General features: G+C 62.5%; 69 protein-coding genes (2 of these 69 running past the window's edge). 8 read left to right on the top strand and 61 right to left on the bottom strand.

The genetic code is table 11. From position 1 onward, the window contains the following. From B5E67_RS03945 to B5E67_RS03935, 3 genes are all read left to right on the top strand, one after another. Positions 1-332 carry the 3' portion of a MarR family transcriptional regulator gene (locus tag B5E67_RS03945; protein ID WP_087246354.1) on the top strand. The gene continues 100 nt to the left of window position 1, outside the view, so the window shows 332 of its 432 coding nt (coding positions 101-432); its start codon lies beyond the left edge, outside the window; its stop codon occupies positions 330-332. Between the two features lie 109 nt (positions 333-441). Next, positions 442-1,134 (top strand): MATE family efflux transporter, encoded by a 693-nt coding sequence (locus B5E67_RS03940; protein ID WP_087383032.1) that lies wholly within the window; start codon positions 442-444, stop codon positions 1,132-1,134. A gap of 37 nt (positions 1,135-1,171) precedes the next feature. After that, complete coding sequence (locus tag B5E67_RS03935; protein WP_087383029.1) at positions 1,172-1,750, top strand: cytidylate kinase-like family protein; 579 nt, start codon at positions 1,172-1,174, stop codon at positions 1,748-1,750. A 211-nt stretch (positions 1,751-1,961) separates the two neighbouring features. Here the strand turns inward: B5E67_RS03935 and B5E67_RS03930 are convergent, their stop codons facing one another. From B5E67_RS03930 to B5E67_RS03690, 49 genes are all read right to left on the bottom strand, one after another. Next, a complete protein-coding gene (locus B5E67_RS03930) occupies positions 1,962-2,456 on the bottom strand; it encodes a nitroreductase family protein (protein WP_087246351.1) in 495 nt (164 codons plus the stop codon). Positions 2,457-2,624: 168 nt separating this feature from the next. After that, on the bottom strand, positions 2,625-3,641 hold the full coding sequence (locus B5E67_RS03925) for an NAD(P)H-dependent glycerol-3-phosphate dehydrogenase (protein ID WP_087383026.1): 1,017 nt from the start codon (positions 3,639-3,641) through the stop codon (positions 2,625-2,627). Positions 3,642-3,723: 82 nt separating this feature from the next. Further along, the gene (locus tag B5E67_RS03920; RefSeq protein ID WP_087383023.1) at positions 3,724-4,359 is read right to left on the bottom strand and encodes a hypothetical protein; all 636 of its coding nucleotides are present in this window, start codon (positions 4,357-4,359) and stop codon (positions 3,724-3,726) included. Positions 4,360-4,547: 188 nt separating this feature from the next. Further along, entirely contained in the window at positions 4,548-5,129 is a 582-nt protein-coding gene (pgsA, locus tag B5E67_RS03915) for a CDP-diacylglycerol--glycerol-3-phosphate 3-phosphatidyltransferase (RefSeq protein WP_087246348.1), read from the bottom strand. A gap of 105 nt (positions 5,130-5,234) precedes the next feature. After that, the gene (rimO, locus tag B5E67_RS03910; RefSeq protein WP_087383020.1) at positions 5,235-6,578 is read right to left on the bottom strand and encodes a 30S ribosomal protein S12 methylthiotransferase RimO; all 1,344 of its coding nucleotides are present in this window, start codon (positions 6,576-6,578) and stop codon (positions 5,235-5,237) included. Between the two features lie 33 nt (positions 6,579-6,611). Further along, on the bottom strand, positions 6,612-7,115 hold the full coding sequence (locus B5E67_RS03905) for a regulatory protein RecX (protein WP_087383017.1): 504 nt from the start codon (positions 7,113-7,115) through the stop codon (positions 6,612-6,614). A 3-nt stretch (positions 7,116-7,118) separates the two neighbouring features. Continuing rightward, positions 7,119-8,318 (bottom strand): recombinase RecA, encoded by a 1,200-nt coding sequence (gene recA, locus B5E67_RS03900; RefSeq protein WP_087246345.1) that lies wholly within the window; start codon positions 8,316-8,318, stop codon positions 7,119-7,121. A 114-nt stretch (positions 8,319-8,432) separates the two neighbouring features. Then, positions 8,433-9,383 (bottom strand): HemK/PrmC family methyltransferase, encoded by a 951-nt coding sequence (locus B5E67_RS03895; RefSeq protein WP_087383014.1) that lies wholly within the window; start codon positions 9,381-9,383, stop codon positions 8,433-8,435. After that, complete coding sequence (locus B5E67_RS03890) at positions 9,377-10,324, bottom strand: DUF1385 domain-containing protein (protein ID WP_087246343.1); 948 nt, start codon at positions 10,322-10,324, stop codon at positions 9,377-9,379. The genes B5E67_RS03895 and B5E67_RS03890 overlap by 7 nt, the downstream gene beginning before the upstream one ends. Before the next feature lie 54 nt (positions 10,325-10,378). Further along, positions 10,379-11,800, bottom strand: a complete 1,422-nt coding sequence (locus B5E67_RS03885; RefSeq protein WP_087383180.1) for a HAMP domain-containing sensor histidine kinase — start codon at positions 11,798-11,800, stop codon at positions 10,379-10,381. A 61-nt stretch (positions 11,801-11,861) separates the two neighbouring features. Further along, positions 11,862-12,560: a response regulator transcription factor gene (locus B5E67_RS03880; RefSeq protein ID WP_087246342.1), complete on the bottom strand. Its 699-nt coding sequence runs from the start codon at positions 12,558-12,560 to the stop codon at positions 11,862-11,864. Between the two features lie 12 nt (positions 12,561-12,572). Then, positions 12,573-13,868, bottom strand: a complete 1,296-nt coding sequence (locus tag B5E67_RS03875) for a hypothetical protein (protein ID WP_242956756.1) — start codon at positions 13,866-13,868, stop codon at positions 12,573-12,575. A gap of 301 nt (positions 13,869-14,169) precedes the next feature. Continuing rightward, on the bottom strand, positions 14,170-14,511 hold the full coding sequence (gene rplQ / locus B5E67_RS03870; RefSeq protein ID WP_087246341.1) for a 50S ribosomal protein L17: 342 nt from the start codon (positions 14,509-14,511) through the stop codon (positions 14,170-14,172). Between the two features lie 23 nt (positions 14,512-14,534). Beyond that, positions 14,535-15,494, bottom strand: a complete 960-nt coding sequence (locus B5E67_RS03865) for a DNA-directed RNA polymerase subunit alpha (protein WP_087246340.1) — start codon at positions 15,492-15,494, stop codon at positions 14,535-14,537. A 99-nt stretch (positions 15,495-15,593) separates the two neighbouring features. After that, positions 15,594-16,196: a 30S ribosomal protein S4 gene (rpsD, locus tag B5E67_RS03860; RefSeq protein ID WP_087246339.1), complete on the bottom strand. Its 603-nt coding sequence runs from the start codon at positions 16,194-16,196 to the stop codon at positions 15,594-15,596. A gap of 20 nt (positions 16,197-16,216) precedes the next feature. After that, a complete protein-coding gene (rpsK, locus tag B5E67_RS03855) occupies positions 16,217-16,624 on the bottom strand; it encodes a 30S ribosomal protein S11 (RefSeq protein ID WP_087246338.1) in 408 nt (135 codons plus the stop codon). A gap of 14 nt (positions 16,625-16,638) precedes the next feature. After that, a complete protein-coding gene (gene rpsM, locus B5E67_RS03850) occupies positions 16,639-17,010 on the bottom strand; it encodes a 30S ribosomal protein S13 (RefSeq protein WP_087246337.1) in 372 nt (123 codons plus the stop codon). An 84-nt stretch (positions 17,011-17,094) separates the two neighbouring features. After that, positions 17,095-17,208 carry a 50S ribosomal protein L36 gene (gene rpmJ / locus B5E67_RS03845; protein WP_005921832.1) on the bottom strand — a complete coding sequence of 38 codons (114 nt, stop codon included), beginning with the start codon at positions 17,206-17,208 and terminating at the stop codon, positions 17,095-17,097. A 33-nt stretch (positions 17,209-17,241) separates the two neighbouring features. Beyond that, positions 17,242-17,493 carry a translation initiation factor IF-1 gene (gene infA, locus B5E67_RS03840; RefSeq protein ID WP_087246336.1) on the bottom strand — a complete coding sequence of 84 codons (252 nt, stop codon included), beginning with the start codon at positions 17,491-17,493 and terminating at the stop codon, positions 17,242-17,244. A gap of 301 nt (positions 17,494-17,794) precedes the next feature. Next, complete coding sequence (map, locus tag B5E67_RS03835) at positions 17,795-18,568, bottom strand: type I methionyl aminopeptidase (protein WP_087383011.1); 774 nt, start codon at positions 18,566-18,568, stop codon at positions 17,795-17,797. Positions 18,569-18,571: 3 nt separating this feature from the next. Beyond that, the gene (locus B5E67_RS03830) at positions 18,572-19,204 is read right to left on the bottom strand and encodes an adenylate kinase (RefSeq protein WP_087246334.1); all 633 of its coding nucleotides are present in this window, start codon (positions 19,202-19,204) and stop codon (positions 18,572-18,574) included. A 132-nt stretch (positions 19,205-19,336) separates the two neighbouring features. Continuing rightward, positions 19,337-20,632: a preprotein translocase subunit SecY gene (gene secY, locus B5E67_RS03825; protein WP_087363793.1), complete on the bottom strand. Its 1,296-nt coding sequence runs from the start codon at positions 20,630-20,632 to the stop codon at positions 19,337-19,339. A 1-nt stretch (position 20,633) separates the two neighbouring features. Next, positions 20,634-21,074 (bottom strand): 50S ribosomal protein L15, encoded by a 441-nt coding sequence (rplO, locus tag B5E67_RS03820; RefSeq protein WP_087246332.1) that lies wholly within the window; start codon positions 21,072-21,074, stop codon positions 20,634-20,636. Between the two features lie 18 nt (positions 21,075-21,092). After that, positions 21,093-21,278, bottom strand: a complete 186-nt coding sequence (gene rpmD / locus B5E67_RS03815; protein WP_087246331.1) for a 50S ribosomal protein L30 — start codon at positions 21,276-21,278, stop codon at positions 21,093-21,095. 15 nt (positions 21,279-21,293) lie between these two features. Continuing rightward, the gene (gene rpsE / locus B5E67_RS03810) at positions 21,294-21,794 is read right to left on the bottom strand and encodes a 30S ribosomal protein S5 (RefSeq protein ID WP_087246330.1); all 501 of its coding nucleotides are present in this window, start codon (positions 21,792-21,794) and stop codon (positions 21,294-21,296) included. Positions 21,795-21,813: 19 nt separating this feature from the next. Next, positions 21,814-22,173, bottom strand: a complete 360-nt coding sequence (gene rplR, locus B5E67_RS03805) for a 50S ribosomal protein L18 (RefSeq protein ID WP_087246329.1) — start codon at positions 22,171-22,173, stop codon at positions 21,814-21,816. Between the two features lie 18 nt (positions 22,174-22,191). Then, entirely contained in the window at positions 22,192-22,743 is a 552-nt protein-coding gene (gene rplF / locus B5E67_RS03800; RefSeq protein WP_087246328.1) for a 50S ribosomal protein L6, read from the bottom strand. Between the two features lie 17 nt (positions 22,744-22,760). Continuing rightward, positions 22,761-23,159 (bottom strand): 30S ribosomal protein S8, encoded by a 399-nt coding sequence (gene rpsH, locus B5E67_RS03795; protein ID WP_087363790.1) that lies wholly within the window; start codon positions 23,157-23,159, stop codon positions 22,761-22,763. Between the two features lie 118 nt (positions 23,160-23,277). Next, entirely contained in the window at positions 23,278-23,463 is a 186-nt protein-coding gene (locus tag B5E67_RS03790; RefSeq protein WP_087231894.1) for a type Z 30S ribosomal protein S14, read from the bottom strand. A gap of 16 nt (positions 23,464-23,479) precedes the next feature. Beyond that, complete coding sequence (gene rplE / locus B5E67_RS03785; RefSeq protein WP_087246326.1) at positions 23,480-24,022, bottom strand: 50S ribosomal protein L5; 543 nt, start codon at positions 24,020-24,022, stop codon at positions 23,480-23,482. A gap of 17 nt (positions 24,023-24,039) precedes the next feature. Further along, positions 24,040-24,354: a 50S ribosomal protein L24 gene (gene rplX, locus B5E67_RS03780; RefSeq protein WP_087246325.1), complete on the bottom strand. Its 315-nt coding sequence runs from the start codon at positions 24,352-24,354 to the stop codon at positions 24,040-24,042. Between the two features lie 12 nt (positions 24,355-24,366). After that, positions 24,367-24,735 carry a 50S ribosomal protein L14 gene (gene rplN / locus B5E67_RS03775; RefSeq protein ID WP_087383008.1) on the bottom strand — a complete coding sequence of 123 codons (369 nt, stop codon included), beginning with the start codon at positions 24,733-24,735 and terminating at the stop codon, positions 24,367-24,369. A gap of 49 nt (positions 24,736-24,784) precedes the next feature. Next, on the bottom strand, positions 24,785-25,042 hold the full coding sequence (gene rpsQ, locus B5E67_RS03770; RefSeq protein ID WP_087246323.1) for a 30S ribosomal protein S17: 258 nt from the start codon (positions 25,040-25,042) through the stop codon (positions 24,785-24,787). Positions 25,043-25,054: 12 nt separating this feature from the next. Continuing rightward, on the bottom strand, positions 25,055-25,240 hold the full coding sequence (gene rpmC / locus B5E67_RS03765) for a 50S ribosomal protein L29 (protein WP_087246322.1): 186 nt from the start codon (positions 25,238-25,240) through the stop codon (positions 25,055-25,057). After that, entirely contained in the window at positions 25,230-25,670 is a 441-nt protein-coding gene (gene rplP / locus B5E67_RS03760; RefSeq protein ID WP_087231879.1) for a 50S ribosomal protein L16, read from the bottom strand. Before rplP ends, rpmC begins: the two co-directional genes overlap by 11 nt. Next, a complete protein-coding gene (gene rpsC, locus B5E67_RS03755) occupies positions 25,670-26,383 on the bottom strand; it encodes a 30S ribosomal protein S3 (RefSeq protein WP_087246321.1) in 714 nt (237 codons plus the stop codon). The genes rplP and rpsC overlap by 1 nt, the downstream gene beginning before the upstream one ends. A 16-nt stretch (positions 26,384-26,399) precedes the next feature. After that, positions 26,400-26,735 (bottom strand): 50S ribosomal protein L22, encoded by a 336-nt coding sequence (rplV, locus tag B5E67_RS03750; protein ID WP_087231873.1) that lies wholly within the window; start codon positions 26,733-26,735, stop codon positions 26,400-26,402. A 17-nt stretch (positions 26,736-26,752) separates the two neighbouring features. Further along, the gene (rpsS, locus tag B5E67_RS03745; RefSeq protein WP_087246320.1) at positions 26,753-27,019 is read right to left on the bottom strand and encodes a 30S ribosomal protein S19; all 267 of its coding nucleotides are present in this window, start codon (positions 27,017-27,019) and stop codon (positions 26,753-26,755) included. Positions 27,020-27,035: 16 nt separating this feature from the next. Further along, positions 27,036-27,866, bottom strand: a complete 831-nt coding sequence (rplB, locus tag B5E67_RS03740; RefSeq protein ID WP_087246319.1) for a 50S ribosomal protein L2 — start codon at positions 27,864-27,866, stop codon at positions 27,036-27,038. Positions 27,867-27,950: 84 nt separating this feature from the next. Further along, positions 27,951-28,247 (bottom strand): 50S ribosomal protein L23, encoded by a 297-nt coding sequence (gene rplW / locus B5E67_RS03735; RefSeq protein ID WP_087231864.1) that lies wholly within the window; start codon positions 28,245-28,247, stop codon positions 27,951-27,953. Next, the gene (rplD, locus tag B5E67_RS03730; RefSeq protein WP_087246318.1) at positions 28,247-28,870 is read right to left on the bottom strand and encodes a 50S ribosomal protein L4; all 624 of its coding nucleotides are present in this window, start codon (positions 28,868-28,870) and stop codon (positions 28,247-28,249) included. Before rplD ends, rplW begins: the two co-directional genes overlap by 1 nt. Positions 28,871-28,884: 14 nt before the next feature. Continuing rightward, positions 28,885-29,517 (bottom strand): 50S ribosomal protein L3, encoded by a 633-nt coding sequence (gene rplC, locus B5E67_RS03725; protein ID WP_087383005.1) that lies wholly within the window; start codon positions 29,515-29,517, stop codon positions 28,885-28,887. A 92-nt stretch (positions 29,518-29,609) separates the two neighbouring features. Further along, entirely contained in the window at positions 29,610-29,921 is a 312-nt protein-coding gene (gene rpsJ, locus B5E67_RS03720; protein WP_087231854.1) for a 30S ribosomal protein S10, read from the bottom strand. 868 nt (positions 29,922-30,789) lie between these two features. Next, entirely contained in the window at positions 30,790-32,535 is a 1,746-nt protein-coding gene (locus B5E67_RS03715; protein ID WP_087383002.1) for an NFACT RNA binding domain-containing protein, read from the bottom strand. 33 nt (positions 32,536-32,568) lie between these two features. Further along, complete coding sequence (locus B5E67_RS03710) at positions 32,569-33,348, bottom strand: Nif3-like dinuclear metal center hexameric protein (RefSeq protein WP_087363784.1); 780 nt, start codon at positions 33,346-33,348, stop codon at positions 32,569-32,571. A gap of 4 nt (positions 33,349-33,352) precedes the next feature. Beyond that, entirely contained in the window at positions 33,353-34,036 is a 684-nt protein-coding gene (locus B5E67_RS03705; protein WP_242956754.1) for a class I SAM-dependent methyltransferase, read from the bottom strand. Continuing rightward, positions 34,005-34,262, bottom strand: coding sequence for a DUF1858 domain-containing protein (locus B5E67_RS03700; RefSeq protein WP_087246313.1), 258 nt, complete (start codon positions 34,260-34,262; stop codon positions 34,005-34,007). The genes B5E67_RS03705 and B5E67_RS03700 overlap by 32 nt, the downstream gene beginning before the upstream one ends. 145 nt (positions 34,263-34,407) lie before the next feature. Next, positions 34,408-34,695, bottom strand: a complete 288-nt coding sequence (locus tag B5E67_RS03695) for a zinc-ribbon domain containing protein (RefSeq protein WP_087246312.1) — start codon at positions 34,693-34,695, stop codon at positions 34,408-34,410. A 345-nt stretch (positions 34,696-35,040) separates the two neighbouring features. Beyond that, positions 35,041-36,246: an acetate kinase gene (locus tag B5E67_RS03690; RefSeq protein WP_087246311.1), complete on the bottom strand. Its 1,206-nt coding sequence runs from the start codon at positions 36,244-36,246 to the stop codon at positions 35,041-35,043. Between the two features lie 239 nt (positions 36,247-36,485). Here B5E67_RS03690 and B5E67_RS03685 point away from each other — a divergent pair, with 239 nt between their 5' ends. After that, a complete protein-coding gene (locus B5E67_RS03685; RefSeq protein WP_087382996.1) occupies positions 36,486-37,685 on the top strand; it encodes a nucleotidyltransferase family protein in 1,200 nt (399 codons plus the stop codon). Between the two features lie 44 nt (positions 37,686-37,729). On the opposite strand, the gene B5E67_RS03680 is transcribed toward B5E67_RS03685, so the two are convergent. The 4 genes from B5E67_RS03680 to B5E67_RS03665 form a co-directional block, all read right to left on the bottom strand. Beyond that, a complete protein-coding gene (locus B5E67_RS03680) occupies positions 37,730-39,424 on the bottom strand; it encodes an ABC transporter ATP-binding protein (RefSeq protein WP_242956771.1) in 1,695 nt (564 codons plus the stop codon). Positions 39,425-39,600: 176 nt separating this feature from the next. Then, positions 39,601-40,320, bottom strand: a complete 720-nt coding sequence (locus B5E67_RS03675; protein WP_087382993.1) for a YggS family pyridoxal phosphate-dependent enzyme — start codon at positions 40,318-40,320, stop codon at positions 39,601-39,603. A gap of 8 nt (positions 40,321-40,328) precedes the next feature. Continuing rightward, positions 40,329-40,889: a TIGR01440 family protein gene (locus B5E67_RS03670; protein ID WP_087382990.1), complete on the bottom strand. Its 561-nt coding sequence runs from the start codon at positions 40,887-40,889 to the stop codon at positions 40,329-40,331. A gap of 18 nt (positions 40,890-40,907) precedes the next feature. Beyond that, complete coding sequence (locus tag B5E67_RS03665) at positions 40,908-42,194, bottom strand: SMP-30/gluconolactonase/LRE family protein (protein ID WP_087382987.1); 1,287 nt, start codon at positions 42,192-42,194, stop codon at positions 40,908-40,910. A gap of 297 nt (positions 42,195-42,491) precedes the next feature. Between B5E67_RS03665 and B5E67_RS03660 the strand changes: the two genes are divergently transcribed. From B5E67_RS03660 to B5E67_RS15685, 4 genes are all read left to right on the top strand, one after another. Further along, a complete protein-coding gene (locus B5E67_RS03660; protein ID WP_087246305.1) occupies positions 42,492-43,178 on the top strand; it encodes a response regulator transcription factor in 687 nt (228 codons plus the stop codon). A gap of 3 nt (positions 43,179-43,181) precedes the next feature. Continuing rightward, positions 43,182-44,705, top strand: coding sequence for a HAMP domain-containing sensor histidine kinase (locus B5E67_RS03655; RefSeq protein ID WP_087382984.1), 1,524 nt, complete (start codon positions 43,182-43,184; stop codon positions 44,703-44,705). 122 nt (positions 44,706-44,827) lie between these two features. Further along, on the top strand, positions 44,828-45,781 hold the full coding sequence (locus B5E67_RS03650; RefSeq protein WP_087246303.1) for a pectinesterase family protein: 954 nt from the start codon (positions 44,828-44,830) through the stop codon (positions 45,779-45,781). A gap of 16 nt (positions 45,782-45,797) precedes the next feature. Beyond that, positions 45,798-45,959, top strand: a complete 162-nt coding sequence (locus B5E67_RS15685; protein WP_164488763.1) for a hypothetical protein — start codon at positions 45,798-45,800, stop codon at positions 45,957-45,959. Positions 45,960-46,015: 56 nt separating this feature from the next. Here B5E67_RS15685 and B5E67_RS03645 read toward each other — a convergent pair whose 3' ends face one another. From B5E67_RS03645 to B5E67_RS03610, 8 genes are all read right to left on the bottom strand, one after another. Next, positions 46,016-48,328, bottom strand: a complete 2,313-nt coding sequence (locus B5E67_RS03645; RefSeq protein ID WP_087382981.1) for an ATP-dependent Clp protease ATP-binding subunit — start codon at positions 48,326-48,328, stop codon at positions 46,016-46,018. 40 nt (positions 48,329-48,368) lie between these two features. After that, positions 48,369-49,013 (bottom strand): hypothetical protein, encoded by a 645-nt coding sequence (locus B5E67_RS03640; protein WP_242956752.1) that lies wholly within the window; start codon positions 49,011-49,013, stop codon positions 48,369-48,371. A 156-nt stretch (positions 49,014-49,169) separates the two neighbouring features. Continuing rightward, the gene (locus tag B5E67_RS03635) at positions 49,170-50,414 is read right to left on the bottom strand and encodes a DUF5711 family protein (protein ID WP_204246519.1); all 1,245 of its coding nucleotides are present in this window, start codon (positions 50,412-50,414) and stop codon (positions 49,170-49,172) included. Between the two features lie 33 nt (positions 50,415-50,447). Then, complete coding sequence (gene truA, locus B5E67_RS03630) at positions 50,448-51,197, bottom strand: tRNA pseudouridine(38-40) synthase TruA (protein WP_087382978.1); 750 nt, start codon at positions 51,195-51,197, stop codon at positions 50,448-50,450. A 110-nt stretch (positions 51,198-51,307) separates the two neighbouring features. Next, positions 51,308-52,123 carry an energy-coupling factor transporter transmembrane component T gene (locus tag B5E67_RS03625; protein WP_087382975.1) on the bottom strand — a complete coding sequence of 272 codons (816 nt, stop codon included), beginning with the start codon at positions 52,121-52,123 and terminating at the stop codon, positions 51,308-51,310. Beyond that, positions 52,120-53,043 (bottom strand): energy-coupling factor transporter ATPase, encoded by a 924-nt coding sequence (locus tag B5E67_RS03620; protein WP_087246298.1) that lies wholly within the window; start codon positions 53,041-53,043, stop codon positions 52,120-52,122. The genes B5E67_RS03625 and B5E67_RS03620 overlap by 4 nt, the downstream gene beginning before the upstream one ends. Before the next feature lie 11 nt (positions 53,044-53,054). Further along, complete coding sequence (locus B5E67_RS03615) at positions 53,055-53,894, bottom strand: energy-coupling factor transporter ATPase (protein WP_087246297.1); 840 nt, start codon at positions 53,892-53,894, stop codon at positions 53,055-53,057. Between the two features lie 86 nt (positions 53,895-53,980). Beyond that, on the bottom strand, positions 53,981-54,009 hold the 3' portion of the coding sequence (locus tag B5E67_RS03610) for a class I SAM-dependent methyltransferase (protein ID WP_087246296.1). It continues 850 nt past the right edge of the window; the window shows 29 of its 879 coding nt (coding positions 851-879); the start codon falls outside the window, past its right edge; it ends in the stop codon at positions 53,981-53,983.

Below are 54,009 nucleotides of genomic sequence, written 5' to 3'. Positions count from 1 at the left end.
GGGTGCTGGGTTCCATCAGCCGGCTGGAGGCCGCCGGTGCGGCCGAAATCCACCAGAACGATCTGGAACGGCTGGAACACGTCACCCACCCGGCCATGACCAAAATGCTCCAGCGCCTGGAGAGCAAGGGCCTGATCTCCTGCACCCCCAGCGCCCAGGACCGCCGGTACAAGAAAATCACCTGTACCGACCAGTCCGCCGGCATCCACAAGATGATTCTGGAGCAGGACGCGGAAGTCTTTGCCGAGCTGTGCCGGGACCTGACCGACAGCGAAAAGGCGGCCTTCAACGCCCTGGCCGACCGGATTCTCCAGAACATCGACGCCGAATAACCCCAGACGCCTTCCCGGGCGGTGTGCGGTGGAATCTTCCCTGCACACTGCCTCCTTTTTGCCCTAATAGGTAACCAGTTACTTATACAGTCAAAGGAGAGTATGAGAAATGGAACAAACGACACCCCAAAATCAAAGCCCCTTCGCCACCGAGCCCATTGGCCGGCTGATCGCCAAGTTCGCCATCACCATCGTCATGGCCCTGACCAACAACCTGCTGGTCTCCTACAGCGCCCAATCGGTCTACGGCTCCGAAATCCCTCTGACCGCCACCGGCATCGTCATGAAGGTGAACCAGATTCTGATTTCCATTCTGGTGGGCATTTCGGTGGGCACTCAGCCGATCCTGGGCTACAACTACGGCGCCAAAAACTACACCCGGGTCAAAAAGGCCCTGGACATCGCCTTTGTCCTGTCTGAGATCGTCTCCATTGTCGCCTTCCTGATCTTCCAGTTCACCCCCATGACCATCGTCTCCCTGTTTGGCTCGGAGGAAGGGCTGTACAACGAGTTCGCCGTCATGGCCTTCCGCATCTTCCTGCTGCTGTGCCCCCTGACCGGCTTCCAGACGGTGGTGGCGGTCTACCTCCAGGCGGTGGGCAAACCCATCAAGTCGGCCATCCTGTCCCTGGCCCGTCAGATCATCTTCTTTGTCCCTGCAGCCCTGATCCTTCCCCGGTTTCTGGGCGTCACAGGCGTTCTGTGGACCGGCCCCGTGGCGGACGGTCTGGCCTTCCTTCTCTCGCTGGGCCTGCTGCTGTACGAGCGCAGCCTGCTGAAAAAGGCCGAGGCCGCTGCCTGAGCCTGTCCCCCATCCCATGAAAGGAGCACATCGCAACATGAAAAACCGAGTCATCACCATCAGCCGTGAATTTGGCAGCGGCGGCCGCACCATCGGCAAAAAGACGGCGGAAGCCCTGGGCATCCCCTGCTACGACCAGGAACTGATCCAGAAAATCGCCGCCGAGAGCGGCTTTCACGAGAGCTACGTCCAGGACGCGGCAGAGGACTCCACCGGCGGCTTTCTGGCCTCTGCCTTCGCCCATCATCCCCAGGGCCACAGCAACGCCGACGACCTCTGGAAGATCCAGTACAAGATCATCACCGAGCTGGCCCAGAAGGGCCCCTGTGTGATTGTGGGCCGCTGCGCCGACTACATCCTGCGGGACACCGCCGACTGTCTGCGGGTGTTCATCCACGCCGACCCGGCGTTCCGGGCCGCCCGGATTGTCCGGGTGTACGGCGAGCGGGAGGAATCCCCCCAGCAGCGCATTCGGGACAAGGACAAGCGCCGGGCCGCCTATCACCGGTTCTACACCGACATGAAGTGGGGCCACGCCCAAAACTACGACCTGACCCTCAACAGCGGCACCCTGGGCATTGACCGCTGTGTCCAGCTCATCACCCAGCTGTATTGAGCCCAGGCCCCGCCGGGCGGCACAGGTTTTCCCGCCGGGCGGGGTTCCAACCGGTATCCTTGGGGCCGGACTCTGCACGGCTCCTTTGGATTTCATTCTCCCTCTTTCCTCTTTGCGGCATCCCAAAAAAGCGCCCCCGCCTGGGGCCGGCATCCGGTTGTTTCCGAATTTGGCCGGCACAGGGCGGGGGCGCTTGTGTTTCGAAACAGTCTCAGGTCAGCCAGTGGACCCGGGCCGGGTCATAGCGGTCCTGGGGCTTTGGCTCCACGGCGGGATAGCCGCAGGCGATGATGGCAAAGACATACAGGTCCTCCGGCAGGTTCAGGGCCTGGGCGGTGGCTTCCATCCGCATCTCGATGGGGGCAATGCCCAGCCACACCGCGCCCAGTCCCTGGGACACCGCCTCCAGCAGAATATTTTCTGCGGCGGCGGAACAGTCGATCTGGGCGTATTCGGGCCGGCTGCAGTTGCGGCGGCAGCAAATCACAATCCCCAGCGGCGCGCCTTTCAGGCTCAGGGCATAGAGGCTGCATGCGGCCAGGGCATCCAGGGTCTCCCGGTTGGTGACGGCGTAAAACTCCCAGGGCTGCTGGTTTCGGGCCGAGGGGGCTGCCATGGCGGCCCGCAGAAGCTGTTCCACCTTTTCCTGTTCCACCGGACGGGGCTCAAACTGCCGGACGCTGGCCCGGCTGAAAATCTCATTCATAAGGGTTTCCTCCGCTGCGTTTCCGGCCGGCTGAAAGGGCGGCCATCGCCGCCCGCTCTGGGGCCTCTGGGTTCAACCTACCACACAAGTAGTGTTTTTGTCAAGGGCTCCAAACCAAAAGCGGCACCATCCCGCAGGACAGTGCCGCTTGCATGATGCCGAATCTTCTCAGAAGGTCAGTTCGCCCTTGGGGTCCCGGGTCATCAGGGCGTTGACGGCGTCGGCGGGGTTCATCCCCTGGTTCACCACGGCGTTCACGGCCCGGACGATGGGCATATCCACCTGGTACCGCTCGCTCAGCTCGATGGCGGCCGGCAGGGCGTTCATGCCTTCCACCACCATGCCCACTTCCTTGACCGCCTGCTCGGGGGTGCGGCCCTGGCCAATCAGCTGGCCGGCCCGGTTGTTCCGGCTGTGCTGACTGGTGGCGGTGACGATCAGGTCGCCGATGCCGGCCAGGCCCGCAAAGGTGTGGATATTGCAGCCCATGGCGGTGCCCAGGCGGGCAATCTCGGTGATGCCGCGGGTGATGAGGGCGGCGCGGGTATTATCGCCATAGCCCAGGCCGGTGGAAATGCCCACGCCCAGCGCGATGACGTTCTTGAGGGCGCCGCACAGCTCCACGCCCTTGATATCGGGGTTGGTGTACACCCGCATGCACTTGTTGGTGAAGGCGTCCTGCACAATGGAGGCCGCCTCGGCGTCGGCCGAGGCCGAAACAATGGTGGTGGGCAGATCCAGCGCCACTTCCTCGGCGTGGGTGGGGCCGGACAGGGCCACCAGCCGGAAGCCGCGGGGGCCGTCCTCTTTGGCCAGCTCGTCGGCCAGAACCTCGGTCATGGTGAACAGGGTCTCGGGCTCGATGCCCTTGGCCACATCCACAATCAGCTGGCCATACCGGATGAAGGGCCGGGCCTTGGCCGCCGTGGAGCGGACAAACACCGAGGGCACCGCAAAGACCAGAATGTCCTGGCCGTTGCACACTTCCTCCAGATCCTTGGTGAAGCGGAGCGACTGGGGCAGAACCATCCCCGGCAGGTTGGGGTGAACCCTCGTCTGGGCGAGGTCGTCGATCTCCTTCGGGATAGCGGACCAGACCAGCACATCGCTGCCGCTCACCGACAGCATCCGCGCCAGCGCGATTCCCCAGGTGCCTGCACCCAAAATACCAATTTTCCGTGCCATTGCTCGCAACCTCCGTCTTTTCTTGCTGCCCTGGGCGGGCGTTCGTTCTGTTCTTTTATTGTACCCAAAAGCACAGGCCCCGTCAAGCCGGGCGGCGGCCGCCGGCCAGCTTCCAGACCATCAGGGCAATCAGGTAATTTCCTCCCAGGATCACCACCGCCCACACACAGGATGCCCAGAGGGGCTGGTCATAAACATAGAGGAACGGGTACGGCCCTTTATACAGCTTGGCAACGTTGGCCGCCAGAGCCACGCTGCCATACAGCAGGGTGGGAATCATGGCGCGGCGGACGGTCTGGCGGGGCATGGGGCTGCTGCGCTCCAGCAGCACAAAGGAGAGAAAGGCCACCACCGGGTTGAGGAAGTGGTTGTACAGCATCGAGCTGGTCAGCAGCAGGACATAATGTCCGTCGGGGCCGCAGATGGGGGCCAGCACAAACACCACCGTCAGGAACGTCATCATCAGGCAGCTGGTGGCAACGTACTTGAGGGTGCGGACCCACAGGGGCAGTTCCCGGCCGGTGACCAGACATCCCATCTGACAGACCGCCGTCACCAGGCAGCCCCCCATGGCGAACAGGTTGGACAGCTCAGTATAAAACAGAAACATTTCCTCATGTACGCCGCTCCAGCTCAAGGGGATGGCCTTCAGCTCCATCCAGACGATGGACAGGTTCGCCAGAATGGACAGCAGTTTTTGCAGGCGGCTCGTGTGCATACAGTTCCCTCCTAACCTCTGGGACATGCCGGACCGGTCCCGCCTCACCCCGAAGCCAGGTCCCCGGGCGTGTGTCTCCAGATGCGCCAAGAGCGGGCCTTTTCAGCCCGCCCTGTGCGCAGATTTTGATGTGTGACACCGCGCCGCCCCGCCGGCCCGGAGGACGGCAGAAAACGGCGCGGAAACAATTACTTTGCGGTGTTGATGAAGTGGCGGTTATCCACCAGGTACTTGATGCCCGAAATGGCGGTGACGGCAGCCACCAGCCAGCACAGCGCCACGCTCACCATCATCACGACCCCTTCGTTGGTGGGGCCGGCCAGAGCGGCGGCGAAGTAATAGAAGATGATGCTGAGCATCTGGAGCACCGTTTTCACCTTGCCCCACATGTTGGCGGCGATCACCTTGCCGTCCTTGGCGCCGGCAGCCACCATCCGCAGACCGGACACGGCAAACTCACGGGCCAGAATGATGGACAGCACCACCGGCGAACAGACGCCGTCCCGCATCATATACAGGAAGGCCACGGTGGTCAGCAGCTTATCCGCCAGAGGGTCGGCAAACTTGCCGAAATCGGTAATCATCCCCCACTTGCGGGCCAGATGGCCGTCCAGATAGTCGGTGAAGCTGGCCAGGGCAAAGACCACGCCGGCGGCCAGGTACCACATGGGCTGATAGCCCGCCGCGCCGTACTGGGTCAGGGAAGCAAACACCATGAACACCGGCACCAGAAGGATGCGGGCCAGGGTCAGTTTATTGGGCAAGTTCATCGAAGATTCCTCCTCTTATACTCCAAAGCGTCTTATTATTTTTGTTTATGACGCTTTGTATTGCATCCAAACCGCCGTTCCATTTTACGCAGCGGCATTCTGCTTTTACGCATTCCCGTCGGTAGTATCCTCAGCCACCCGGCCATACAGGTCGTAGAGATCGCTCTCCTCCACCTGGATGTCGTAGAATTCGCCGGGATACAGGGGTTCCTCGCTGGCGACGCAGACGGCGCCGTCGATCTCGGGGGCGTCGGCGGCGGTGCGGCAGAGATACAGGCCGCTCTCGTCGTCCAGGCCGTCGCAGATCACCCGCAGGGTCTGGCCCACCTTTTCGGCCTGCTTGCGGGCCATGATGCCGGTCTGAATGTCCATCACGATCTCGGCGCGGCGGGTCTTGGTCTCCTCGTCCAGCTGGCCCTCCATGGAGGCGGCTTTGGTGTTCTCCTCGGCGGAGTAGGCAAAGCAGCCCAGGCGGTCAAACTGAACCTCCTTGACAAACTCGCACAGCTCCTCAAACTGCTCCTCGGTCTCGCCGGGGAAACCGGCGATGAGGGTGGTCCGCAGGGTGATGCCGGGGATGGCCGCCCGCAGGCGGGCGATGACGTCCAGCAGCTCGGACCGGGTGGAGCGGCGGTTCATATTGTGGAGAATCTGGTCGTTGCAGTGCTGGATGGGCAGGTCCAGATAGGGCAGGACCTTCTGGTTCCGCTGCATGGCGGCGATGAAGTCGTCGGTGATCCGCTCGGGATAGGCGTAGAGAATGCGAATCCACTCGATGCCCTCAATGGCGTTGAGCCGGTCCAGCAAGGTGCAGATGCTGCCGGGCTTGCCCCAGTCCTCGCCGTAGGCGGTGGGGTCCTGGGCCACCACAATCAGCTCCTTGACCCCCTCGCTGGCCAGCCACTGGGCCTCGGCCACGCAGTCGTCCATGTCGCGGCTCTGGAGCGGGCCCCGAATCAGGGGGATGGCGCAATAGTGGCAGCGGTTGTTGCAGCCCTCTGCAATCTTTAAGTAGGCGTAATGGGCCGGGGTGCCGATGACGCGCTTGCCGCCCAGGGGGAAGTCCCGCTTGGGGCCGTAGGTCTCCAGCTGCTCGCCGCCCGCCACCCGGGCCGCAATCTGATCGATGACCCGGTTGGAAGCACAGCCCACCACCGCGTCCACCTCAGGGATCTCGGTGCGGATCTGGCTGCGGTAGCGCTCGGCCAGGCAGCCGGTCACCACCACTTTCAGGTTGGGGTTCTGCTGCTTGTAGCTGCAGGCCTCCAGAATATTCTCAATGGCCTCGGTCTTGGCGCTCTCGATGAAGCCGCAGGTGTTGACCAACACCATATCGGCTTCGGCGATGTCCGCCACCGTCTCATGCCCTGCGGCCAGCAGGGTGTAGACCATCCCGTCCAGGTCCACCTGGTTTTTGGGACAGCCCAGGGATACACAGGCAATTTTCATAAAAGTCGCTCGTCTTTCTTGTCTGGTTTGCTTTCAGGTCGATGTTTCAGGGTCAAAATCCAGCGCCTGCCGGATGACCCGGTGGGGAAATCCACGCCGCGCCAAAGCTGCCGCCACCAGGTCCCGCCGGCCTGCGGCCAGCTTGGCCCGATAGGTCCCCTTCACCAGGGCCAGCGCGGCCTCCAGCTCGGGGTCGCCGCCCTCCTCGTCGGGGGCGTAGGCAGCCTCCAGGGCGGCGTCAATCTGGCTGTCGGTGAGGCCTTTGTTTCGCAGGGCCATGGCGGCCGCCAGACGGCTTTTCCGGGCCCGCTGCAGGCTGCCGGCCTTGACGGCGGCGTACCGCGCGTCATTCAGCAGGCCCGCCTCCACCAGCCCGGCCACCGCCGCGGCAGCGGCCTCGGGGGTGAAGCGGGCGCAGAGTTTTTCGTACAGCTCCGCCGAGGCATAGTCCCGCCCGGCCAGCATGGCCAGGGCCCGGGTGCGGGCCTCGCCGGGATCTTCCGACCGTTCCTGGGGCTTTTTGCGCTGCCAGGCCATGGATTAGTCCTCCACCATGATGTCCAGCTCGCTCTCGCTGCTGGGGGCCGGAGCCTTCACCACCGGGCCGGCGTCCTTATCGTCCTTGACGGCGGCGGGCTTGGCCTCCTGGGCGGCCACGGCGGCGCTGCCCTTGGCCAGGGCGCCGCGGCGGCCGGTGGAGTAGAGTTTATCGGCATTGGCGCGGATCTGGCTCTCAATGTCGTTGGCAATCTCGGGGTTATCGGCCAGGAACTGCTTGGCGTTGTCGCGGCCCTGACCCAGGCGGATATCCCCATAGTTGAACCAGGCGCCGCTCTTCTGGACAATGCCCAGCTTGACGCCCACGTCCACCAGCTCGCTCATCTTGGAGATGCCCTGGCCGAACATGATATCGAACTCGGCCTCACGGAAGGGAGGGGCCACCTTGTTCTTGACCACCTTGGCCCGGGTGTGGTTGCCGATGAACTGGCCGGAGGAGTCCTTCAGGCCCTCCACGCGGCGGACATCGATGCGGACCGAGGCGTAGTACTTCAGTGCCCGGCCGCCGGTGGTGACCTCGGGGTTGCCGTACATGACGCCCACCTTCTCGCGCAGCTGGTTGATAAAGACGCAGACGGTGTTGGTCTTGCCGATGACCGAGGTCAGCTTGCGCATGGCCTGGCTCATGAGGCGGGCCTGCAGGCCCACGTGGCTGTCGCCCATCTCGCCCTCGATTTCAGCCCGGGGAACCATGGCGGCCACCGAGTCGATGATGACGGCATCAATGGCGCCCGACCGGACCAGGGCCTCACAGATCTCCATGGCCTGCTCGCCGGTGTCGGGCTGGCTGACCAGAAGGCTGTTGATATCCACACCCAGGGCCGCCGCATAGTTGGGGTCCAGGGCGTGCTCTACGTCGATGAAGGCCACCTCGCCGCCCTTCTTCTGGGCCTCGGCCAGAATGTGGAGGGCCAGCGTGGTCTTGCCGCTGGATTCGGGTCCGTAAATCTCAATGATACGGCCGCGGGGCACACCGCCCACGCCCAGAGCCAGGTCCAGGCCCAGGCTGCCGGTGGAGATGGCTTCCACCTGCAGGGCGGCGCTGTCGCCCAGCTTCATGATGGCGCCCTTGCCAAACTGTTTTTCAATCTGGGCAAGCGCTGTGGTCAACGCCTCTTTCTTTGCGTCGGGCTCTGTTTTCTTGACGGCCGAAGCCACTGCGGTATTCTGATTTTTTGCCATACCCTGATGCTCCTTTGCTGGTTTTTCAATAAGAATTGTGTTCTCCTATAGTATACCACAAATCAGGAGAATTACAACAGTAAGTTGTGAATTTCTTCCAGAAAAACGGTTCCGTCAGGCCCGGGCTGTGATGCAGCGGTCGTTGCCGTTGTAGTCCTGTCGGCAGGCGATGTCATGCCAGCCCGCCTGGGCCAGCAGGTCGGACACAGCCTGGCGCTGCTGCCAGCCGATTTCCAGCACCAGCGCCCCGCCGGGGCGCAAAGCTGCCCGGTAATGGTCCGCCAAAGCCCGGTAGAAGTCCAGTCCATCCTCCCCTGCGGCCAGAGCCATGGCGGGCTCCCGGGCGGTTTCGGGCTGGAGGGCAGCCATCTCATCGGCGGTGAGGTAGGGCGGATTGGAGACGATCAGGTCCAGCTCTCCCTGGGGCAGGGTCTCCCAGTAGGTGAACAGGTCCCCTTCCTCTACCTGGACCGCCGCCGGCGTTGGACTGCTGAAGCCCAGAGAGGCATACAGAGCCTCCTCCGCGAAGGCGTCCGGCTCCAGCAGGTCCTCCATGCCGCCGGGGGCGGTATCCGGCCCCGCCAGGGCACAGCGGGCATTCTGCCGGAGATACTGCAGGGCCTCGGGGCTCTTTTCCAGGCAGGTGACCTGGGCGTCGGGGCGGAGGGCCTTTACACCCAGACCCAGACAGCCGGTGCCGGCACAGAGATCCAGCACTTTGGGCCGGGCCACGCCGTCCAGCATCTGGACCGCCGCTTCGGCCACCACTTCGGTGTCGGCCCGGGGACAGAGAACCCCCGGCCCCACCGCCAGTTCAAAGTTCAAAAAGGGCCAGCAGCCGCAGATGTACTGCAAGGGTTCCCGGGCGGCCCGCCGGGCGGTAACCTTTTCCAGGCGGTCGGTCTCCTCGGGGCTGAGGGGGCGGTCCGAGAGGCGGGGGTCCCGCCCTGCCGCCAGCCGGAACAGTTCCCGGGCGTCAAAGTCGGCGTCGGGGCATCCGGCGGCCTCCAGCCGCGCCTGGACCTCAGCCAGGGCCTGGCGCGGGGTCATGCCGGCGGTCACCAGCGGCCCTCCTCGGGCTTTTCGGGCAGCACCGGCTTGACCGCCTCGATGGCCACCTCGATCATGGAGTCGTCCGGCTCAAAGACGGTGAGCCGCTGGACCCACAGACCCGGCTGGCGCACCAGATGGCTCAGCAGGCTGTCCGACCGGCCGCACCATTTCAGCAGCTCATAGCTGATGCCCATGACCAGGGGCAGCAGAAGCAGTTTCAGCACCACACGCAGTCCGGCATTGCTCCAGGGCAGGACACTGTACAGGAACACGCTGACGATCACCACCAGGATCAAAAAGCTGGTGCCGCAGCGGGGATGGAACCGGGTGTATTTGCGGACGTTCTCCACCGTCAGTTCGTCCCCTGCCTCATAGCAGGCGATGGTCTTGTGTTCGGCGCCGTGGTAGCGGAACACCCGCTCGATCTCCTTCATCCGGGAGATCAGGGCCATGTAGGTCAGGAAGATGGCCACCTTGAGGACGCCCTCAATGATGACCCGGGGCCAGCGGCCCAGCTCCACAAAGTGGCCGATGCCCGCCACCACCAGGGTGGGCAGGACGGTAAAGAGCAGAATCGCGCCCAGGCCGCCCACGACGGCGGCGCCGGTCAGGAGGATTTTCTCGGCCTTTTCGCCCAGATGCTCCCCCACCCACTTTTCAAAGGCGGTTTCCTCTTCCTCCTCGTAGTCGTCCCCCATGCTCACCTGGGCGGAATACATCATGTACCGGTAGCCCACCACCAGGCTCTCAATCATGGAGACGGCGCCCCGCAGGATGGGAATTTTCATCCAGGTCTTGCGGGCGGGCACCGGATCAATCTTGGTGTCGATCTCCCCGTCCGGCTTGCGGACGGCGCAGCAGATCAGCTTGGGGCCCCGCATCATGATGCCTTCCATCAATGCCTGGCCGCCCACGCTGGTCTTGAAGCATTCTTTTTTGGTTTGATGGTTCATTGGTCTTATTACTCCTGTTTCTAGGCTGAAGCCGGCCTGCCGGGCCGGAGCCTCTTATATTTTATACAGCGGCAGACCCAGGGTCACGACGGTGCCGCGGCCCAGGGTGCTGCGCAGGTCCAGGGTGCCGTCCAGGGCGGTCATGATGGAATCCACCAGAGCCAGCCCGATGCCGCTGCCCCGCACCGCGTTGCGTCCTTTCACAAACTTGGCCTTGACGCTGCCCAGGTCCTCGGGGGGAATGCCCCGGCCCTGGTCGATGATCTCAATAAAGGCCTTATACTCTCCCGTCCACAGCTTGACGGTGATCCGTCCGCCGGGGGCCGAATATTTGATGGCGTTGTCCAGAATATTGATGAACACCTGACGCAGCCGGTCGGGGTCTGCGTAGACGGGGATCATCTCCTCCGGCTCGGTGTAATTCAGCTCCAGCCCCTCCTGGAGCATCCGGGGCTCACAGAACAGCAGGGCGTCGGTGAGCTCGGCCACCAGATCCAGCGGGCGGCACTCCATATGGATGCCGCCATTTTGCAGCCGGCTGAAATCCAGCAGTTCCTCCACCATGTTGTATAGGCGGCCGGTCTCGCTGTGGATGATTTCCAGCCCCTTGCGGTAGTTGTCGTCCTCGGGGTCGTCCAGGCTTTCCAGGGTTTCCACCCACCCTCGGATCGACGTCAGAGGGGTGCGCAGCTCATGGGACACCGAGGAGATGAACTCGTTTTTCATCTTCTCGGTCTCGGCCAGGCCCTGGGCCATCCGGTTGATGCTGCCCCGCAGCCGGTCCATCTCGTCCCGGGGCGGATTGGTCTCGGGCAGGCGGACGCTCAGGTCGCCCCGGGCGATATCCGCGGCGGCCCGCTCCACCTGGCCCAGGGGCGCCACAATACTGCGGACAAAATACAGGCCCGAGGCGATGGTGAAGCCCACCGCCGCCGCCGACACCAGGATGCTGAGCCAGAAGGCATTGTCAATCTGGCGCCGCACCAAAGCCAGGCTGGTGACCAGGCGCATGGCCACGATCTCCTCGGCGGCATAAGGCACCAGGCAGCACACCGACATGACCAGTTCCCCGGTGGAGGTGGTGTAAACGGCGGTGCTGTAGCCGTCGGGATCGGTCTGGGCCTCCTCAAAGTCCTCGTTCACGATGATGCCGGCGGCACTGGTGCCGCTGGTGCTGGCGATGACATTGCCCTGGCCGTCCAGCAGCATAAATTCATATTTATCCTTGTCGGAGAACTGTTCCACCATCCGGCGCAGAGCCAGGCTGCGGCTGGCGGCGGTCCGCTGGAAGGTATCGCCACTGTAGACCTTGAGCTGGCCGCTGATGGAGGAAAACCTCCGGTACATACTCTGTTCCACCCCGTCGTAGTAGCCGTGGACGGTGCTGTAGAGGAACATTCCCTCGATCACCATCACCAGCAGGACGGTGACCAGCAGGCTGCCCCGGGCCCAGCGGCGGGTGATGCCGCTGCGCAGGCCGGTGCCGGGGCCCCCGGGGCGCTTGATCCGTTTATGGCGCTTCAGCATGCAGGCTGCGTCACTCCTCCCAGCGGTAGCCATAGCCCCACACCGTCATGATGTGGGTGGGGCTGGAGGGCTCGTCCTCGATTTTCATCCGCAGGCGGCGGATATTGACGTCCACAATCTTCACATCCCCGAAGTAATTCTCACCCCAGACCCCCTTGAGGATCTTTTCCCGGCTGAGGGCGGTGCCGGGGCTGCGGAAAAACAGCTCCATAATCTGGAACTCCACCTGGGTCAGCTCGATGGGCTTGCCGGCCTTCAGCAGAAGGCGGCGGTTTTCGTCCAGGATAAATTCCCCGCTGACCATGGCGGTGGGGGCGCTCCCCTTTTCCCCGCCGCTGCTGCGGCCCACACGGCGGCAGAGAGCTTCCACGCGGGCCAGCAGTTCGCTGACCGAGAAGGGCTTGGTCATATAGTCGTCGGCGCCGATGGACAGGCCCCGGATTTTATCCTGTTCCTGGCCCTTGGCGCTGAGGATGATGATGCCGATTTTCTGGTTGGTGCGGCGGATGGTCTCACAGAGGGAAAAGCCATTCATCCCCGGCAGCATCACATCCAGAATGGCGGCGCTGCAGTCGGGGGCCTGTTCCAGCAGGGTCAGGCCTTCCTCGGCGCTGCCGGCCTCCAGCACTTCCAGGCCGGTGCGGCGCAGGTTCAGGGCGATCATCTCGCGGATGCTGGTCTCGTCCTCTACAACTAGCACTTTTACCATGGTTTAGCCTCCTTACAGGATATAGAACGAGCGGGACAGCCGGTACAGCGGGTCTGCCACCACGGTATCGGGGCCGAACTGCGCCTGCACCAGCCGGTTGGACACCACGCCCAGCCGGGTCCAGCCCGCGGTTCGGTCGGATATATCGGTAATCCGTATGGTCAAATACAGCTGCTGGCCGTCCTGGCTCCGCAGCTCCACTTCATTTTCCCCCGGGCCGTCGGTGAGCAGCAGGCTGCCGTACCATTCCATGGGCAGCTCCAGATAAAAGCTCAGCTCCTCATCCAGAATGCCGAAGCTCTTGCGGGGCTGGGCGCTGGTGTAATCCATCCAGAGGATGAAGTCCATCCGGCGGCCCTGGCTGATGTTGATGAGGCCTGCGCCCTCGGGCTGGGTGGGGATCTCCACCACCCCGTCCTTGTCCAGGTCCCGGCTGGTGAGGTCGGGCACATTCCGCAGCGACGCCTCATAGAGGGCGTCGGCGCTCACCTGGCGGGCCGGCTCCATCTGCTGGGTCTGTTCATTGTACCGCAGCAGCACCGAGGCCAGATTGGTGCCCGACACGCCGGTCCAGCCGTCCAGCACCAGATACTGGCCCCCATAGGCCCCCATGCCGGCGGCCAGGGAGGCGCAGCCGGTGAACTTGTCCGGCGACAGGCCCGACACCATGGCCTGACGGAAACCGCCCTTCCGGTCTGAGCTCAGCAGCTTGATTTCGGCGTTGCCCTGCTCGTCGGTGCCCAGCAGCACCAGATCTTCATAGCCGGTGCCGGTGATATCCTCAATGATATACTGGTCATAGGGCTCGGCGAAAATCGAATCGATCTCCCCGTCCTGATAGTCATAGACCGCCAGGTAGTTGTCCTCCTGCTGGGCGGTATAGCCCACCAGAATCTGGTTGGCGCCTCCCTCCTGCAGCCGGGCAAACTGAACGGTGTCTACTGTATCGGTGAGGCCCTCGATGGCGTCCTGCACCTGCCAGGCGCCGGTCTCGTCTTTTTGAAGGATGGCCAGACATATATTGGTGGTGTCCGCCACCGTATAGAGGACCGCCGCGTCCTGGACGTTGTCCCCGTCAAAGTCGCTCATGAGAAAGGGCGACAGCAAATCCCCGTTCAGGGGATATTTCAGCTGGGCGCTCTGGCCCAGCCAGCTGTCCAGCGCCGCCTGAATTTCGCCGTAGTCGCCCTCCAGGCGGGGCGCACGCAGCAGCTCCTCCACCGAGGTCCGCTCCTGTCCCGGCAGGGCGCACCCTGCCAGCAGCGCGGCGGCGCAGACCACCGCCGCCAGCCTTGTCCAAGCCTTCAAGGACGCTCCCCCTTTCCATGGTGTTGCGGCGGGCTGTGGCCGCACCGCAGTAAGCTCTTTTATTATACTATTGAATTGTGACGATTTCTAGCTTGGCTTTGAGAAAATCGCCGCCGTCCCCCTCCCGCGCCAAAATCCGCCCCATCCCCCCCAAGAGCAGACCGGGCGGCCGGGCGGCAGCCGGGGCGCAGGACCCGGGATGCAGGACCGGTCCGGCGTGCCGTTCCGAGGATGGGCAGCGGCCCCGGGACGCAAAAAAGCCCCCGTCCTTGCAGACAGGGGCCATACGCTTTATCTAAGATTAGACCAGCTCGAGGATTGCCATCTCGGCGGCATCGCCGCGGCGGACGCCAATCTTCACGATGCGGGTGTAGCCGCCGTTGCGGTCAGCGTACTTGGGGCTGATCTCGTCAAACAGCTTCTTTGCCACATCTTCCTTGGTGATGTAGCCGTAAACCTGGCGCTTGGTGTGCAGGTCACTGCTCTTACCCAGGGTGATCATCTTCTCGGCCATGGAACGAACGTCCTTGGCACGGGTAACAGTGGTCTCGATCTTGCCATTCTCTAACAGGTAGGTAACCATGGCGCGCATCATAGCCTTGCGGCTGTCGGTGGTCCTACCGAGCTTTCTGGTACCGGGCATCCCGTTTCACTCCTTAAACAATTTTAGTTATCATCGTCTGTGTTCAGCTTGAAGCCGAGCGAGTCAAGCTTCGCCATGACTTCCTCCAGGCTCTTGCGGCCCAGATTGCGGACTTTCATCATTTCGTCCTCGCTCTTGCTGACCAGGTCTTCCACCGTGTTGATGCCTGCACGCTTCAGGCAGTTGAAGGACCGGACGCTCAGGTCCAGCTCCTCGATGGTCATCTCGAGGGCCTTTTCCTTGTCGTCGGTGGTCTTCTCCACCATGATCTCAGTGCCGGCGGCTTCGTCCGACAGGTTGACGAACAGGTTCAGGTGCTCGGTCAGCACGCGGGCGGCAAGGCTCACAGCCTCCTGCGCGTTGATCGTGCCATCCGTCCAAACCTCGAGGGTCAGCTTGTCGTAGTCGGTGATCTGGCCTACGCGGGTGTTGTCCACGCTGTAGTTCACCTTCAGCACGGGGGTATAAATGCTGTCGACGGGAAGAGTATTGATGTCATTCTTCTCGACGATGCTCTGCTTGTTGCGCTCTGCGGGCACATAGCCGCGGCCCTTGTCGAAGGTCAGCTCCATGACGAGCCGGCCGCCCTCGCCCAGGGTAGCAATGTGCCATTCAGGATTCAGGATCTCGATCTCGTCGCCCTGTTTGATGCTGTCAGCAGTGACCTCACAGGGGCCCACTGCCTCGACACGCACCGTTTTGGGGCCGTCAGAGTACAGCTTTGCAGCAATACCCTTCAGGTTCAGGACAATTTCGGTAACGTCTTCCTTGACGCCCTCAATGGTGGAGAACTCGTGGACTACGCCGTCGATCTTGACACTGGTCACGGCGACACCGGGCAGAGAAGACAGAAGAACTCTGCGCAGGCTGTTGCCCAGCGTGATGCCGAAACCGCGCTCCAGAGGTTCTGCTACGAATTTACCGTAGCGGCCGTCAGGCGAGAGGCTCGCCGTTTCGATTTTGGGACGTTCAATCTCCATCATATCAATGTCCTCCTTGTAAAACCGACGTCACCATCGGCCCATTCTGCAATTCTGAAAAGAATCCGGCGGGCTGTCCCTGCGGGCATCCGCCCAATGGGATTACTTGGAGTACAGCTCGACGATGAGATGCTCGGCGACTTCGTAATCGATGTCGCTGCGCTCGGGCAGACGGGTAACGGTGCCCTTCAGGGTACCGGCCTCGCGCTCCAGCCAGGCGGGCAGAGCCACAACGGGTGCCTCGGGGCCGGTCAGCTTGGCAAACTTAGCCGAAGAACGGCTGGACTCGCGGACCTCGACCACGTCGCCGGCCTTCACCTGGTAAGAGGGGATGTTGACCTTCTTGCCGTTGACGGTGAAGTGGGCGTGGGAGACCAGCTGACGAGCGTCGCGGCGGGTCTGAGCGTAGCCCAGACGGAACACGACGTTGTCCAGACGGCACTCCATCATCTGGAGCAGGTTCTCACCGGTCTGGCCAGGACGGGCAGCGGCCTTTTCAAAGGTGTTGCGGAACTGCTTCTCCAGAACACCGTAGATGAACTTGACCTTCTGCTTCTCCTTCAGCTGCATGGCATACTCAGACTGCTTCTTGCGCATGTTGCCATTGGAGTTGCGGGTAGTATTCTTCTTTGCATAGCCCATGACTGCAGGAGAAATGCCCAGGGCCTTGCAACGCTTTGCGATAGGCTGCGTATTCTTTGCCATAATTTAGTTTCCTCCTTCAATCAGACACGGCGGCGCTTCGGGGGCCGGCAGCCATTGTGGGGGATGGGGGTCACGTCCTTAATCAGGGTGACCTCCAGGCCGGTGGCCTGCAGCGCACGGATCGCGGACTCACGGCCAGCGCCGGGGCCCTTGACGTAGACCTCAACGGTCTTCATGCCATGCTCGATTGCGGTCTTGGCAGCGGTCTCAGCTGCGGACTGTGCAGCAAACGGAGTGCTCTTGCGGCTGCCGCGGAAGTTCAGGCTGCCCGAGGAGCACCAGGAAATAGCGTTGCCCTGCAGGTCGGTGATGGTGACCACAGTGTTATTGAAGGTAGACTGGATGTGAGCCTGACCAGCGACAACGTTCTTGCGCTCTCTGCGCTTGGTACGGACAGCGCCCTTTTTGGCGTTATTAGCATTAGCCATTTCTCAAATCCTCCTTACTTCTTCTTGTTAGCGACCGTGCGCTTGGGACCCTTGCAGGTGCGGGCATTGGTCTTGGTGCGCTGGCCACGGCAGGGCAGATTCTTGCGATGGCGAATGCCGCGGTAAGACTGGATCTCCACCAGACGCTTGATGTCCAGTGCGACGTTGCGGCGCAGGTCACCCTCAACGATGATGTTGGCCTGGTCGATATAATCACGGATCTTGGCTTCTTCCTCACGGGTCAGATCCTTCACGCGGGTATCGGGGTTGATGCCAGTGGCAGCCAGGATCTTGTCCGCAGTGGTGCGGCCGATCCCGTAGACGTAGGTGAGACCTATCTCGATCCGCTTCTCGCGGGGCAGGTCAACGCCGGCAATACGTGCCATAATAATTTCCTCCAAAAATGATCCCATGTCAGTGTCGGGGTCTGCGCCGGGACTCTACGCACTTGACCCCCTAGCGCCGGCTGATTAGCCCTGGCGCTGCTTGTGCTTGGGGTTCTGGCAGATGACCATCACGCGGCCTTTGCGGCGGATGACCTTGCACTTTTCGCAGATGGGCTTCACGGAAGGTTTGACCTTCATGATGTTGAACCTCCTTTTGGTTGGTCCTGGCGTTTATTTGGAACGCCAGGTGATGCGGCCCTTCGTCAGATCGTAGGGCGACATTTCGACTGTGACCTTATCGCCGGGCAGGATGCGGATGAAGTTGGTCCGCAGCTTGCCGGAGATGTGCGCCAGCAGGGTGTGGCCGCTGGGCGTGAGCTTCCCGGTGGCCTTATCCTCGCTCAACATTTCCACCTTAAAGATGGCGTTGGGCATCGCTTCGCGCACGATGCCTTCAATCTCGATAACGTCTTCTTTAGACAAGCTATTTGCCTCCTTATGGATCTGCTCAGTTTGTCTTGTGCGGACGGGGGCAGTGAGCGCCACATACTTCCCTCTGAGCGGCACAAAATCCGCAAACAAGCAGAATGACCCTGCTTGCCGAGAAAGCATCTGGCCTCCACAGCCATTAGTGAATTATACACCTTTTTGCTGCAGAATGCAAGGGGTTTTTTCGTATTTCCGATAAAAATTTCCGCCCTTTTTCAAGAGCGGAAATCTTTCCTTTTTGTGCATTTCGCCGGGGCGAAGCGCCCTGCCCTGTCCGTTCCGATTCGCGGCGGAATCAGAGGGTAAAGTTCGGGTCTTCCCAGCCCAGGGTCATGATTTCGGTGTGGTCCCGCAGGATGGCCACCGAGTGCTCAAAATGAGCAGCCAGGCCGCCGTCCTTGGTCTTGACGGTCCATCCGTCGGACAGAGTCTTGACCTTGGGGCCGTACTGACAGATCATCGGCTCGATGGCGATGGTCATGCCCGGCACCAGCCGCGGGCCGCGGCCGGGGTTGCCGTAGTTGGGCACTTCGGGGTCCTCGTGGAGCTCACGGCCGGTGCCGTGGCCCACGAACTCCCGCACCACCGAGAAGCCGGCCTCCTCACAATAAGTCTGGACCGCGTGGCCGATGTCGCCGATGCGGTTGCCAGCCTTGGCCTGGGCGATGCCCAGGTGCAGGGCCTCCTTGGTGACGTCCAGCAGGCGCTGGGCCTCCAGGTCCACCTTGCCCACCGGGAAGGTGCAGGCGTTGTCACCGTTGAAGCCGTCCACCTTGGCGCCGGTGTCAATGCTGACGATGTCGCCCGGGCGGATGATAATGTCATGGGAGGGGATGCCGTGAATGACGGTGTCGTTCAGGCTGATGCAGGCCGACCCGGGGAAGCCGTACAGCCCCTTGAAGTTGGGGGTGCCGCCGTGCTTGACGATGAACTCATAGATGAGCTTATCCAGCTCCCAGGTGGTCATGCCGGCCTCGATGTGCTCGCCGCCGTATTTCAGGGCAGCGGCGCTCAGGGCGTTGGCCCGGCGCATGCCCTCCAGTTCTTTTGCGTTTTTGATCTGAATCAATGCTTATGCCTCCAGGGCTTTCATCACTTCCGCCGTCGTAGCCTCGACGGTGCTGCCGCTCTCCACCACGGCCAGTTTGCCGCGGCTGCGGTAGAAGTCGATCAGGGGTTCGGTCTGGGCGTGGTAGGCCTTGAGACGGTCGCGCACCGTCTCGGGCTGATCGTCCTTGCGGGTGACCAGCTGGCCGCCGCAGCTGTCGCAGACGCCCTCCACCTTGCTGGGCTTGGTGTGGATGTGGTAGCTGGCGCCGCACTTCTCGCAGACGCGGCGGCCGCTCATCCGGTTGAAGATGACCTCTTCATCCACGGCCAGGTCCAGAACTTTGTCGATGCGGATGCCCATCCGCTCGATGGCCTCGGCCTGGGCGATGGTGCGGGGCACGCCGTCCAGAATGAAGCCCTTGGCGCAGTCGGGCTGTGCCAGCCGGTCCTTCAGGATGCCGATGATGACGTCATCGGGCACCAGGCCGCCTGCGTCCATGTAACTCTTGGCCTTCAGGCCCATCTCGGTGCCCTCCTTGACGGCGGCCCGCAGAATGTTGCCGGTGGAAATGGCCGGGATGCCCAGCTTTGCGGTGAGGACTTCGGCCTGGGTGCCCTTGCCCGCACCCGGGGCGCCTAATAGAATGAGATTCATTTCCATGCTCCTTTCTTACCTGTCTTATCACGTGATATAAACAAAGGCACTGAAAAATCGAGGGTGCCTCTCTTTTCCAGTGCCTTTGACGACGGTGTGTATTCTGTTTGGGAAATTCCCGTCAGGAAATCATCAGCCCAGGAAACCCTTATGATTGCGCATGGTCATATAGCTGTCCAGGCTGCGGGTGGTGTCCAGAGCGACACCAACCACGATCAGCATGCTGGTACCGCCAAGCTGGATAGCCACGCCGGTCACATTGCCCAGGATGATGGGCAGTACAGCCACGAGTGCCAGGAAGACACCGCCGATCATGGTGATCTTGCTCAGCGTCTTGATGATGAAATCGCTGGTGGGCTTGCCGGGACGGAAGCCGGGAATCGAGCCGTTGTTGCGGCGCAGATTGTTGGCGATCTCAATCGGGTTGTACTGGATGGAAACGTAGAAATAGTTGAACGCGACGATCAGCAGAACATAGACGATCACGTAGAGCGCCGAGGTGTAGTTGAAGGTACTGAAGAATGCGTACCAGATGGGGTGCTCTACGGGGTCGACGTTGATGAAGCTGCCGATGGTGCCGGGGATCGAGCAGAAGGTGCTGGCGAAGATGATGGGCATAACGCCGCTCATGTTCAGCTTGAGGGGCAGATAGCTGTTCTGCCCGCCGATCTGCTTGCGGCCCACAACACGGCGTGCGTACTGGATGGTGATGCGGCGCTCGGCGTTGGTCATGATGACGATGAACACCACCACGGCCAGAGCCAGAACCACCAGCACCGGCAGCAGCACGTAGTACAGCGGCTGACCGCTGGAAGCGCGGGTCAGCATGTCGGTGACCATGGTGGTGACCGACGACCAGTTGGACACGATGGAAGCGAAGATGATGAGGGAGACACCGTTGCCGATGCCCTTGTCATCGATCTGCTCACCGCACCAGGTGGTCAGCTGTGCGCCGGCGGTAAAGGTCAGGATCACCACGATGGCGGTGAAGATGCCAGCCGCGCCGGCGGTGTACTTGAGGGCGCCCATGTTGCGCACCAGGAAATAGTAGCCGATACTCAGCACCAGTGCAATGCCGGCGCCCACATAGCGGGTGATCTGGCGGATCTTGGCCTGGCCGTCGGATTCCTTGGCCAGGTTTTCAAGATACGGGATCGCAACGCACAGCAGCTGCACAATAATGGAGGCATTGATATAGGGTGTGACGCCTAACGCGAAAATCGTGCACCGGGACAGCGCGCCGCCGCTCATCATGTCGAGGTAGGTCAGCATGCTGCCATTTGCGAACATTGCAGTGAGCGCATCGCCCGATACGAAGGGCACAGGGATCGCGCTGCCCAGACGGTAGACGATCAGAATGCCCAGGGTAAAGAGCAGACGGCTCTTCAGCTCAGGGATTTTCCATGCGTTTCGGAATGTCTGAAACACCTTACATCACCTCAGCCTTCCCGCCTGCCTTCTCGATTTTCTCTTTGGCAGAAGCAGAAAAGGCTGCAGCCTTGACGGTCAGGGCCTTGGTCAGCTCGCCGTTACCCAGAATCTTAACACCGTCGAGGGTCTTCTTGACCAGGCCTTTAGCCTTCAGTGCCTCGGTATCAACCACAGCACCAGCCTCGAAAACCTTCTCCAGGTCTGCCACGTTCACGATGGCATACCGGGTAGCGAAAATGTTGTTAAAGCCGACCTTGGGCAGACGGCGCTGCAGCGGCATCTGGCCGCCTTCGAAACCAGCGCGCTTGACGCCGGAACGGGCCTTCTGGCCCTTGCTGCCGTAGCCGGCAGTCTTGCCATTGCCCGAGCCAATGCCGCGGCCCTTGCGGGTGCGAGCCTTGTTGGCGCCGGGAATCGCGTGTAATTCATGAAGATTCATTGCGTGTACCCCCTGCTGTTACGCTTCGGTGACGCTGAGCATGAAGCCGATCTTGGCGATCTTGCCCTGCGTAGCGGCATTGTCAGGCTGGACGGTGACGTCGCCCGGCTTCTTCAGGCCCAGGGCCTCGGCAGTTGCGATCTGCTTCTTGCCGCGGCCAATCAGGCTCTTCTTCAGCTCGATCTTGAGCATCTTATCTGCCATGGTGTGTTACCCTCCTCAGCCCAGAATTTCTTTAACGGTCTTGCCCCGCTTCTCAGCGACCGACTCGGCGCTGACCAGGCCGCACAGGCCTGCGAAAGTAGCAGACACAACGTTGATGGGGTTGTTGGAACGCATGGACTTCGCACGGATGTCCTTGATGCCAGCAGCCTCGATGACGGCGCGCACAGGGCCGCCAGCGATCATGCCGGTACCGGGGGCAGCGGGCTTGAGCAGGACAGCGCCAGCGCCGTACTTGCCCACGATCTCATGCGGGATGGTGGTGCCCTTAGTGGCGATCTTGCACATGTTCTTCTTGGCAGCGGCCTCACCCTTGCGGATAGCCTCGGGCACTTCGCCCGCCTTGCCGATGCCGTAGCCGATGGTGCCCTTGCCGTCGCCGACGACCACCAGAGCGGCAAACTTCATGATGCGGCCGCCCTTAACGGTCTTGGACACGCGGTTGATGGAGACCACCTTGGTGATCATGCCGTCGTCTTCACGGTTTCTCATAGCCATAACTGTCTTCCTCCTCTCGTTACAGCTTCAGGCCGCCCTCACGGGCGCCGTCAGCCAGGGCCTTGACACGGCCATGATAAACGAAACCGCCGCGGTCGAACACGACCTCAGTGATGCCCTTCTCCAGAGCGCGGGCAGCAATCTTCTTGCCAACCTGGGCAGCGGCCTCGACGTTGCCGCCGAAACCTTCAAAGTCCTTGTCCATGGTGGACGCCGACACCAGAGTCACGCCCTTCTCATCATCGATGATCTGAGCGTAAATGTGCTTGGCGGAGCGGAAAACATCCAGGCGAGGACGAGCGGCGGTGCCGCTGATCTTGCCGCGAACGCGGCGATGACGACGAAGACGGGCTTCGTTCTTGTCGATCTGCTTAACCATTGTCTTTCACTCCTTACCTTATTTCTTGCCCTTGCCGGCTTTGCCTTCCTTGTGCTTGACAACCTCGCCCTTGTAGCGGATGCCCTTGCCCTTGTAGGGCTCGGGCGGCTTCTTGGCGCGGACTTCAGCGGCAAACTGGCCGACCTTCTGCTTGTCGATGCCGGTAATGGTGAAGTTGTTGGGGTCCTGCCACTCGATCTTGATGTCGTCAGTATCCGACACGATCACCTGGTGAGAGAAGCCCAGGTTCATGACCAGGTTGGAGCCCTGCTTCTGGCAGCGCAGGCCGACGCCCACGATCTCCATCTGCTTGGAGTAGCCGTTGACAACACCGTTCACCATGTTGGCGATGTTGGTGCGGGTCAGGCCGTGCAGGCTCTTGGCCAGGTTCTCGTCATTGGGGCGGGTAACCAAAACTTCATTGCCCTCGACCTTAACGGTCATCAGGGGATGATAGTTGGAATTCAGGCTGCCCTTGGGGCCCTTGACGGCGACGGTGTGAGCTGCCTCATCGACAGTGACAGTGACGCCGGCAGGAATGACGATGGGTTTTCTTCCAATTCTCGACATTGTCTTTTACCCCTTTCTTACCACACGTAGGCCAGAACCTCGCCGCCGACGTGCGCAGCACGGGCGGCCTTATCGGTCATGATGCCCTTCGAGGTGGAAATGATTGCGATGCCCAGGCCCTTCATGACGCGGGGCATATTCTCGCAGTTGGTGTAGATGCGCAGGCCCGGCTTGGACACGCGCTTGAGGCCGGCCAGAACAGGCTCGCCGTTGGCCTGGTACTTCAGGTTCAGCACGATGGTGCCCTGAACGGTGTCGTTCTTGACCTGCATGCTCTTGACGTACCCTTCGTCGACCAGGATCTGGCAGATGGCCTTCTTCATGTTAGAAGCCGGGATCTCCACAGAAGGGTGTTTGGCAGTGCTGGCGTTGCGGATGCGAGTGAGCAGGTCCGCGATAGGATCGGTGATTTGCATGCCACTAACCTCCTTAGATTAGTTGTTTGTGTTTGTTTGTGTTCTTTTTATAATGATACCGCCCCGAAACCTTCAGCCCCGGGGCGGGTATCCAACTACCTGTCAGGCCCCGGTCAAATTACCAGGAAGCCTTCTTGACGCCCGGGATCTCGCCCTTGTAGGCCAGCTCACGGAAGCACACACGGCACACGCCGTACTTGCGCAGCACCGAGTGGGGCCGGCCGCAGATGCGGCAGCGGGTGTATGCGCGGGTGGAGAACTTAGCAGGGCGGGCCTGCTTGAGCTTCATAGACAGCTTTGCCATTGGTTAATCTCCTCCCTTAGTTGTTCTCGAAGGGAGCGCCCAGAGCCTTCAGCAGCTCCTTGCCCTCTTCATCGGTCTTAGCGGTGGTGACGAAGCAGACATCCATGCCGCGGACGGCGTCGACCTTGTCGAAGTCGATCTCGGGGAAGATGATCTGCTCCTTGATGCCGCAGGCGAAGTTGCCACGGCCGTCGAATGCGTTGCCGTTGATGCCGCGGAAGTCACGGACACGGGGCAGAGCGACGTTGAAGAAGCGATCGACGAACTCGTACATACGGTCGCCGCGCAGGGTGACCTTGCAGCCGATGGGGGTGCCGGCGCGCAGCTTGAAGTTAGCAACGCTCTTCTTGGCGCGGCAGACAACAGCCTTCTGGCCGGTGATCTGAGCCAGGTCCTTCATGACGGCCTCGAGGATCTTCTCGTTCTCCTTGGCCTCGCCGCAAGCGACGTTGATGACGACCTTGTCCAGCTTGGGGATCTGCATGACGCTCTTGTAACCGAACTTCTTGTTCAGAGCAGGAGCAATCTCATTGACATACTGTTCTTTCAAACGAGCCATTGTTTCCTACTCCTCTCTTACAGCTCAGCGCCGCACTTCTTGCAGACGCGGACCATCTTGCCGTCCTTCTCAACATGGCCGACGCGGACAGCCTTGCCGCACTTGGGGCAGATGGGCATCACCTTGGAGGCGTACAGAGCGCCCTCAGCCTTGACGATGCCGCCCTGCTCGCCCTGACGGCGGGGCTTGACGTGCTTGGTAACCATGTTCTGGCCTTCAACAATGACCTTGCCTTCGGAGGGGCTGACCTGCAGAACCTTGCCGGTGTGGCCCTTGTCCTTGCCGCTGATGATCATAACGTTGTCGCCGGTTTTAACATGAAGATTATTCATAAGAAAACCTCCTTACAGCGATTCCGGAGCCAGGCTCAGGATCTTGGTGTAGCCGGCCTCACGCAGCTCACGGGCCACCGGTCCAAAGATACGGGTGCCCTTGGGGCTCTTGTCAGCCATGACGATAACGGCGGCGTTCTCATCAAAACGGATGTAGGACCCGTCGTCGCGGCGGATGCCGTGCTTGCTGCGCACGATGACAGCCTTCACAACGTCGCCCTTCTTCACGGTGCCGCCAGGGGCTGCCTTCTTGACAGAGCAGACCACGACGTCGCCAATATTTGCATATCTCTTGCGGGTACCGCCCAGCACGCGGAAGCACATCAGCTCTTTGGCACCGGTGTTGTCGGCAACTTTGAGATAAGTTTGCATCTGAATCATATCAGACTTCTCCTTTCAAACTGTTCAAAGCAGCGGAGTTGAGAAAAGCTTACTTTGCCTTCTCAACGATACGGACCAGGCGCCAGCGCACATCCTTGCTCAGGGGGCGGCACTCCATGATCTCCACACGATCGCCGATGCCGCACTCGTTCTTCTCATCGTGAGCCTTGAACTTAGCGGTGCGCTTCAGGATCTTCTTGTACAGGGGGTGCTGCACGCTGTCCTTCACGGCAACCACGATGGTTTTGTCCATCTTGTCGGAAACGACCACGCCAACGCGGGTCTTGCGCAGATTACGTTCTTCCATCGTCTGACCTCCTTACTGCTTCTCAGCCAGAACGGTCATCACACGGGCGATGTCGCGCTTGACTGCTTCGATGCGGCCGGGGTTCTCCAGCTGGTTGATGGCATGCTGGAAACGCAGGTTAAACAGCTCGGCCTTCAGGTCTGCCAGCTTGCTGGTCAGCTCTGCGGGCTGCATTTCGCGGAGTTCATTAGCCTTCATTGGTGCCATCCTCCTTCACGGAGTCCTCGCGGACAACAAATTTGCACTTGATGGGCAGCTTGTGCATAGCCAGGCGCAGAGCCTCGCGTGCGGTAGCCTCATCGACGTCCGCCAGCTCGAACAGCACGCGGCCGGGCTTAACAACTGCCACCCAGTACTCGGGCGAGCCTTTACCGGAACCCATTCGGGTCTCAGCGGGCTTCTCAGTAACGGGCTTGTCGGGGAAGATCTTGATCCAGACCTTGCCGCCACGCTTGATATAACGGGTCATGGCGACACGGGCGGCCTCGATCTGCGCAGAGGTGATCCAGGCCGGCTCCAGGGCAACAAGGCCGTACTGGCCCTGGCACACCACGTTGCCGCGGGTGGCCTTGCCGGTCATGCGGCCGCGCTGAACGCGGCGGTACTTAACACGCTTAGGCAGTAACATTACTTGTTGCCTCCTTCCTTCTTAGGAGCGCTCTTAGCGTTCTTGGCGCTCTTGAGGACCTCGCCCTTGTAGATCCACACCTTGACGCCGATGCGGCCGTAGGTGGTGGCTGCCTCTGCGAAGCCGTAGTCGATGTCGGCGCGCAGGGTCTGCAGGGGGATGGTGCCCTCGTGATAGCTCTCGGTGCGGGCGATGTCAGCGCCAGCCAGACGGCCGGAGCACATAGCCTTGATACCCTTTGCAGGGACGGTGCTGCGGTCGCGGGGGCTCATGGCATTGCGGATGCACTGCTTCATGGCGCGACGGAAGGTGACGCGGTTCTCCAGCTGACGGGCGATGTCCTCAGCCACCAGCTGAGCGTTGGTGGAGGGGCTCTTGACCTCGATGACGTTGACCACGACGGTCTTGCCATACTCCTTGGTCAGCTTGTTCTGCAGAGCGACGCGCTCCTCACCGCCCTTACCGATGACCATACCGGGCTTAGCGCAGTAGACGTTCACGGTAACGCGGGGTGCGGAGGTGGAAGAATCCACAGTGCGCTCGATCTCGATCTTGGGGACACCGGCGTCCTTGAGCAGAGCCTTCAGCTCAGTGCGGATCTTGTGGTCCTCCACCAGATTATCGCTGAAGTCCTTCTTGGAAGCAAACCAGCGGCTGTCCCAGTCTTTAATAACGCCGACACGAAGTCCGTGCGGATTAACTTTCTGGCCCATTTGTTTACCTCCTCACTTACTCTTTCTCTTTCAGAACGACGGTCATGTGGCTGGTGCGCTTCAGGATGCGGTAGCCGCGGCCCTGGGCGCGGGGCATCATCCGCTTCAGCGTGGGGCCGGGGCAGACGTAGCACTCGGCCACATAGAGGTTGTTCTTATCCATATTGAAGTTGTTTTCTGCATTTGCAGCTGCAGACTTCACCAGCTTCAGAAGGGGCTCACAAGCGGCCTTCGGGGTGTACTGCAGGATTGCCATCGCTTCGTCCAGGGGCTTGTTGCGGATGAGGTCCATCACGATCGAAACCTTGCGAGGACTAATGCGGGCATAACGAAGAATTGCCCGAGCTTCCATGTTTGTGTTCCTCCTTCTTACTTCGAATTGCCGGTGTGGCCCTTGAAGGTGCGGGTGGGCACGAACTCACCCAGCTTGTGGCCAACCATATCCTCGGTGACGTACACAGGCACATGCTTGCGGCCGTCATGGACGGCGAAAGTGTGGCCCACGAACTCGGGGAAGATGGTGGAGGCCCGGCTCCAGGTCTTGATGACCTGCTTCTTGCCAGAAGCGTTCATCGCTTCCACGTGCTTCATAAGAGCAGGCTGGACGAAAGGTCCCTTTTTAATACTTCTACCCATGGTCTACACTCCTCTCTTACTTGCCGGCACGCTTCACGATCAGCTTGTCGGAGCGCTTGTGGTGCTTGCGGGTCTTGAGACCCAGTGCGGGCTTGCCCCAGGGGGTCATAGGACCAGAGTGGCCGATGGGGGCGCGGCCCTCGCCACCGCCGTGGGGATGGTCATTGGGGTTCATGACAGAACCACGGCTGCCGGGACGGACGCCCATGTGGCGCTTGCGGCCAGCCTTGCCCAGGTTGACGTTCTCGTGGTCGATGTTGGAAACCTGGCCGATGACAGCGGTGCAGTTCAGAGGAACGTTGCGCATCTCGCCGGAGGGCAGACGGATCAGGGCGTAGCCATTCTCCTTAGCCATCAGCTGAGCCATGTTGCCGGCGGAGCGGACCAGCTGGGCGCCGCGGCCGGGGTACAGCTCGATGTTGTGCAGGATGGTACCGACGGGGATGTTCTCGAAGGGCAGGCAGTTGCCGGGCTTGATATCAGCAGTAGCGCCGCTGATAACGGTATCGCCGACCTTCAGGCCTTCGGGGCAGATGATATAGCTCTTGACGCCGTCGGTGTACTCGATCAGGCAGATGAAAGCGCTGCGGTTGGGATCATACTCGATGGTCTTCACAGTAGCGGGGACATCCAGCTTCTGACGCTTGAAGTCGATGACGCGGTACTTGGTGCGGTTGCCGCCGCCGTGATGACGGACGGTGATGCGGCCGGTGTTGTTGCGGCCGCTGTGCTTCTTCATGGGCTCCAGCAGGCTGCGCTCAGGGGCGACCTTGGACAGAACGCTGTAGTCCGTGACGGTCATGCCGCGGCGGCCCGGGGTAGTGGGGCCGTATTTCTTGATAGCCATGTGCTATTCTCCTTTAATTTATCTCATGAATTATTATCGGGGTCATATCCCCATAGAGGGGCCCTCGGCGGGCCCGGATCTTCATCAGACCATGCTGTTGAAGAATTCGATCTCCTTGGAGTCCTTGGTCAGGGTGACGATGGCCTTCTTGGAGGCGGCGGTGTAACCGCCGTGCAGGCCCTGGCGGCGGAAACGGCCGCGCACCGAAATGGTGTTCACCTTGGAGACCTTGGTGCCGGGGAACAGAGTCTCGACTGCCTGGGCAATCTCGATCTTGGTGGCGTCGGTAGCAACCTTGAAGGTGTACTTCTTATCAGCGATGCCAGCCATGGAGTTCTCGGTGATGACCGGCTTCAGGATGATATCATGTGCGGTTTTCATTAGCCAAGCACCTCCTCGAGCTTCTTCGCTGCGCCCTCGCTGATGATCAGCTTGTCGGCGTTCAGCACGTCATAGGTGTTCACGCTGCCGGCGAAGGTGGTCTTGACGCCCTGGATGTTGGCGGCGCTCTTGACGAACATGGGATCGACGGTCTCGTTGACCACCAGGTTCTTCTTGCCGGCGCCCACGGCGTTCAGCATAGCGACCACAGCCTTGGTCTTGTAGGCCTCGACGGCCAGGCTGTCGACCACGATCATGTTGCCGTTGGCAGCCTTGTCGCTCAGCACGCTCAGCAGAGCCAGGCGGCGGACCTTATTGTTGATGTGGTAGTTGTAGCTGCGGGGCTTGGGGCCCAGAGCAACGCCGCCGTGAGTCCACTGCGGAGCGCGGATGGAGCCCTGGCGTGCATGGCCGGTGCCCTTCTGGCGCCAAGGCTTCTTGCCGCCGCCGGAGACTTCCTTGCGGATCTTGGTGTTCTGGGTGCCCTGGCGCTGGTTGGCCAGGAAGTTCACAACTGCAATGTGAACAGCCTTCTCGTTCGGGGTGATGCCGAACACGGCGTCGGAAAGCTCGATCTCGCTGACCTTTTTGCCGTTCCGATCGACTACGTCAAATTTTGCCATTGTAGCTTTCCTCCTTAGGCCTTCACGCTGTTGGCCAGGGTGACGATGGTGCCCTTGGTACCGGGGACCGCACCCTTGACAGCGATCAGATTGTTCTCGGTGTCAACCTTGACGACCGTCAGGTTCTGCACGGTGACCCGCACAAAGCCCATGTGGCCGGGCAGGCGCTTGCCGGGGAAGACGCGGCTCGGGGTCGAAGTCGAGCCGTTGGAGCCGGCATGCCGTGCGACAGGGCCGGTGCCGTGGCTCTCACGCAGGCGGTGCTGGCCGTAGCGCTTGATAACGCCCTGGTAGCCCTTGCCCTTGGAGATGCCGGCCACGTCGATCTTGTCGCCAGCGGCGAACACGTCAGCCTTGATGACATCGCCCACATTCAGGCCGGAGACATCCTCGAGACGGAACTCGCGGAGGGTCTTCTTGGGGGCCACATTAGCCTTCTTGAAGTGGCCCGCGGCTGCCTTGTTGACCTTCTTGGCGGAAATCTCGCCGAAGCCCAGCTGAACAGCCTGATAGCCGTCGCTCTCGACAGTCTTCTTCTGCACGACGGTGCAGGGGCCTGCCTCGATGACGGTCACAGGGATGACCTTGCCGTTCTCATCGAACAGCTGGGTCATACCGACCTTTTTGCCGATAATGCCTTTAACCATTTTCTTTTCCTCCTGTAAAGGTTATTGGTTGGCGGCGCACGTCACCGCCAACATGACCCCTCGGGAAACGAGGGCATCGATGAAGCCAAGCCTTACAGCTTGATCTCGATGTCCACGCCAGCGGGGAGCTGGAGGCTCATCAGAGCCTCGACCGTCTTGTTGGACGGCTTCAGAATGTCGATCAGACGCTTGTGGGTGCGGCTCTCGAACTGCTCGCGGCTGTCCTTGTACTTGTGGGTTGCACGCAGGACGGTGACCACTTCGCGGTCGGTGGGCAGGGGGATGGGGCCGGACACGCGGGCGCCGGTGCGCTTTGCGGTCTCAACGATCTTCTCTGCTGCTGCATCGATGAGCTGAACGTCGTAGCTCTGAAGACGGATTCTGATCTTTTCCTTGACTGCCATTTGGTTGTGCCTCCTGATAATGTGTAGTATGGGCAACTCGATCAATCACTGCACACCGTTCCGGGTGTCTCACGTCTTCGCATTAGAAAAGCCGGTAAACCGCCACGCAGTTTTCCCGGAAAGAAATCTAGCAAAGACAAGTGGACATTGGTCCGCGTCGCAGCCATGCTGCGGGGACATATCCCTTCACTGTCAGTAATTCTTTCGCCCGGTTCTTAGATCGGACATACTCCGCGGAAATAACCCGACTCGGCATCGCCGGCCGGCAACCTCCCGCATCATCGCATATCGTGGCCTGCACGACTTGTATCGCACAAGCCCTTTGCAGCCGTCAAGTATTTTACCATACTTAGACCTGTTTTGCAAGACCTTTTTTGAAAAAAATCAAACTTTTTTGCGAGGGATTTTTAACCCTCTGCCGTCAAAGTCCGGCCGCGGTCCCGCGCGGCGTCCTGCCTCCCTATGATACTATAAATTGCGTTCCAGCGCAAGAGGCAAACCCACAATTTCCACAAAAAACTTGCTTTATTTTTGGCGGACCAGACAGTTCGGGCCGCCATCTCGTCTGAACAAGCTCTCCCCTGCCCTTCCGGACAGCACAAAACCCCGCCCTGAAGTCAGGGCGGGACGGATCGAAACTTTAGGGGGAACCCATTTCTGCACGCATACGCATGACAGAAATTCCTTCCCCCTAATATCCCCCTGGGGACAAAATTTGACGCAGAACCGCGCACTCGGCCTTACAGCCTCGCACACTCTCTGCGTCAAATTTCCCTGTAGGTGTCCCGGCCGTACGCACATGTCGTCCGGCCGGGACTTTTTTGACAGTCTGCGCCCCGCCCTGAGTCCAGGGCGGGGCGGATTTCCGTTACTTTTTGCGCAGTTTGTCCATCAGGGACGGGTCGGGGGTGATGTAGGCCGTCTCGTACTTTTCATAGAGGACCATGCCGGGCTTCAGGTCGCCGGTCTTGCGGATGTTCTTCACCTCGGTGTAGTCCACCGCCACCTTGACCCCCTTGGCCTGGCTGGAATGGAGGACCGCCAGCTGGGCGGCCTCCTCCCGGGTGCGGTCGGGGATATCCTGGCCGTTGCTCATCACCACCGTATGGCTGCCGGGGGCGTTCTTGGTGTGGAACCACAGGTCCTTGCCCCGGGCGGTGTGGAGGGTGAGCCGCTCGTTCTGGATGTTGTTGCGGCCCACCAGAATCTCGAAGCCGTCCGAGGAGACATACCGGTAGTAGTCGGCGGGCTTCTGCTTTTTGTCCCGCTGCTTGTAGTACTTGAGGTAGCCCTGGCTCTTGAGCTCGGCCCGAATCTCATTCAAAGCCGCCTCGCCCGGGGCGCTCTCCACCTCATAGAGGACGGTCTCCAGATAGGCGATCTCCTTTTCGCCCTCGGACAGCAGTTCCACCAGCATCCGGGCGGCGGTCTGCTTCTTCTTGTAGGCCTTAAAGAAGTTCTGGGCGTTCTGGCTGGGGGTGTAGCGGACATCCAGCGGGATGGTCACCTCTTTGCCCTCGTCGTACCAGTTGGGAACGGTGATGCTCTGCATCCCCTTCTCGGCCTGGTAGAGGTTGGCGGACAGGAGCTCGCCGTACAGCCGCAGCTGTTCGCTCTTTTCGCTGGCTGCCAGCTCCTCTTTCCGGGCGGCCTGCTTGCGGACGGCGCGCTCGTACATATTGTGGACCGCCTTGTGCAGCTCCTTGCTCTTGGTGCGCAGCCGCTCGGCCCGGTCCTTTTCGGCGTAGTAGCCCTCCAGCATCTCGCAGAAGGACCCCCACTCCCGGATTTCATAGCCTGCGCCGTACTGCTGAGGACGGAAGAAGGTAAATTCCAGCGGCTTGCCCTCAGGGCTCACCACGCTGCAGGGAGCACCACCGGCGGCGTGCTCGGCCTTCAGTTCCTCGATGGCGTCCAGCAGCCGGCGGCGCTGGCCTTCATCCAGCTCGCAGGCGGTCAGCTCCTCAGGGCCAAAGGCCCGCCAGGCCACTTCCCGACAGACCACCGGGCCCACACCGGCCACCGTCCGGCTCAGGGCGCTGGCCACCGGCAGGTCCTTCTGGCAGGCCAGAGCCACCATGGAGGCGGCGCTGGCGGCCAGGAAGTCGGGCCGGGCCGGCTTGGGCGGAATGGTATAGGCCAGGCCGGGCAGCAGCTGCCGGATTTCGCTGTCCTCAAAGTCCACCCGCTTGAGGGCGTCGATGATCTTCCCGCTCTGGACCAGGACCAGGTTGGAGTAGCGGCCCATCAGCTCGGCGCAGAGAGTGTTGGTCACCAGGTCTCCCATCTCGTTGGTGCAGAGGAAGTCAAAGTAGACAATCCGGTCCCCTGGCTCCATCCGCACGGCGGTCAGCCGGCCGCCGGTGAGATGCTTCCGCATCAGCATGCAGAAGGAGGGCGGGGTCTCAGGGTTCTCAAAGCTCTCGTCGGTGAGGCAGACCCGGGCCGACCCGCTGCGGGCCGACAGGAGCAGGCTGTAGGTATCGGTGCGGGTGCGCAGGGTCAGAACCAGCTCGTCCCGCGTGGGCTCAAAAATCTTTGCAATTTTGGCGTCGGTCACCACGCGGCCCAACTCGGCCGCCGTCAGTGCCAGCGTTGCGGCATCCAGTGCCATGGTGTTCCCCCTCTCGTGTTCACGGAGTCCCCTTTATAAATAGGTAAAGGGGTCACGATTTTCCCGGCTGGCCACCGCCACCAGACCGGGTACTTCCTCCTGGAGGCGGGCCGCCAGAGCAGCGGCGGCCGGGTATTCAGTGGCATAGTGTCCCGCCGCGATCAGTCCCAGGCCCAGCCGTTTGGCGTCGCAGGCGGCGTGGTGGTTGGCCTCGCCGGTCAGCAGGCAGTCGGCTCCCACCGCCAGGGCATCCTCAAACATGCTGCCCCCGGCCCCGCTGATGACCGCCAACCGCCGGACCGGCCGGCCGTTGTCGGTGTACTTCACCTGGACCGCCGGCCCCTCCAGGGGCGGGACGCAGAAGCATCCCAGACGGTCCTGGGCCAGAGCCGCCAGCTGGGGCACCGAAATGGGGTCAATCTCCCCCACCCGGCCGCAGCCATTGGCGAAAGGCTCAGGGTCCCGCATGGCGAACAGCTCTGCCAGGATCTCATTGACGCCGCCCTCGGCGGCATCGTAATTGGTGTGCATGCAGATGGCCGAGATCCCCGCCTGCACCAGCAGGAAGGGCACGTCCCGGCTGCTCAGCTTTTTCAGAGGCGAAAAGATCACCGGATGGTGGGAGACAATCACCTCGCAGCCCAGCCGGGCGGCTTCCTCCACCACCTCGGGGGTGATGTCCAGGGTGGTCAGGGCCCGGGTCACCGGCCGGCCACAGTCCACCAACAGGCCCACATTGTCCCAGCTCTCGGCCAGCTGGGGCGGGGCCAGCCGGGCCATGGCCTCATAAACCATTTGTACTGTGATCTCCATCGGTTCAGCCTCCTTGGATCAGTCGGTCCATCTCCTCTGCCTCGGGGGTGCCGTCCGGCACGCCCCGCCGCAGTTTCACCAGTTTTTCCAGCTGCTTGGCGGCATAGCCTGCCGCCTCCGGCCACTGGCCGGTCTGGCCATAGAGAGCTTCGGCCAGGGTCAGGGTGCGGCGGACGCTGTCGTATTCGGCGGCCATCACCGCATACCACCGCCCCGCCGCCTCCACCGGGCGGTCACAGCAGAGCCGGAAGCCGTGTTCCCCCAGCCAGCGGCGCAGTTCGTCGTGGCGGGTGGCGGGAATCAGCACCAGACGGGGGCCCTGGGGCGAAAACACCCAGGGGGCCGCCTCCAGCATTTCCCATGCGGTCTGGGCCGACACCCCCGCGATGACCACCGTCCCCACCTCGCCCGCAGACAACACAGAAAGACCGTCGCCCAGCCGAAGCTCGACGCGGTCTTGACAGTGTGCCGTCTCTACGGTCCGGCGGGCCTTGGCCAGAGGGCCAGGCCGCAGGTCGGAACCAATTACTTTGGGGTACAGGCCCGAACAGGCCAGCGCTGCGGTCAGCTTGCCGTGGTCACAGCCGATGTCCGCCACCGGCAGCCCCGGGCGCACCAGCGCCGCGGCCGCTGCCAGCCGTGCATCCAGGACCATCTCAGCCCTGGGCTTTGCCCGACAGATGGGCATTCAGCTTCTGGAGCAGGGCGTCGCAGTCCACGCCGTGGACGGCGCAGGCCTCCTCGATGCTCTCCCCGCGGGAGGCAGGGCAGCCCAGGCAGTGCATGCCGATCTCCAGGAAGTAGGGAGCGGTGGTGCTGTCCATATCCAGAATGTCGCCGATGATGGTCTGGCGGGTCACCTGGAAGGGCTCATCGCTGTGGTTCTTGCGGACGGAATTGAAAATATCAAACATGACGCAGTTCCTTTCGTGCTGTCAGTGTGTCAATCGTGCTTCTATGATACCCCAAATGCCCCCGGCTTTGCAAGTAACCGGGTCACAATCACAAAAAGAGAGCTCCCGCTGTCCGGAGGCAGCAGGAGCCCTTCAGGGTTACAACTTAGTTCTGCTTGATGCGTGCGAAGCAGTCAGAGCAGTAGACGGGGCGGTCCTCACGGGGCTGGAAGGGAACCTTGCAGGCCTTGCCGCAGGATGCGCAGACAGCGTCGTACATCTTGCGCTCGCCGGTGCTGGCGGGACGGACACCGTTCTTGCGGGCGTCACGGCAAGCCTTGCAGCGCTGGGGCTGGTTCTCAAAGCCGCGGGATGCATAGAACTCCTGCTCGCCAGCAGTCCAAACAAACTCCTTGCCGCAGTCCTTGCAAACTAAAGTCTTGTCTTCGAACATTGTAGTATCTCCTCTTGTTTTGTTCTTGCCCGCGGAAGGATTGGAACCACACCTTGGTTTTTGGGGACCATCGCGCCGATCGTAAGCTACCAGGGGCTTGAAGCATGATATCATCCTCGGGTCGAGGACTCCCTTATTGTACCCCGCTTTCCCCAATTTGTCAACCAAAAAACAGAGTCGTGCCGCGCAAATTCCATTTCCAGCCGGAGAAGCCGTACTTTTCATTTTGGCCGCAGGGCCGCCCGCATCAAAAAGGCCGCACGCCCATACAGGCGTGCGGCCTTGGAATGTTCAAACAGGGGTCAGCGCCCGGAAGGCGGGCCCGGCCTCAGCCGGAACAGCGGCTCAGTGCTGGTTTTCCAGAACTTCCTTGGTGTCGCGGGCGATCATCAGCTCCTCGTTGGTGGCGATGATGAGGGTGCGGACCTTGGAGCCCCAGGCAGTGATCTCGCAGACATCGCCCTGGGGATCGCGGTTCTTGTCGGTGTCGATTCGGATGCCCAGCCAATCCATGTGGTGGCAGATCTTGGCGCGGATGATGTCGTCATGCTCGCCGATGCCGCCGGTAAAGACGATGGCGTCCACGCCGCCCATGGAGGCGATGTAGCTGCCCACCACCTTCTTGATCTGGTAGGTCAGCATATCGATGGCCAGAGAAGCGCGGTTGTTGCCCTCGCGAGCAGCCTTCTCCACGTCGCGCATATCGCTGGAAACACCCGAGATGCCCAGCAGGCCCGACTTCTTGTTCAGGATCTCATCCAGCTCGTGGCCGGTGATGTCCAGAGTGTACTTCAGATAGTTGACCACCGAGGGGTCCAGGTCACCGCAGCGGGTGCCCATCATCAGGCCGGCCAGCGGGGTCATGCCCATGGAGGTATCCACCACGCGGCCCTGGTCCACAGCGGTGATGGAAGAACCATTGCCCAGGTGGCAGGTGATCAGCTTCAGGCGGCTGATGGGCTCCTCCAGGTAGTCGGCAGCCTTGTGGCTGACGTACTTGTGGCTGGTGCCGTGGAAGCCGTAGCGGCGGACGCCGTACTTGGTGTAGTAGTCGTAGGGGATGGCGTACATATAAGCTTTCGGGGGCATGGTGCTGTGGAAAGCGGTGTCGAACACAGCCACCTGGGGCACGTTGGTGCCGAAGACCTTGCGGGCGGTCTCGATGCCCAGGATGCCGGCGGGGTTGTGCAGGGGAGCCAGGGGGCTCAGCTCACGCAGGGTGGAGATGACCTCCTCGGTGATGAGGCAGCTGGACTGGAACTTCTCGCCGCCGTGGACCACGCGGTGGCCGATGGCGTCGATCTCCTCCACGCTCTCAATGCACTTGCCGGCGCCGGTGGTCATCTTCTTGATCACTTCGTTGAAGGCCTCGGTGTGGGTGGGGAAAATCGCGGGGGTGGTGGCCTTGTTCCCGTTGGCGTCATGGGTGATCATGCTGCTCTCCATGCCGATGCGCTCGCACAGACCCTTGCAAAGCACCTTCTCGCCGTCCATATCGATCAGCTGATATTTCAGGGAAGAAGAACCACAGTTGATAACCAGAATCTTCATCTTCGTGTAGCCTCCTGTTTCACATTGCGGTCAGCGGGGCGGCGCCCCCTGACAAAAATCCTTCCAAAGAAAAGCGCCAAGAGTCTGTTCCAACGCGAAAAAGGCAGGGAATTTCCCTGACTGCCGCGCTTCGCAAACCATTGCGCTCTAATTATTTACATTATATAATAGAGCCAATGTCTTTTCAAGAGAAAAACACCAAAAAGGCAAAAACTTGTGTACAACACCCAGGAGGACCCATGGATTTTGCAGGCATCATAGCAGAATACGATCCCTTTCACAGCGGCCACGGCTGGCAGCTGGAGGCCGCGCGGCAGATGGGAGCCCGTCATGTGGCGGTGGCCATGAGCTGCGGCATGACCCAGCGGGGCGCGCCGCCCCTTCTGCCCGAGCCGGTGCGAACCCAAGCCGCCCTGACGGCGGGGGCCAGCCTGGTGTTTGCCCTGCCGGCCCCCTGGGCCATGTCGGGGGCCGAGAGCTTTGCCCGGGCGGGGGTGTCTCTGCTGGCGGCGGCGGGGTGCGATACCCTGGTGTTCGGCGCCGAGACCCCCGACGCCGACCTTCTGACCCGGACCGCCCGGGTGCTGGCCTCCCCTGCGTACCGGAAAGCCCTGAAAGAGCAGCTGGCCGCCGGCGCCCGCAGCTTTGCCGCAGCCCGTCAGGCGGCGGTGGAACGGGTCTGCCCCGGGGCCGAGCTGGCCGACCTGCTGGACCGCCCCAACAACAACCTGGCGGTGGAGTACTGCAAGGCCATCCTGGAGCTGGATGTCCCTCTGACCCCGGTGCCCCTTCCCCGGCAGGGCGCCAACCACGGCCAGGCCCAGACCGCGGGCCGGTACGCCAGTGCCAGCGCCCTGCGGGCCCTCTGGGCGGAGCAGAGCTCCGAGGCGCTGGCCCCCTATGTGCCGGCCTCGGCCCTGCATCTCTACCGGGAAGCCTATGCCGCCGGGCAGTACACCGACTTTTCGGCGGTGAGCCTGTCAGCCCTCTCCCGGCTGCGGGCCCGGCGGGATTTCGCCGGGGTGCGGGGCGCCAGCGAAGGGCTGGAACACCGCCTGCGGGAGAACGTCCGCTCGGCGGTAACCCTGGAAGGGCTGTGGGACGCCCTGACCACCGTCCGCTATCCCCGGGCCCGGATGCGCCGTCTGGTGATGGATGCGGTTCTGGGCTACGGCACCCCCGGGGCCGGGCCCGGCTGGCTGACCCTGCCCTCCCTGCCCCCTTATCTGCACTTGCTGGGCGCCCGGCGGGAGGCCACCGGCCTGCTGGCCCGGGCCAGCCTTCCCCTCTCCCCCTCTCTGGCCCGGCTGGCTCAGGAGAATCCCGACTGTGCCCGGACGGTGGAGGCCCAGACTGCCGCCTCCGACTTCACCGCCCTCTGCCGCCGCGCACCCCAGCCCATGGGGACCGCCTACACCCAGCCCCTCATCAAACTGTAAACAAAACAGCGGAGCCCTCTTTACAGAAGGCTCCGCTGTTGTTTTCAAGACAGAAGGTCGTCCCCGGGCAGCTGGTTCCACAGGCGGTAATAAATCCCCTGTTTTGCCAGCAGTTCCTCGTGGGTGCCGTCCTCCAGAATCCCCTCCGACCCCAGAACCAGAATCCGGTCGTAGTCCTTGATGGTGGTGAGGCGGTGGGCGATGGTCAGGGTGGTGCGGCCATGGGCCAGCTTTTCCAGGCTCTGGCCCACCAGAATTTCGCTCTCGTTGTCCAGAGCGCTGGTGGCCTCGTCCAGAATCAGGATGGGCGGGTTTTTCAGGAATACCCGGGCGATGGACAAACGCTGTTTCTGGCCGCCCGACAGCTTGACGCCCCGCTCGCCCACATAGGTGTCGTAGCCGTCTTTCAGGGCCAGGATGAACTTTTCCGCTCCGGCCAGACGGGCGGCCTGGGCGATTTCCTCCCGGGTGGCTCCCGGCTTGCCGTAGGCGATGTTCTCGGCCACCGTCCCGCTGAACAGGTAGACGTCCTGCTGGACGATGCCGATGGCGCCCCGGAGGCTTTCCAGGGTCACCTTGCGGATGTCCTGGTCGTCAATGAAGATCTTGCCGGCGGTCACGTCGTAAAACCGGGGGATCAGATTGCACAGGGTGGTCTTGCCGCCGCCGGAGGGGCCCACCAGGGCCAGCCGCTGGCCCGCCGGGATGTCAATGCTGACGTTCCGCAGGACCTTGTTGTGGTCGTCGGGGTACTCGAAGCTGACGTGCTCCAGACGGATCTGTCCGGGGCCCGGCTTCAGGGGAGCGGCGCCGGGGGCGTCCTGGATATCCACCGGGGTGTCCAGAATCTCAAAGAACCGCTCGATGCCGGTCATGCCCCGCTGGAACTGCTCGGCAAACTCCACAATCCGGCGGATGGTGGCGATCAGGGTGGAGACGTACAGGGAATAGGCCACCAGGTCGCCGGGGGTAATCCAGCCCTTCACCACAAAGATGCCGCCGCCCAGAATGGTCACCAGATACATCAGGCCGTCGAACATCCGGGTGGAGGTCTGGAAGGCCGCCATCACCCGGTAGCTGTTCTTTTTCAGCCGCTGGAAGGTGCCATTGCCGGCCTCGAACTTTTCGTTCTCGGTCTTTTCGGCGCAGAAGGCCTTGACCACCCGCTCGCCCAGCAGGCTCTCCTCGATCTGGGCGTTGAGCTCGCCCACCTGGACCCGCTGGGCCCGCTGGGTGGCCCGCAGCCGGGTATTCAGCTTGATGGACACCACCGCCATCAGGGGCAGGCAGAGGAACAGCAGGGCGGTCAGGCCCAAACTGTACCGGCTCAGGATGATGAAGCTGGCCACAATCTTCACCGCCGCGATGAAGAACTCCTCAGGGCAGTGGTGGGCAAACTCGGTGACGTCAAACAAGTCGTTGGTGATTCGGCCCATGATCTGGCCGATCTTGTTGTTGGAGTAATAGGCCACGCTGAGCCGCTGCAGGTGGGCAAAGGCATCCCGCCGCATATCCGTCTCAATGTAGACGCCCATCACATGGCCCATGTCGGCCATATAGTAGGCCGCCAGGCCGTCGATCAGCCGCAGCACAAAGTAGACAAAGCCCAGCTTGAGCACCACCCCCACCGTCAGGGCCGCCAGGTCGTTGACGGCGGTGTTGGTGATATACCGCAGAATCAGGGGCAGCACCAGGTCGCAGATACAGGTCAGGGCCGCGCAGAACAGGTCAAAGACCATGGTCCGCCAGTACTTCCGTTCATAGGGCCAGAACCGCCCCAGCAGCCGGGCCGCCGACGTATGCCGGGCGTTGGGGTCCCCATACTTGGGTTTTTCCACATCTTTCAAATCCACCATGTTGTTTCTCCCGTCGGTTTTACAAACCGTTTTCCTTTTATCCCCTCAAATGCCCGGTTTCAGCGGGTGCCGTAGTCCCGGGCGCCGTAGATGGCGGTGCCGATCCGCACCAGGGTGGCCCCTTCCCGGATGGCGTTCTCATAGTCGCCGCTCATCCCCATGGAGAGGGTTTCCATCTTCACGTTGTTATAGCCCCGCTCCCCAGCCTGGACAAACAGCTTATACACCTGCGCCAGCAGGGCGCGGTTGGCGTCGTCGTCCTCGTTCACCGGGGGAATGGCCATCAGGCCCTTGACCCGCAGATGGGGCTGGGCCGCCGCCGTATCCAGCAGGGCCCACAGGGCTTCGGGCGGGACGCCGGTCTTGCTGGCCTCCTCCCCGATGTTCACTTCCAGCAGGATATCCTGGACCAGGTCCAGCTTGGCGGCCTCTTTTTCCAGGGCCAGCACCAGCCGCTCACTGTCCACGCTCTGGATCAGAGAGGCCCGGCCCAGCACCTTCTTGATCTTGTTGGTCTGCAGGTGGCCGATGAAGTGGGCCGGCTTGCCGCAGTAGGCCCCGGCGTCGTAGTTGACGCACAGCTCCTGCACATGGTTTTCCCCAAACAGGTCGATGGGCAGCTGGGCGCTCAGGGCGATGGTCTCAGGGGTATGGGTCTTGCAGGCGGCGCACAGCTGGACGCTGGCCGGGTCCCGCCCGGCCTGGCGGGCTGCGTCATCCATCCGGCGGCGAATCTCCGCCACCGCCTGGGCCATTTGTTCCAAATTCCGTTCCGGCATAGCTTGTCTCAGTCCTCCTCGGTGTATTTGGCCCGTTCCCCGCCGATCAGCTTGGGGCGGGTGCGGGCGCACAGCAGAATGGCGCGGCCAATGTGGTCCAGCGACAGCCGCACCGGCACCGCCACCGCCCGCAGGTGCATCCCGATCAGGGTGCCGCCAATGTCCATGCCCGCGTGGGCCCGGATGGCTTCCACCGCCACCGGGTGTTCAAAATGCTTCCAACAGGTGGTGGCCCAGCTGCCGCCGGCATGGGGCCGGGGCACCACGCAGACTTCCTCCCAGCCGTGGGCCTCGGCGGCCTGCCGTTCCAGGATGATGGCCCGGTTCAGGTGTTCGCAGCACTGGGCTGCCAGCCAGATGCCCCGCTGGGCCAGCACCGGCGCAATGCCCTCGTAGACGGCGGCCGCCGCCTCCATGCTGCTGTCGTGGCCGATGTGGCCCCCCACAATCTCACTGGAGGAACAGCCCACCACAAACACGTCCCCCGGCCGGAGGTTGGCCTGAGCCAGCAATTCCTCCACAGCCTGCCGCGCCTGGGCGGTGATCTCCATCTTTTCTTGTTCCGTCATACAAAAACGCCTCTTTTCTCAAAACCGGAAGTAATAAACGTCCCGGTCTGTACCAGACATATACAAGCGGTTGCCGCTGGCGGCCGCCGCCCAGCCCGCCACGTCGTCGGAGGCATAGGCCGCCTCCAGATTTCCGTTGGGGTCAAAGCTCTGGGCCGCGGTGGCGCTGTCTCCAAACAGTCCCTGCTGCACCCCCCGGGGCAGGCGGGCAGCAATCTCCCGCAGGCCCGGGTCCTGGGCCCGGCTTTCCAGCCAGTCCGCCTGGTTCCAGCGATAGGCCGCATAGACGCTGCCGTCGGCGTCCGCCGTCAGGGCGGCGGGATAGCCGGGCAGGTCCCCCGCAAAGAGAGTGCAGCCCTTGCCGCCGGCGGTCAGATCCCGGCTGGCGGGGTCCACCGCCCAGATGCAGCGGCTGGCCAGGTCGGCCACATAGAGGGTCTCGCCGTCGGGGGCCAGAGCCAGCCCGGCCGCGCCGGCCACTTCACCCAGCACCGGCTGCACCGTCCGGGCCGCCGGGTCATAGACATAGACCCAGCCGGTGGCGGTATGGCCGATCAGCTCGGCCCGCAGGGCTTCCTCCATGGTGCCGGCTTTGGGGGGCAGGCGGACCGCCTCGGTGAAATACACCTTGCCCGCCGCGTCCACCGTCACCGCCGCCGGGTAGGACAGGGCCCGGCCGTCGATCTGGTTCACCACCTGTTCAGTGGCGGCGCCCCAGTCGTCGTGGGACACCCGGCAGAGGGCTCCGCCCTCATCGGTGAGGCGGGTGTACCAGATATCCCCCTCCCCATCAAAGGCAAAGGAGGTGATAACCCCTTTTTCGGTCAGCACCACCGTCAGGCCGGTGCCGTCCTCCCGCATCCGCAGCAGGGTGCTGCCCTGGCCCTCCTGGGGCCGGGCGGCCAGATAGATCCAGCCGTCCTCCACCTGGATGCAGTCGGGGGTCTGGTAGCCCTCCAGGGTCAGGGAGGCCGTCTCGGCCACCGATGCCCCGCCCTGGGGCGCCTGGGCGGCGGGCAGGGTGTAGCTATGGGGTTCGGCCTCAATGGGGCGGAACCCCAGCGTATACACCAGAGCCGCCGCCATCAGCAGGGCGAACACGGCAGCCGCCACCTGGAACCGGTGCAGGATGAAATCCCGCCGGGCCCGCCGGGCTTCCTCCCAGGCGGCACGGCGGCGCGCCTCCTCGGCGCGGCTGGCCTGGAACCGGCGGGAATACCGGGACAGCCAGGCGAAAAGCCCCGGCCCGAAAATCACCAGAACGATGAACAGGATCAATACAATTTCTGTCAGTCCCAAACGCATGGATGTGGTTCCTTTCTTTTGCCTTCCGGGCCGCGGGCGCGGCAGAAAGAGTAGTCGGCTTCAGTATACCGCATCTGGGCCCTCCGGCGCAAGTGTGGCCGGGATTTTGGATTGCGCCGCCCCCGGCGGCTGTGCTACAATGAAGACAGCTCATCTCATCTTTTCCAAAGGATTCACCCAAAGTTCACACTTCTTCACATTTTCCGTATTATTATGTAATTGTGATAAGATATTGTGAAATGGGTCCGGCCGCCCCGGCCGGGCATTTCAACATCAGAAATGGAGGACCCCCGCCCTATGGCTAAGATATTGATCGTCGACGACGAACCCCGCATCCGGGAACTGATCCGGGAGCACCTGCAGTACGCAGGCTACACCTGCGAAGAGGCCGCCGACGGCTCGGCCGCTCTGGCCCAGGTCACCAGCTCCAGCTACGACCTGGTAATTCTGGACCTGATGATGCCCTTTATGGACGGCATGACCTGCCTGCGGGAAATGCGCAGCCGCCACATCAACACCCCCGTCATCATCCTGACCGCCCGCGGCGAGGAATACGACAAGCTGGCCGGCCTGGAGGGCGGCGCGGACGACTATGTGGTCAAGCCCTTCTCCCCCCGGGAGCTGGTGGCCCGGGTCAAGGCGGTGCTCAACCGCACCCTGGCCCATCCCGACACCGCCGCCACCGTCATGACCTTTGGGGAGCTGTCCATCGACACCGCCAGCCACACCGTCAAGGTGGGCGGCGAGGAAGTCAGCCTCACCCCCAAGGAGTTTGACCTGCTGGTCTTTTTGGCCTCCAACAAGGGGATCGCCCTCTCCCGTGAGAAAATTCTGCAGAAGGTTTGGAACTACGACTATTTCGGCGAGGACCGCACCGTGGACACCCACGTCAAGATGCTGCGCGGGCATCTGGGGGCCTGCCGCAGTTACATTGTGACCGTCTGGGGCATCGGCTATAAGTTCGACCCCGACGCCCACCGGTAATCCATGCACCGCCTCAAACCGCCCCGGGCCGCCACCCCAGGCATCCGCGCCCAGCTGATGCTGTTCCTCGCCTTCATCTGCCTTCTGCTGCTGGGGCTGTACTGGTTTTTGTCCACCCAGCTGCTGGAGCCCCTCTACAACCGCCGCATTGAAAACCAGCTGGCCGACCAGGCCGACGAGATCGTCTCCCTCATTCAGGATACCCAGGACGAGGGCGGCATCATTTCCAGCTGGGATTTCGGCATCCTGATGGTGGACAGCACCTTCCGCACCAAGCTGTATGAGAGCCTTTCGGCCAACACCCAGCTGACCAACTTCTGTGTGGACATCTCCGACTCCACCCTCCGCAGCGTCATCACCATCGAAAACCTCTACCCCTGCCTGCTCCACAACAGCACCCTGTCCTCCAAGTCGGACAGCAGCAGCTTTTCCTGGGACAAATCCACCGTCATTGAGATGCGCCGGGCCTGCCGTTCCAACGGCAGCTGGCTCCAGGTGCTGAACACCAGCGGCGGTTCCTCCCAGGTGGTGGTGGGCCGGATGAGCCTGGACGGGACCTATTCGGTGCTGGTTTCCACCAGCCTGGTCCATGTGGCCGAGGCCGGACAGGTGCTCAGCGACATGCTGCCCCTCATCGCCATCCTGGTGTTTGCCTTTGCCCTGGCGGCGGCCTGGCTGTTCAGCCAGTGGTTCACCCGCCCCCTGCGGGAACTGTCCGCCGCAGCCCGCCAGGTGGCCCAGGGAGACTATTCGGTCCATGTGGAGCCCAACCGGCGGGACGAGCTGGGCACCCTGGCCGAGGATTTCAACCACATGGCCCGGGAGGTCCAGCGGGCGGCCCAGATGCAGCGCGACCTGTTGGCCAACGTCTCTCACGACCTGCGCACCCCCCTCACCCTCATCAAGGGCTATGCCGAGACGGTGCGCGACATCACCGGCGACGACAAGCCCCATCGGGACGAGCAGCTGAACATCATTGTGGACGAGACCGACCGTCTGACCGCCCTGGTGTCCAGCGTCATGGAGCTGAGCAAGGTGACCAGCGGCGCCGACAAGTGCGAGATGGTCCGCTTTGACATGGGCCAACTGTGCGACGAGGTCAGCGAGCGCTACGACGCCGTCTGCGCCCAGAACGGCTGGACCCTCCAGCTGGAACTCCCCGACCAGCCCCTGGAAGTGTTCGCCGATCCCACCATGATCGAGCGGGCCCTCCACAACCTGCTGGGCAACGCCATGCACCACATCGGCCCCGACGGCGTCTTTGTGCTGCGGGCCATGCCCTGTGAGGAAGGGGTCCGGGTGGAGGTGGAGGACCACGGCCCCGGCATCTCGGCCGAGGACCTGCCCTACATCTTCGAGCGGTACTACCGCTCCCGCTCCGACGCCGGCAAGGCCGGCACCGGCCTGGGCCTGTCCATCACCAAGGCCATCTTTGAACAGCACGGCTTCCGCTTCGGGGTCCAGAGCACGCCGGGCAAGGGTTCCACCTTCTGGTTCATCATGAAGCCCCCCGCCGGCGAGCACTAAGCCTCTCCCCCGGACGTATTGCATTCTGCGGTCCGGTTGTTGTATACTATTGGCATTCGTACTCATCCCACATCACACAGAGGGTCCCGGCGCGTCCTGCGCCCGGGCCCGGGGAGGCTGACATGCTTACCATCACTGTTGCGCGGGACGGCAGCGGCGACTTTGCCACCATCGGCGAAGCCGTCCAGGCCGTACCCTATGATCTGCCCGCCGAAATTTTGATCGGGCCGGGCACCTACCGTGAAAAGCTGGTGTGCGAAAAACAGCAGATCACCCTCAGAGGCGCCGGCATGGGCAAAACCCGTCTGGTCTGGGGGGACGGCGGCAAGCTGCCCCACATGGACGGGCGGCCCACCCACACCTTCCGCAGCTGGACTGCCTTTTTCAGCGGCGGCCAGGTGACGGTGGAAGATCTGACCATCGAAAACGACGCGGGCCCCGGCGCACAGGCCGGCCAGGCCATCGCGGCCTATGTGGACAGCCAGCAGGCGGTGTTCCGCCGGGTGCGGCTGCTGGGCAACCAGGACACCCTGTTCTGCGCTCCCCTGCCCGAAAAAGAGCGGGAGAAGGACGGCTTCCTGGGACCCCGGGTCTTTGCGCCCCGCCGGCCCAGCGCCCAGTATTACCAGGGCTGCGAGATCGCCGGTGATATTGATTTCATCTTTGGCGGCGGGGACGCCCTCTTTGAACAGTGCACCCTCCGCTCGGTGGACAACGGCGAGGGCAGCTGCCGCGGCTACGTCACCGCCCCCTCCACCGCCCCCGACGGGCTGGGCTTTGTCTTCTGGGACTGTGACTTTGTGTCGGACTGCCCCGCCGGCAGCGTCTATCTGGGCCGGCCCTGGCGGCCCGCCGGCAAAACCGCCGTCCTGGAATGCCGTCTGGGCCAGCACATCGCGCCGGCCGGCTTCTGCGCCTGGAACGGCCGTTCCGACTGGGACAAATCCACCTTTGTGGAGGAGGGCAACACCGGCCCCGGCGCCGTGGAACGGACCGGCGGCCTGGTCCGCACCCTGGACGTCACCGAGGCCGGCCGCCTGCTGAATCAGGCCCGCCGCCGCTGCCGCCCCCAATGAGAAAGGAAGTCAAACCATGAACCATCTGCCCAACTGGGTGAAATGGCTGATTGTGGTCGTCGTCTTTGGGGTGATGGCCGCCCTGATGCTGGCGGTCAACGACCGGGCTTCCCGGGTGGATATGCCCGAGCCCGACACGACCTTTGGTATTTACAAATCCGCCAGCGAAACCGCATAAATCGAACCAAAAAAGGACCTGTCCCGGAAGGGACAGGTCCTTTTTATGTCGGTTGGTTATTTCAGGACGATCTTGCCGTCCTCGGCGTCCACCGTCAGGCTGCCGCCGCTGGTGAGCAGGCCGTCGATGATGCGGGTGGCTGCCTCGTCCTCCACCTGCTTGCGGATGATCCGCCGCAGGTCCCGGGCGCCGAACTTGCCGCCCTCGCACTGGGCCACCAGAGCCTTGACGGCTGCCGGGGTGTAGCTGTAGGCGATGCCCTTGGCCTCCATGCCGGGGCGGTACTCCTCCAGCATCAGGCCGGCGATCCCCTCCAGGGTCTCGTCGCTCAGGGACTTGAAGACCACGATTTCGTCCACACGGCCCAGGAACTCGGGGCGCAGGAACTGGCGCAGGGCCTTCATGGTCTTGTCCTTGTTCATCTCCTCGGCGCTCTTGTTGAAGCCCAGACCGCCGGTGCCCTGCTCGGAAGAGCCGGCGTTGGAGGTCATGCAGATGACGGTGTTGGAGAAATCCACCGTCCGGCCCTGGGCGTCGTTGATCTTGCCCTCGTCCAGAATCTGAAGCAGGATGTTCAGCACGTCGGGGTGGGCCTTCTCGATCTCGTCAAAGAGAACCACGCTGTAGGGGCGGCGGCGGACCTTTTCGGTCAGCTGGCCGGCCTCCTCATAGCCCACATAGCCCGGAGGCGAACCGATCATCCGGGAGACGGCGTACTTCTCCATATATTCGCTCATGTCCAGCCGGATCAGCGGGTCGGGACCGGCGAACAGCTGGCTGGCCAGCTGCTTTACCAGCTCGGTCTTGCCCACGCCGGTGGGACCCACAAAGATGAAGCTGGCGGGACGGCGGCGGCCGGCCAGGTCGGCGCGGCTCCGCTTGACGGCCTGGGCCACCAGGTGGACAGCCTCGTCCTGGCCGATGATCTTCTTTTTCAGCTCGTCTTCCAGGCCGGCCAGGCGGACATACTCGGTCTCCCGAATCTTCACCGCCGGAATACCGGTCCACAGCTCGATGACCCGGGCCAGATCCTCCATCGACACGGCGATCTCGCTGGCTGCGGCCTGCCGGGCCGGCAGGTCGGCCTCCAGCTGGGCAATGCGGGTCTTGCGCTCGGCCACCCGCTCATAGTCGATGGCCTCGTCGGTGCCCGCCGACTCCATGTCGGCCTCCTCCTGCTTCAGGGTTTCCAGCTCCTTCTGGGCTTCCAGATAGGCGGAAATCTCAGGGTGGGCCAGGTTGCAGCAGGCGCAGGCCTCGTCCAGCAGGTCGATGGCCTTGTCGGGCAGATAGCGGTCGGTAATATACCGCTCCGACAGGGTGACGGCTGCGCTGACCACCGCAGCAGGAACCTGCACATGGTGGTAGTTCTCATAATAGCGCTTGATGCCGTTCATGACGGCGATGGTGTCCGAAATGCTGGGCTCCTCCACCCGCACCGGCTGGAACCGGCGCTCCAGGGCCTGGTCCTTCTCGATATACTTGCGGTACTCGGCAAAGGTGGTGGCGCCAATGACCTGAATCTCTCCGCGGGAGAGGGCGGGCTTGAGGATATTGCCCGCATTCATGGCGCCCTCGCTCTCGCCGGCGGCGGTGATGGTGTGGATCTCGTCGATGAACAAGATCACATTGCCCGCCTGGCGCACTTCGTTCAGCAGGCCCTTGACCCGCTGCTCAAACTGTCCGCGGAACTGGGTGCCCGCCACCAGGGCGGTCAGGTCCAGCAGATAGATTTCCTTGTCCTTCAGCTGGGCCGGCACCTGGCCCCGGGCGATCCGCTCGGCGATGCCCTCGGCGATGGCGGTCTTGCCCACGCCGGCCTCGCCGATCAGACAGGGGTTGTTCTTCTGGCGGCGGGACAGGATCTGAATGGTGCGGTAGATCTCCCGGTCCCGGCCGATGATGTCGTCCAGCCGGCCGTCCCGGGCCTTGGCGGTCAGGTTCTCGCAGTAGGTGTCCAGGAACTTGCGGCGGGGCGGCTTTTTGCCGCCCTTATTGTTTTTGCCGCCGGCATTGCCGGAGCCGTTCTGGTCATCCTGCCCGGTCATGCTCAGGGGGAAGGTGGCGTTGCCGCCCGGCACAAAGCCGTCGTCTCCGCCTTCCTCGTTGCCCTCGTCGGGGGACATGCCCATCATCATGGCCAGGGGGTTGGCCCCCTCGCCCATCTCTTCCATCAGGCTGTCCATCCGGTCTTCCATGCTGTCCATGTCCTGGTCGGACAGGCCCAGCCGCTTCATCATATCTTCCACCGGCTTGATGTGCATTTCACGGGCACAGCGGAGGCAATAGCCCTCCTGCTTCATCTGCCCGTTCTCCATCCGCTGGACGAAGATGATTGCCGGTCTCTTTTTGCATCGAACGCAAGTCATAGCGTCTCCTTCCATCGTGAAACCCTCCCCCTCCTGTAAACTATACAAACGGGTTGATCTGGTTGAAAAGTTGGTACCAGAGGCTCCCGCCCAGGGCAGCCTCGTTGAGGAGGGGCAGATTGCCCCCCGAAATAATCATCAGCGCCCAGACCACGCACATTCCCAGGAACACATCGGCGAGGCCTGCCAGGGCTCCCACCACCATGCCCAGGGTGCGGTTGACGGCGCCCAGCACCGGCAGATGATTCACCAGGCCCAGCACCGTGACCAGGAGGCTGATGAGCATCCGCAGGGCGGCAAAGCAAAGAAAAAACAACACCAGCGAGAAAACCGGCGTCAACAGCGGACGAATTACATCCTGGACGATGGTGTCCGCCACCACCAGGGCGTTGTCGGTCAAAAGGCCGTCCAGCGCCCGCTGGCAGGCCTCCACCACCTGGCGGCGGATGCTCTCGGGCAGAAAGCCCGCGTACTGCTGGGCGATCCGGTTGAGGTCCACGGCGCCGCCCTCCGACAGGCTGACGGCGATCCGCTCCCGAAAACTGCCGGCAAAGAACCGGTCGAACAGGGCGCCCGATCCCCAGGATGCCAGCTGATGGGCCCCGATCAGGCTCAGCAGGTTGCCGCCGATCTGAACCACGGCGGCCAACAGTCCTTTGCGGGCGTAGTGAATGGCAAGGCCCAACCAGACTGCCGTACAAATAATATCAAAAAGAAATGACGGATTCATGAACATAGACGAAATTCTTTATCAGACAAGGTGTCAGAGTGCCAAAAGGCACTCCAGCCGGCATACCCTCCCCCAATGTTTCCCCAAAGCAGCCCATTTACCCCGGCCGCCTCACGCCGCAGGGGCAGCCGATGCCTCCGACGAGGCCGCATCCCCGGAGGTGTCCGGCGGGGTGATCCGCTGGACCATGTTGTCGGTAAAGACATACAGCCCGCTGCTGTTTGCCAGCATGGCGTGGGGCCGGGCCGACAGCGGAACGCTCCACTGATAGGTGCCGTCCATCCCAAAGCATTCCACCGAGCTGTCGCAGAGCAGGTAGAAGGCGTCGGTGCCCCGGGCGATGCCGTGGGCGGTGGGGACGGTGCCCTCATACTGGATGTTGAGTCCGCTGTCCATCAGCACCACGCTGCTGGACTGTCCGCTGCCGAACAGCACCGCCAATCCGCCGTTGGCGGTGGACAGACCCGCCACCGCTGCGCCGCCGAAGTCCCGGCGGCCCTGGGCGCTGCCGTCCGAGCCATAGAGGGCCGCGTGGCTGTCATAGACCGCCAGCAGCCGGGCATTGGACTGCCACTCCAGTTCCAGCGGCATGCTGCCCGCCTCGGCGGCCAGCAGCTGGGGTTCTCCCACCCGCAGGTTCAGCAGATACAGGTTGGACACCACCTGTCCATCCTGGGCGGTGACGGTGGCCACCGCCAGCTGGGTGCCGTCGGGCGAAAAGGCCATCCGCATGGGGATGCCCTCGGTGGTGGTGAGGCTCCAGGTCAGCATCTCATCCCGGGCGTTGTCGTAGACCGTCAGCAGGGCCAGCTTGCGGACGTCGTCGGTGACCACCGCCAGCTCGCCCCCGTTGCTGAGGGCGCAGAGGAAAATCCCCCCGCTGATCTGGCGGGTGTACAGTTCCCGGGTGCGGCTCTCCACCCGCAGCTCACTGCCCGAGCGGTTGTACAGCACAAAGCTGTTTTTCCCCGCCGCCAGGGCCGGCCGGGCATAGCCGGTGCCGATGTTGTTGAGGCGGGCGCCGCTGTTGGAGTAGACGGCGCAGCCGTCCTCCCCCAGCACCACAAAGCTGCCCCCCAGGGCCTCCACCTGATACACCGCTCCGGTGCCGGTCTGCTGGGGGAATCCCCGCTCCGGCATCAGGGCAATCCGCACCGTGTCGGCGAAGTCCTCCAGCGCCATCACCGAGGTATTTACCACGCCGGTGAGGTAGATGACCACCGCCGCCACCAGAATCACCAGCAGGGCGGTGCGCCGCAAACGGCGGTTCCGCAGGCGCTGGCGGGCCGCCTCGATGTATTCGATCCGCCCCGCAGACATCTCCTCTCTGCGGGCGCTCCGGCCGGTCTTTCTCATCCCTCTGCTTCCTTTCCTTGCGGCTGTACTCAGTTACAGCACGCCATAATCCACATGGTGCAAAAACAACCCCTTGGCCGGCAGGGTGGGCCCGGCGTTTTTGCGGTCGCGGCTGGCCAGAATGGCCGGCACCGCGTCGGGGTCCATCCGGCCCGCCCCCACCTCGCAGAGGGTGCCGGCCAGAATCCGGACCATATTGTACAGGTAGCCGTCGGCGGTCACCGTGATGCTGACGGTATTCCCCTGCCGGGTCACCTCACAATCGGTGATGGTGCGGACGGTGTCCCCGTGGGCCGCCGCCGAGCTGTGGGCCGCGCACAGGGCCAGAAAATCGTGTTTGCCCACGAAATGGGCCGCCGCCTGCTGCATCCGGCCCTCGTCCAGGCGGCCGGGCATCCGGCAATAGTACCGCTCCTCAAAGGGGGAGTCAATGGGACTGTTGTGGATGCGGTAGAGATAGGTTTTGGTGTGGGCGGCGTACCGGGCGTGGAAGCCGTCCGGCACCTGCCGGGCCTTCAAAACCCGGATATCCCGGGGCAGCCTGGTATTGAGGGCCAGGGGAAATTTTTCGGGCGGGATGCGCACATCCGCCTCAAAGCTGAGGGCGAAGCCCAGCGCATGAACCCCCGCGTCGGTGCGGCTGCACCCCTTGATGTCGGGGCGGAAGCCGATCACCGCCTCCAGTCCGTCCTGAAAGGCAGCCGCCACGCTCTGCCCGTTGGGCTGAACCTGAAAGCCGCAGTATTCGGTGCCGTCAAAGGCCAGTGTCAACAGCCAGGTCACAGGCCGCGCCTCCTTTCAAACTATCACAAATGCGGGGCGAAAAGGGGGAGATTTGCTCCCCCGTCCAAAAACAGGGCCGCCGGGCAGGCCCGGGGCCCCGTAACGCTGCATCAATAGTTGGGGAACACCAGCCGGGAGGCCAGAATCACCCCAAAGCAGACCAGGCAGAACGCCAGGTCCAGATAGTCCTGGCGGCAGCACCGCAGGACCTTCAGACGGGTGCGGCCCTCGCCGCCCCGGTAGCACCGGCACTCCATGGCCATGGCCAGCTCGTCCGCCCGGCGGAAGGCCGAGATGAACAGCGGAATCAGCACCGGCACCAGGGCCTTGACCCGGTCGGTGAGCTTGCCGGTGTCCAGCATGGCACCGCGGGCCTTTTGGGCGTTCATGATCTTGTCGGTCTCCTCAATCAGGGTGGGGATGAACCGCAGAGCAATGCTCATCATCATGGCCAGCTCATGCACCGGGAAGTGCAGTTTGGCCAGGGGCCGCAGCAGGGCCTCGATGGCATCGGTGAGGACGATGGGGCTGGTGGTGTAGGTCAGCAGGCTGGTGCCCGCAATCAGGGCCGCCACCCGGACGCCCATGACGATGGCATAGCGGACGCCCTCGGCGTAGATGGTCAGAAAGCCCATCTGGAACAGCGGGTCCCCCTCGCCGCTGACGAAAAAGACGTTCAGCACGGCGGTGAACAGGATGATGGGCAGGATGGGCTTGAGGCTCCGGCCAATCATCTTGAGGGGGATCTGGGCCACCAGGTACATGGCGGCCAGAAAGACCACCGACAGGGTCAGGCCCAGAGGGTTGGAGGCGGCGAACAGCACCGCAATATAGACGATGGTCAGCACCAGCTTCAGCCGGGGGTCAAAGCGATGAACCGGGCTGTTGCCGGGGAAGTGCTGGCCAATGGTAATATCCCGAATCATTCAGCACAGCCCCCTTTCTCGGCGGCATGAGGTGCGCGGGACAGAGTCAGGCTCTCCCCCGCATCGCGGCGGGCCTTGGCCTCCACAATCTTCTTGACCGCATAGGGAATGGTGTAGACGTCCGCCGGGACGTCAATCCCCATTTCCCGCAGTTTCAGGAAAATCTTGGTGACCTGGGGCACCGACAGGCCCAAAGCCAGCAGTTCCTGCGCCCGGGCAAAGACATTCTCCACCGTGTCGTACATGGCCACATGCTTCTGGGCCATCACCAGCACCTTGTCCGCATAGCGGGCAATATCTTCCATGCTGTGGGACACCAGCAGAACGGTGGTGCCGGTCTTTTTGTGGTAGGCCTTGATGGCCGAGAGGATGGAATCCCGTCCCTCGGGGTCCAGGCCGGCGGCAGGCTCGTCCAGCACCAGGATGCGGGGCTCCATGGCCATGACGCCCGCCACCGCCACCCGGCGCTTCTGGCCGCCCGACAGCTCAAAGGGGCTGCGCTGGAGCAGGGCCTGGTCCAGCCCTACGAATTTGGCGGCCTCCTGCACCCGGCGGTCCACTTCTTTGTCGTCCAGGCCCATGTTTTTGGGACCGAAGGCGATGTCTTTATAGCAGGTCTCCTCAAACAGCTGGTACTCCGGATACTGGAACACCAGGCCGGTGAGGAAACGGAAATCCCGGATTTTGGCGGGGTCCTCCCAGACGTCGCGGCCATCGATGATGATTTTGCCGCTGGTGGGGCGGTTAAGGCCGTTCATGTGGCCGATCAGGGTGCTTTTGCCCGAACCGGTGGCCCCGATGATGCCCACGAAGTCCCCTTCTTCCACCTCGAAGCTGACGTCGTCCAGCGCGGTGACCTCGCCGGGCATCCCCTTGTTGTAGATATAGGAAAGGTGTTCCACCTTGATGATGCTTGCCATATTGCCCTCCCTCACTTCAGCAGCTCGTAGAGAGCCTGTGCACATTCGCCGGGGTCGATGATGCCCTCCGGCATGGGGATGCCGGCCTTCACCAGCTCGTCCCGCAGCTCGGCGGCCTGGGGCACATCCAGGTGCAGAGCCCGGACTTCCTCGGTGCGGCTGAACACCTCTTTGGGGGTGCCCTCCATCACGATGTGGCCGCGGCTCATGACAATGACCCGGTCGGCCTGGGCGGCCTCCTCCATATAGTGGGTGATGGCCACCACGGTGATCCCCATATCCCGGTTCAGCCGGTGGATGGTCTGCATCACCTGTTCCCGGCCCCGGGGGTCCAGCATGGCGGTGGCCTCGTCCAGCACGATGCAGTCGGGGCTCATGGCCACGATGCCCGCAATGGCCACCCGCTGTTTCTGGCCGCCCGACAGGTTGTGGGGGGCCCGGGTGCGCATCTCATAGATGCCGGTCATCTTCATGGCGTCGTCGATGCGGCGGCGCATTTCTTCGGTGGGGACGCCCAGGTTTTCCAGGGCGAAGGCCACGTCCTCCTCCACCACGGTGGCTACAATCTGGTTGTCCGGGTTCTGGAACACCATGCCCACCTTCTGGCGGATGTCGTACAGCTTGTCATCGTCGGCGGTATCCATCCCCTCCACCGTGACCGTGCCGGTCTCGGGCAGAAGAATGGCGTTGAAGTGCTTGGCCAGGGTGGATTTGCCGCAGCCGTTGGCCCCCAGCACCGCCACAAACTCGCCCCGCTTCACAGCGGCGGAAACGCCGTTCAGGGCGTAGCTGGCTCCCTCCGGGTCATACCGGAAGTGCAGGTCCTTGGCCTGCAGAATTGTTTCGTTCATTTGTCCTTCTCTTTTCTGGTGGCACGCCCGTCCGGCCCTTGGCCCCGGGCTGCGCCCCATGCTCAGGTTGGTGTGTTGATTTTCGTTCACAGCGACTCCCAGATCGCGGTGGAGC

This window comes from Faecalibacterium sp. An122 (assembly GCF_002160895.1).
In the GTDB taxonomy this organism is placed as follows: Bacteria; Bacillota; Clostridia; order Oscillospirales; family Ruminococcaceae; genus Faecalibacterium.
This window is presented reverse-complemented; position numbering and strand designations above follow the sequence as displayed.

Coding starts and splice junctions, on each gene's coding strand:
- B5E67_RS03700 (WP_087246313.1), bottom strand. CDS start 34,262: ATGTTTGATATTTTCAATTCCGTCCGCAAGAACCACAGCGATGAGCCC.
- B5E67_RS03685 (WP_087382996.1), top strand. CDS start 36,486: ATGGATTTTGCAGGCATCATAGCAGAATACGATCCCTTTCACAGCGGC.
- B5E67_RS03690 (WP_087246311.1), bottom strand. CDS start 36,246: ATGAAGATTCTGGTTATCAACTGTGGTTCTTCTTCCCTGAAATATCAG.
- rplN (WP_087383008.1), bottom strand. CDS start 24,735: ATGATTCAGATGCAAACTTATCTCAAAGTTGCCGACAACACCGGTGCC.
- rpmC (WP_087246322.1), bottom strand. CDS start 25,240: ATGAAGGCTAATGAACTCCGCGAAATGCAGCCCGCAGAGCTGACCAGC.
- B5E67_RS03670 (WP_087382990.1), bottom strand. CDS start 40,889: ATGACGGAACAAGAAAAGATGGAGATCACCGCCCAGGCGCGGCAGGCT.
- B5E67_RS03715 (WP_087383002.1), bottom strand. CDS start 32,535: ATGGCACTGGATGCCGCAACGCTGGCACTGACGGCGGCCGAGTTGGGC.
- B5E67_RS03925 (WP_087383026.1), bottom strand. CDS start 3,641: ATGGCACGGAAAATTGGTATTTTGGGTGCAGGCACCTGGGGAATCGCG.
- rpsM (WP_087246337.1), bottom strand. CDS start 17,010: ATGGCACGTATTGCCGGCGTTGACCTGCCCCGCGAGAAGCGGATCGAG.
- rpmD (WP_087246331.1), bottom strand. CDS start 21,278: ATGGCAGATAAGATGCTCAAGATCGAGCTGAAGAAGAGCCTGATTGGC.
- rplF (WP_087246328.1), bottom strand. CDS start 22,743: ATGTCGAGAATTGGAAGAAAACCCATCGTCATTCCTGCCGGCGTCACT.
- rimO (WP_087383020.1), bottom strand. CDS start 6,578: ATGAAAATTGCCTGTGTATCCCTGGGCTGTCCCAAAAACCAGGTGGAC.
- rpmJ (WP_005921832.1), bottom strand. CDS start 17,208: ATGAAGGTCAAACCTTCCGTGAAGCCCATCTGCGAAAAGTGCAAGGTC.
- B5E67_RS03665 (WP_087382987.1), bottom strand. CDS start 42,194: ATGCGTTTGGGACTGACAGAAATTGTATTGATCCTGTTCATCGTTCTG.
- B5E67_RS03660 (WP_087246305.1), top strand. CDS start 42,492: ATGGCTAAGATATTGATCGTCGACGACGAACCCCGCATCCGGGAACTG.
- recA (WP_087246345.1), bottom strand. CDS start 8,318: ATGGCAAAAAATCAGAATACCGCAGTGGCTTCGGCCGTCAAGAAAACA.
- rplR (WP_087246329.1), bottom strand. CDS start 22,173: ATGGTTAAGCAGATCGACAAGAACGAAGCCCGTCTTCGTCGTCATCGC.
- rpsH (WP_087363790.1), bottom strand. CDS start 23,159: ATGCAAATCACCGATCCTATCGCGGACCTGCTCACTCGCATCCGCAAC.
- rplV (WP_087231873.1), bottom strand. CDS start 26,735: ATGGAAGCTCGGGCAATTCTTCGTTATGCCCGCATTAGTCCTCGCAAG.
- B5E67_RS03830 (WP_087246334.1), bottom strand. CDS start 19,204: ATGAATCTCATTCTATTAGGCGCCCCGGGTGCGGGCAAGGGCACCCAG.
- rpsC (WP_087246321.1), bottom strand. CDS start 26,383: ATGGGCCAGAAAGTTAATCCGCACGGACTTCGTGTCGGCGTTATTAAA.
- rpsS (WP_087246320.1), bottom strand. CDS start 27,019: ATGGGTAGAAGTATTAAAAAGGGACCTTTCGTCCAGCCTGCTCTTATG.
- B5E67_RS03890 (WP_087246343.1), bottom strand. CDS start 10,324: ATGAACCATCAAACCAAAAAAGAATGCTTCAAGACCAGCGTGGGCGGC.
- B5E67_RS03790 (WP_087231894.1), bottom strand. CDS start 23,463: ATGGCAAAGCTGTCTATGAAGCTCAAGCAGGCCCGCCCTGCTAAGTTC.
- B5E67_RS03865 (WP_087246340.1), bottom strand. CDS start 15,494: ATGATGGAGATTGAACGTCCCAAAATCGAAACGGCGAGCCTCTCGCCT.
- B5E67_RS03940 (WP_087383032.1), top strand. CDS start 442: ATGGAACAAACGACACCCCAAAATCAAAGCCCCTTCGCCACCGAGCCC.
- rplP (WP_087231879.1), bottom strand. CDS start 25,670: ATGTTACTGCCTAAGCGTGTTAAGTACCGCCGCGTTCAGCGCGGCCGC.
- rpsE (WP_087246330.1), bottom strand. CDS start 21,794: ATGGCTATGAGAAACCGTGAAGACGACGGCATGATCACCAAGGTGGTC.
- B5E67_RS03880 (WP_087246342.1), bottom strand. CDS start 12,560: ATGGTAAAAGTGCTAGTTGTAGAGGACGAGACCAGCATCCGCGAGATG.
- B5E67_RS03635 (WP_204246519.1), bottom strand. CDS start 50,414: ATGAGAAAGACCGGCCGGAGCGCCCGCAGAGAGGAGATGTCTGCGGGG.
- B5E67_RS03620 (WP_087246298.1), bottom strand. CDS start 53,043: ATGGCAAGCATCATCAAGGTGGAACACCTTTCCTATATCTACAACAAG.
- rplE (WP_087246326.1), bottom strand. CDS start 24,022: ATGGCTCGTTTGAAAGAACAGTATGTCAATGAGATTGCTCCTGCTCTG.
- B5E67_RS15685 (WP_164488763.1), top strand. CDS start 45,798: ATGAACCATCTGCCCAACTGGGTGAAATGGCTGATTGTGGTCGTCGTC.
- B5E67_RS03695 (WP_087246312.1), bottom strand. CDS start 34,695: ATGTTCGAAGACAAGACTTTAGTTTGCAAGGACTGCGGCAAGGAGTTT.
- B5E67_RS03675 (WP_087382993.1), bottom strand. CDS start 40,320: ATGCCGGAACGGAATTTGGAACAAATGGCCCAGGCGGTGGCGGAGATT.
- rplW (WP_087231864.1), bottom strand. CDS start 28,247: ATGAAAACCGCACATGATATCATCCTGAAGCCGGTCATCACCGAGAAC.
- rplX (WP_087246325.1), bottom strand. CDS start 24,354: ATGAATAATCTTCATGTTAAAACCGGCGACAACGTTATGATCATCAGC.
- B5E67_RS03645 (WP_087382981.1), bottom strand. CDS start 48,328: ATGACTTGCGTTCGATGCAAAAAGAGACCGGCAATCATCTTCGTCCAG.
- pgsA (WP_087246348.1), bottom strand. CDS start 5,129: ATGAACTTGCCCAATAAACTGACCCTGGCCCGCATCCTTCTGGTGCCG.
- rpsD (WP_087246339.1), bottom strand. CDS start 16,196: ATGGCAAAGAATACGCAGCCTATCGCAAAGCGTTGCAAGGCCCTGGGC.
- rplB (WP_087246319.1), bottom strand. CDS start 27,866: ATGGCTATCAAGAAATACGGCCCCACTACCCCGGGCCGCCGCGGCATG.
- rplD (WP_087246318.1), bottom strand. CDS start 28,870: ATGGCAAAATTTGACGTAGTCGATCGGAACGGCAAAAAGGTCAGCGAG.
- B5E67_RS03935 (WP_087383029.1), top strand. CDS start 1,172: ATGAAAAACCGAGTCATCACCATCAGCCGTGAATTTGGCAGCGGCGGC.
- B5E67_RS03615 (WP_087246297.1), bottom strand. CDS start 53,894: ATGAACGAAACAATTCTGCAGGCCAAGGACCTGCACTTCCGGTATGAC.
- B5E67_RS03920 (WP_087383023.1), bottom strand. CDS start 4,359: ATGCACACGAGCCGCCTGCAAAAACTGCTGTCCATTCTGGCGAACCTG.
- B5E67_RS03930 (WP_087246351.1), bottom strand. CDS start 2,456: ATGAATGAGATTTTCAGCCGGGCCAGCGTCCGGCAGTTTGAGCCCCGT.
- B5E67_RS03680 (WP_242956771.1), bottom strand. CDS start 39,424: ATGGTCTTTGACCTGTTCTGCGCGGCCCTGACCTGTATCTGCGACCTG.
- rpsJ (WP_087231854.1), bottom strand. CDS start 29,921: ATGGCAGTCAAGGAAAAGATCAGAATCCGTCTTCAGAGCTACGACGTT.
- B5E67_RS03710 (WP_087363784.1), bottom strand. CDS start 33,348: ATGGAGATCACAGTACAAATGGTTTATGAGGCCATGGCCCGGCTGGCC.
- B5E67_RS03905 (WP_087383017.1), bottom strand. CDS start 7,115: ATGGCCTGGCAGCGCAAAAAGCCCCAGGAACGGTCGGAAGATCCCGGC.
- rplC (WP_087383005.1), bottom strand. CDS start 29,517: ATGGTTAAAGGCATTATCGGCAAAAAGGTCGGTATGACCCAGCTGTTC.
- rpsQ (WP_087246323.1), bottom strand. CDS start 25,042: ATGGAAGAACGTAATCTGCGCAAGACCCGCGTTGGCGTGGTCGTTTCC.
- rplO (WP_087246332.1), bottom strand. CDS start 21,074: ATGAATCTTCATGAATTACACGCGATTCCCGGCGCCAACAAGGCTCGC.
- B5E67_RS03655 (WP_087382984.1), top strand. CDS start 43,182: ATGCACCGCCTCAAACCGCCCCGGGCCGCCACCCCAGGCATCCGCGCC.
- B5E67_RS03650 (WP_087246303.1), top strand. CDS start 44,828: ATGCTTACCATCACTGTTGCGCGGGACGGCAGCGGCGACTTTGCCACC.
- B5E67_RS03625 (WP_087382975.1), bottom strand. CDS start 52,123: ATGATTCGGGATATTACCATTGGCCAGCACTTCCCCGGCAACAGCCCG.
- rplQ (WP_087246341.1), bottom strand. CDS start 14,511: ATGCCCGGTACCAGAAAGCTCGGTAGGACCACCGACAGCCGCAAGGCT.
- rpsK (WP_087246338.1), bottom strand. CDS start 16,624: ATGGCTAATGCTAATAACGCCAAAAAGGGCGCTGTCCGTACCAAGCGC.
- B5E67_RS03705 (WP_242956754.1), bottom strand. CDS start 34,036: ATGCCCATCTGTCGGGCAAAGCCCAGGGCTGAGATGGTCCTGGATGCA.